This window comes from Streptomyces sp. DH37 (assembly GCF_029813835.1).
Taxonomy (GTDB): Bacteria; Actinomycetota; Actinomycetes; order Streptomycetales; family Streptomycetaceae; genus Streptomyces.
The window spans coordinates 1-57,671 of sequence record NZ_JARVKV010000013.1 but is presented as its reverse complement, the minus strand read 5'-3'; the positions used below and the strand labels follow the sequence as shown (position 1 = coordinate 57,671).

The window sequence follows — 57,671 nt, the reverse complement described above, 5'->3', positions numbered from 1 at the left end:
GCTCCACGTGAAGGTCCGAAGACCCCGGAATCCGCCGAGCAGGTCGTTGCAGCCGGCGTGGAGGGCGAACCGCTCCCCGTACGCCCCGCTCGTCACCTCGCCCGCGCCGTCGACGCACGAACCGAGGTGCCCGTCGGTGGTGACGTCGATGTCCTGCGGCTGGAAGGTGACCCCCGGACTGTAGGCGACGGACTCGGTCCCCTGGCACTGCAGCAGTGCGAGTGGTTCCGCGCGGGCGGGCCCGGCGGCCAGGGCGCCGGTGCAGAGCATGGTGACGGCGGTTGCCAGAACTGCCGAGCGTGCCCGTGCTCTCATGACGGACATGAGGCGGCCTCCTTCGGGGTGGGCGGCGTGCACGGGGAAGATGCCCGGCACGCCCGTTCGTGAGACGAGCGCGCGGGAGCGGTGCCGGAGGCAGGCGGGGCCTCGTGCGCTGCCCCTGTGGAAACCGCGCTGGGTGACGCCTCCGTTTCCCCGCTCCACGCCTTGCCGCCCAGGACACGGGTGTGAGTCAGTGGACCGTGCGGGCGGCAGGCGGGATGCGGACTCCCGCGCGTTTCCCCACGCGGACGATCTCCCCGGAGCCCGGACCCCCGGAGCGCCGCGTCGGCTTCGAACCCTGGAGTGTGATGGATCCACAGGAGAGCGGCACACTCGCGGTACCGGGCGCGAGGCTTCACTTCGAAGTGCGCGGGGAAGGGCCGCCGGTGCTGCTCATCGCGGGCGGCAACTCCGACGCGGCCGTCTTCAGGCGCCTGGCCGCCGCCCTGGCCGCGGACCACTGCGTCATCACGTACGACCCGCGCGGCAATTCGCGCAGTCCTCTCGACGGTCCGCCGACGGACCAGCGGATCGAGGAGCACGCCGACGACGCGCACCGCCTGCTCGATCACCTCACCGGGCCCGACGAGCCCGTGCACGTCTTCGGAAGCTGCTCGGGCGGCCTCGTCGCGATCGAACTCGCCGTCCGCGGCCAGGCCCGGATCCGCTTGACGATCGCCCACGAACCGCCCGCGATGGGGCTGCTGCCGGACGCCGAGGACCACCTGGCGTTCTTCGAGGACGTCCACGAGACGTTCCGCCGCGAGGGCGTGGCGGCGGCCATGAGCAAGCTCCAGCTCGTGTTCGGCGACGGGCCCGCGCCGGCGCTGCCCGAGGCGCACGACAACACCGCGTTCTTCCTGGCCCACACCGTCAGGCCGGTCACGCGTTTCGTGCCCGACCTCACCAGGCTCGCGCCAGTGGCGGACCGGATCGTCGTGGCAGGCGGTCACGACTCGCGCACCCACGCCGTCCACCGGCCCGCGGTCGTCCTCGCGGAGCGGCTCGGCCGTGAACGGGTGCTGTTCCCCGGCGGCCACGTCGGCTACGCGAGGTACCCGGCCGAGTTCGCCAGGCGACTCGCCGGGGTGTTCGCGCTCCCGTCCGGCGCGGTGACCTCGGGCCGCACCGGTGGGGGACGCTGACATGCGCATCGTGATGGGGGCCCAGAACTGCGGTTTCGGCCCGGTCTCCGAACTCGTCGCGGTCTCCCGGCTGCTCCCCGGCTCCGAGCGGGTGTTCGTCGGCGGCGGCGTGGCGGCGACGTTCGCGCGGCGCAACCCGGACGCCTTCGACGTCATACACGAGACCGGCGGGACGCGCGGGAGGACCGGAGCCGCGGTGATCGACGGCCTGCTGGAGACCGGTGACCAGGTGGTCTCGGTCATGGACGCCGAACTGGCCCTGCGGTCCGTCGTGGCGCGGCGGCCGGTGGTCATGGTGGACAGCCTGTTCGGCTTCTGGCGGCTCACACGGCCGTTGGCCCGGATCCGCGACCTGTGCGCGAGCATGCCGCGCTCCTCCTACGCCGCGGCGGACCGGCACCTGGCGGCTCTCTCACCGCACGAGCGCATCGTCGCGGCACACCTGCTCGCCACGCACAGCGTGGTGCAGAACTTCCCGGGCGTCCCCGAGCGCGCGGCCGAGTTCGCCGCTCTCGGCCCCGGGCCCGCGATCCACCTGACCGGCCCGATCGTCGACCTCGAAGGACTGAGGAACACCCCCCGCGACGCCGAACCGGAGCACGACCTGCTGGTCAACATCGGCGGGTTCAAGAACTTCCTCCTGGACTTCGACGTCAACAACGACTACCTGCGCCTGCTCCACCGCTGGATCCCCGACCTGCTGCGCGACTGGCCCCGGTTCCCGCGCGTTCTGGTGTGCGGCGGCCCCTTCGGCGGGCGCGGGGAGCGGACCGTCTCGGTTGCCGGCCGACGGGCCGACTGTCGCCTCCTGCGGCAGCGCGACCTGCTGCGGGCGGTGGCGAGCACGCCCGGCTACCTGCTCGCCCCAGGACTCACGGCACTCCACGAGTCGTTGGCCCTCGGACGGTTGCCGCTCGGGATCCACGAGCAGCACTACGCGCACGTCTACACCCTGCGCCGGCTCGACGGCACGCTCTTCGGCCGGAACGCCGGCCGGTTCGCGGACGTCCTGCCGCACCACCGGGTGCCCGAGGACGACTTCGCCGGGACCGCGGCGCTCGTGGAGATCGCCGGCCGCGTACGGGAGGACGACGAGCTCTACGCGGCGTTCCGCGGAACGCTCAACGAGCGGATCGAACACCACCTCTCGCTCACCCCGGAGCGGCGGCGGCACGGCGTCGAGGAACTGCGGAAACTGCTCGGCGGCGAATCGGTCCACGCGGTGCTGACCAGGATCCTCCCCCTCGGAGCAACGGGTGACGGCCGACGGGCCCCGGCCCCGTGGGAACGGCCGGACCGGTCGGCCGCTGCGGCTCGCACCACACCCGGCGCGCGCCGGGCAGCGGAACCTCCCCCCTGCCTGGAGGCGGATTGAACACCTCTGAGGAACCGGGCCACGCGGCCTACTTCGCTCTCAGGAACCGGCTGCTCGGCCCCCTGCGCAACCGCGTCCTGACCACGGACCAGTTGTGCGAGGCGGGCCGCCTCATGTGCGGCCGCCCCGAGAAACTGTCCCTCTACGGCGTCCCCGCACCCGAGATGGAGGCCCGAGGGCTCCGCATCCTGGGCCGTACCGCTGTCGAGTGCACCAAGGACCCCCATCCCGTGGCCGTCGCCGACGCCATCGCCGAGATCGAGGCCGACGCTCCCGAGGCCGACGGCGAGGCGATGGTCGTCGACCTGTTCTGCGGTTCCGGGAACTTCGGCCACCACCTCGGCCGGCGCCTGGGCCGCCCCGTGTACGCTTCCGAACTCGACCCGGTCGTCCACGATGTCAGCCGACGCAATCTCGACCGTGTCGGCTCCGCCGTCGACCTCCGTCTGGCGGACTACCGCGACCTGCTCGGCGTGCTGCCCGCCCGCAGCGAGCGCGACGTCTACCTCGTGGAGCCCGCCTGGGGCCCGGCCTTCACCCCGGACGGTCTCGACCTGACCCGCACCTCGCCCCCGGTGCCCGAGATCATCGGGAACATCCACCGGTCCCGCGACCGCGTGCCGTGCCTGGTGGTGATCGAGACCAGCGACCGCGTCCTGCGCGGCTCCCTCGAATCCTCGCTCCGGGACGCGGTCCGTCTGCGCACCCTCGTCCCCGAGCCGTTTCCACCCCACCGCACCGGCTCGCGCTTCCACCTCTATCGCCTCGGCAAGCGCCGGGCCCGAGCGGGGCGGGCCGTGGGAGGCAACGGCCCGAGCCCCCCGGCACGTCCGGGCGAGGACCGATGAGGCGGACGGCAGCGACTCCCGACCCCGCGCTCCTCCCGCTCTCCGCCGAAGCCCGGCGGCCGTTCTCGCCGCGCATCTGCCCCAGCGGGAGGCCGGCTGCCGTGCACGTGGCGAAACCGCCCGTCCACTGGGCGACTCCGTGGGGACCCGGGGCCTCCCGGGCAGTGCTGCTGAGGACTTGGTGGGGAGCGGTTCCGGTGCCCGGACCCGGCGCCCGCCGTCCACGGGGGACATCGAAGCGCACTCGGGCGGATCGAGGTGGAGGCCCACCGCGTCGCGGACCTCGCCGACGGTTCACGTGGGCTTCCGGAAGCGGCCGGTGCGGGGATGCCAGAATCCGCTCGGCGCCGAGAAGTCCCATGCCAGGGGGCGCAGGAGGAGGCGCGGGGAGTGGCGCAGTCCCCAGGCCGCCAGCTTGTACCGCACGCTGGGCACGCTGACGTTCCTGCCGCGCTCCAGGTCGCGCAGTGCGGCGGCCACCACCCGGTCGGCGTCGAGCCACATCCAGCGGGGCAGGCCCGTCAGATCGATGCCGGAGCGCTCGTGCAGTTCGGTGCGGGTGAAGCCGGGCAGGAGCGCCATGACCCGGACACCGGCCCGGCGTACCCGTGCCGACCCGCCCACCGCCTCGGAGAAGGCGAGCACCCACGACTTGCTGGCCGGGTAGGTGGTGGCGAGGCCGCCGGGACCGTGCGCGCTGAACGAGGCGACGTTGACGATCCGGCCCGACCTCCGCTCGATCATGGCGGGGAGGACGGCATGAGTGAGTCGCAGCACCGCGTGGACGTTCACCGCCAGCATTCGCTCCTCGTCGGCGCCGTCGGTGTAGGGGAACGGCTCCCTCAACATGATCCCCGCGTTGTTCACCAGCAGGTCGACGGACGGTGCCGCGGCGAGGCGGTCCTCGACCGACCGGCAGCCCCCGACCGTGGACAGGTCCGCGGCGAGGGCCTCCACCCGGACGCCCGCCTCCCGCCGCAGGTCCTCGGCGAGCTCCTCCAGACGGTGCCGCGTACGGGCGACGACGATCAGATCGTGGCGTGTCCGGGCGAGACGCCGCACGAAAGCCCTGCCGATGCCCGAGGTGGCGCCGGTTACGAGGGCGATGGGCATGACGGCCTCCTGGGAGTCGGGCTTGCGCGGTTCCGCCGGGGAAGGGCGGGCGGGTCGTGTGCGGGCGCGGGAGGGAAGCCGTCGGTCCCGGCGTCGTGGCGGTGGGGGCGGGCGGGTACGGGCAGGCGGCGGACTCCGGGGCCGGCGACCCGCGACGGCTCGGGCGCTCGGCCTCCGTTCGGGGCGCGAATCGCTTCCCGGCGGGCGAACCATACACATAACTTGGCGAAAACATAAAGTAATCGGTTAATTCCAAAGAGTGATTGATGTTCTTCCGGGAACCGGTCCATGCTGCTCCGCGTGACCACACTGCTCACCGGCGCCACCGGATTCCTGGGCTCGAGGCTCCTGCTCGGTCTGCTCACCACCCGTGGGCGGCACGTCACCGTACTGGGCAGGGGAGCCGCCTCCGAGTTGCGGTTCCGGGTCCTCACGACACTGGAGAACCTCGCGGGAGGCGGAATCGGCGCACGGGCCCGTTCGCGGCTGCGCTGCGTCAGCGGCGACGTCACCCGGCCGTGGCTCGGCCTGGCGCCCGCCGTGTACGGGCGCCTGGCCCGGGAGGCCGAGGCGATCTGGCACTGTGCCGGGGACATCGCGCTGACGGGGGAGCGCGAGCGGCTGTTCCGGGCCAACGTGCACGGCACCGAGCGCATCCTGGAGCTGGCCGAGTCGGCCCCGCCCGACTGCCGGCTGGTCCACATGAGCACCGTGGCGGTGGCGGGCGGTCGCCGAAGGGGTGTGGTCGCCGAGGAGAACCTCACCGACGTGTTCGGTTTCGAGACCCACTACGACGAGTCCAAGTACCGGGCGGAGACGCTGGTGCGGGACTGGGCACGGCGACTGGGCCGGTCGGTCGTCGTCCTGCGCCCCAGCATCGTCGCCTCCGACGCGGCGCACCGGGAGGGGATGCCGGGGCACCCGCTGCGCGTCCTGGGCGACATGATCGACGCCATCGCCCGGAACGGCGCGCCCGGGATCCCTCCGGCGGTGTCGCGGCGCCGGGGCGGGCCGGAACTGCGGTTGAGGCTGCGCGTGCCCGCGGACGCGGAGTTCAACATCGTTCCGGACGGCTACGCCACGGAGGCGATGCTGCGCATCGGCCACGACGCGGCCACGGAGGACCTCGGCCGCGGTGTGCGGACGTTCCACGTCGTGCACCCGGAGGAGACGGCGATGCGGTTGATCGTCGAAGCCGTCGAGGCCCGCCACCCCGGCCTCAGGCTCGACTGCGTCGGCGACCTGCCGGACCCCACGCCGGCCGAGCGCTTCGTCGTGGACCACCTGCCGGGATTCCTGAGCTACTGCCACCACAGGCGGACCTACGGCCGCGGGTCGGCTGCCGAGTGGACGAGCGGACTCCCCGATCCGGCGCCGGTCGACCGGGGTTACCTGGCGAGGGCCATGGGCTTCACCGGGGCGGCTCCCACGCCCGGGACCGGATGACCGCAGACATGTGAACACCCGCCACACCCCGCGCGCCCCTTCCCCTCTCACGACCCCTGGAGGCCCCGTGTCCCGCTCCCGGCAGTCACTGCCTCCGCGCGCCATCGCCGTCGTCGGCGCGGCCTGCCGCCTTCCCGGCGGCATCCGGAACCTGGACGATCTCTGGGGGGTGCTGGTCATCGGCCGTGACGTGGTGACCACCGTTCCCGAGGACCGCTTCCCCGCCGCCGACTTCACCGACGCAAGGCGTCGGCGCCCCGGCGTGAGCTATTCGGCGGCGGGGGGCTTCCTCGACGACATCACGGGCTTCGACACCTCCTTCTTCACCGGCATCTCCCCGCGCGAGGCGTCACGGATGGACCCCCAGCAGCGGCTGGTGCTGGAGCTGGCGGTCGAAGCGCTCGACGACGCCGGAATCGACCACCGGAGCACGGCAGGCTCCGACACCGCCGTGTTCGTGGGCTGCTCCAGCCGGGACTACGGCGAACTGCAGTCCTGCGCCCCGCACACCGGCAACGCGTACACCATCACGGGCATGGCGGTCTCCAACACGGCCAACCGCGTCTCCCACTTCTTCGACTGGCACGGACAGAGCACCGTCGTGGACACGGCGTGCTCGTCGGCGCTGACGGCCCTGCACCAGGCGTGCGAGCACCTGCGCTCCGGACGCTCGCGGGCCGCGCTGGCCGGTGGTGTCAACATCCTGATCAACCCCCAGGGGTTCGCCGGTTTCTCGGGCGCGTCGATGCTCTCTCCCAGCGGGCGGTGCCGAGCCTTCTCCGCCGAGGCGGACGGGTTCGTCCGATCCGAGGGCGGCGGCCTCGCCCTGCTGAAACGGCTGGACGACGCGCTTGCCGACGGCGACCGGATCCACGGCGTGATCGTCGCGGGCGGCACCAACAACGACGGCCGCACTTCCGGGCTGGCCCTGCCCAGCGCCGAGGCCCAGGAAGCGCTGCTGCGCGAGGTGTACGCCGAAGCCGGACTGTCGCCCGACGACCTGGCGTACCTGGAGGCGCACGGTACCGGTACGCCGGTGGGCGATCCCGTCGAGTGCGCGGCCGTCGGCCGCGCACTGGGGACCGGCCGCTCCACCGGCGCCCTGCCGATCGGCTCGGTGAAGAGCAACATCGGCCACCTCGAGGCCGCCTCGGGCATGCCCGGGGTGTTCAAGGCGCTGCTGGTCCTGCGTCACGGTGGGATCCCGGCCACCCCGCACGCCCAGCCGCTCAACCCGCACATCGACTTCGCGGGCCACAACATCAGGCCCGTGGTCGGCTTCGAGGAACTGCGGACCGGCGGACGGCCGTACGTGGGCGTCAACTCCTTCGGTTTCGGCGGTGCCAACGCCCACGTCGTCCTCACCGCACCCCCCGAACAGGACGCGGAGCCGGCTCCCGGACCCGCCGGCCGACTTCCGGTGGTGGTCTCCGCCCGCACCCCCGAGGCACTGCGGACCGTCGCGGAGCGGATGGCGCAGCACTTGGAGCTGACCGACGCGTGCGACTTCCGCGACGTGTCCTACACCTCGGCCGTGCGCCGCGCGCGCCACGAGCACCGCGCCGCCGTGCTGGCGTGCGACCCCGTCGAGGCCGCGGAGGCGCTCCGTGCGGTGGCGAACGGCGCGGTCCCCGCCGTCCCGGCCGCGTCGGGCAAGGTCGCGTTCGTCTTCTCGGGCAACGGCTGCCAGTGGCACGGCATGGGGGTGGAACTCCTGCGTGGCGAGCCGGCCTTCCGGCAGGCGGTGGAAGCCGTCGACGCGGAACTCGCCCCCCGGCTCGGCTGGTCGGTCGTCGAGGAGCTCACCGCGCGGGAATCCCGGCTCCACCTGACCGAGGTCGCCCAGCCGCTGCTGTTCGCCGTGCAGACCGGCCTCGTGCGGCTGTTGGAGGCGTACGGCGTCCGGCCGGACGCCGTCGTGGGTCACAGCGTCGGCGAGATCGCCGCCGCCCACGTCTCCGGCTCCCTCGACCTGGCCTCCGCCTGCGCGGTCGTCGCCGAGCGCAGCCGGGCCCAGGCGCCGACCGCGGGACGCGGCCGGATGGCGGCCGTCGGCCTGCCGTGGGAGGACGCCCGGAAGGAGGTCGCCGCCCGCACGGGCCGTCTGGAGGTGGCCGGGGTCAACACCCCCACCGACGTCACCCTCGCCGGAGACCCGGCTGCCTTGGCCGAGCTGGGCCGGGACATGGAAGCCCGTGGCGTCTTCTTCCGCGAACTGGATCTCGACTACGCCTTCCACAGCAGAGCCATGGACGGCATCGGGGAACCGCTGAAGGCGGCCCTCGCCCGGCTGCGTCCCGGCGCCCACCGCACCCCGCTCGCCTCCACCGTCACCGGCGGCTTCGTCGAGGGCGAGGAACTGGACGCGGACCACTGGTGGCGCAACGTGCGCGAACCGGTCCTGTTCGCCGACGCCGTACGGGCGCTGGCCGACGACGGCTGTGGCCTGTTCGTCGAGATCGGACCACACGCCGTGCTCGCTCCCTACCTGAAGAGGCTGGTCACCGCGGCGGCGGTGGTACCGACCTGCCACCGGGACCAGGGCGGCCCCGAGGCGGTACGCCGGACGGTCGCGCACCTGCTCGCCGCGGGGGTCCGGACCGGTGACGACCTCTTCCCGCGCCCCGGCCGGGTCGTCACCCTCCCCTCGTACCCCTGGCAGTACGAGCGCCACTGGAACGGCTCGCCCGACGGGTGGGTCCGGGTTCCGCAGGACCCGAGTCTCGTCCACCCGCTGCTGGGCCGCCGCGTGGCCGTCGCCGAGCCCGCCTGGCACCAGACCCTGAGCAGCCTCCGGCTGCCCTGGCTGGAGGACCACCGGGTCGGCGGGGCCGCGGTCATGCCCGGCACGGCGTACCTGGAGGCGGCCCTCGCCGCCGGGCGCGCCGCCTTCGCGGGCGCCGTCGAGGTCACCGACCTCGACATCGTGCGCGCGATGGTCGCGCCCCGCGACGACGCGACCGACGAGGTGGTGCTGCAGACCTCGCTGTCGGAGGAGGACGGCGTGGTCCGCATCGCCTCGCGCGTCGGCACCGCGGCCTCCTGGCAGACGCACGCCCGCGGCCGGGTCCGCCGCCTGGCCGCCCGGCCGCCGGACCCCGTCGACCTCGGCGCCGTACGCGAGCGGCTGGACCGGGCCGGCACCCCGGTGGACGCGGCACGCCACTACGAGGAGGCGGCACGGGCCGGGTTGGAGTACGGCCCGTCCTTCCGGGTGCTGACCCGGTTGTGGGCGGGCGAGGGCGAGGTGCTGGCCGAGTACGGCCGGGAACCCTCGGCGCGCGACGACGGCTACGAGGCCCACCCCACCGTGCTCGACGGCGCGCTGCAGGCGGCCTCCCCCCTGCTCACGGCCCTGTCCGGCGGCCGGGCGTACGTGCCGACCGCCATTGCGGCGGCGCGCGTGTGGGACCGGCTCCCGGACCGCGGTCTGATCCACGCGCGGTCGGTGTCGCACGGACTCCGGGACGCCGTCCTCGACCTCACCGTGGCGGACGGGGACGGCCGGGTCGTGGCGGAGTTGGCGGGGTGCCGACTGAGGGGTGTCGCGGCCGGCCGGACCGAGGAGCTCCAGCAGGTGACGCAGGTGCTGCGGGCCGCGCCCCGCGAGGGCGACCACCAGGACGGACCGGTCCCGTTCCCCGCGCCGGCGCGTCTGCTCCGCGCGGTCACCCGGAGCGCGGAGGGGAAGGAACGACAGGACGACCGCGGTTCAGCGGACTCCGCTTTCGTCCCGCGGATCAAGACCGCGATCGGCCACTGGGCCGCGCACACCTTCGCCCGGCTGCTTCCCGGGGCGCGGGAGTTCACAACGGGCGACCTGAGGGCCGCGGGGGTGCGGCCGCGGTACGACCGGTACGTCCTCCTGCTGACCGGTATGGCGCAGCGGGCGGGCCTGCTCGAACGGACGGGCACGCCGGGCCGCGAGCGCTGGCGCCTCACGGGCACGGCCCGGCCGCTGGATCACGTGCGCTCCTGCGCGGAGGACTTCCCGCGATGGATCTCGGCCATCGCCGTCTACACCCGGTGCGGCACCTGCCTGCCGCAGATCCTCAAGGGTGAGACCGACCCCCGGGAGGTGCTGTTCGCCGAGGCCGACCGGCACCTCGTCGAAGCGCTCTACAACGACACACCGGACATGCGGGCCCTCGGCCGGCACGCCCGGTCCCTGCTGACCGAGGCGCTCAGGACATGGCCGGCCGACCGTCCGCTGCGCGTGCTGGAGGTCGGCGCGGGCACCGGCGGCACGACGGCCGTACTGCTCCCGGCGCTCCCGCCCCACCTCACCCGGTACGTCTACACGGACGTCTCCGAGGGCTTCTTCCCCCGGGCGCGGGCCCGCTTCGGCGCCCACGACTTCGTCGAGTACCGGACCCTGGACCTGGAGCGCGATCCGGTGCGGCAGGACTTCACGGAGGGGAGCTTCGACCTCGTCGTGGCGGCGAACGTGCTGCACGCGACCAGCGACCTGAGCGCCACGGCGCGCCGCCTCGCGGCCCTGCTCGCGGACGGCGGCCACCTGCTCGCCCTGGAGAGCCATGACGAGGAACTCCTCGGCCCGTGCTTCGGCCTCCTCGACGGCTACTGGGCCCTCGCCGACCACGGCCTGCGCACCACACCGCTGATGCCCCACACCGGATGGGCCCCGCTCCTCGAACGGTGCGGTTTCGACGAGGTGGTCCGGACGGGGGAGGCCGTCGGAGGGGACGCCTACTCCGTGCTGTGCGCCCGCCGCGGCCCCCGGCCCGCCGGGGCGGAGCCGGGGGCGGCACCACCGTCCCCGGCACCGGGCCGCTGGGCCGTGGTGGCCGAGCGGCCGGACGGCGCCCTCGGCCCGGCTCTCGCCTCGTTCCTGACCTCCTCGGGCGCCGAAGCCGACGTCGTGGACCTCTCGGGCCTCTCCGGCACGTGGCAGGACCGACTGCCACTGGGGGAGGGCCGGCCGGACGGCGTGGTCCTGCTCTTCGACGCCCCGGCGGGGGAGGAGGAGGCCCAGGCCGTCACGGTGCGCAGGGCCGGACTGGTCCGGGCCGCGGCGGACGCCTGCGGTGCCGCACGGCCGGACGGCGGGGGCGCGCTGTGGCTGGTGACCGGGGAGACCGGGCTGTTCCCGGAGCCGGCCGGGGCCGGGAACCCCGCAGACGCCGCGGTGTGGGGGGTCGGACGCGTGCTCGCCAACGAGCGACCGGGACTGGCGGTCCGCCGGCTGTCCCTGGAGCACTCCGCGGACCCGGCCGGGGACGCCGGACGGATCGCGCGGGAACTGCTCGATCCCACCGATGACGACGAAGTGGTCCTCACCCGCCGGGGCCGTTTCGTGCCGCGATCGACGGACTGCGTGCCGCCCGCGCGGGAGGAGGACGGCACCGACCGCCCCTACACCCTCCGGCTGCGCGACCCCGGGCTCGGGCACCGGCTGGCGTGGGTGCCTGCCGAGCCGCCGACGGCGGGCCGGGGCGAGGTGGTCGTCCGGGTGCGGGCCGCGGCGCTGAACTACCGCGATGTGATGCTGGCCGCGGGGCTGCTGCCCCCCGGCGCCGAACCACCGGTGCCCGGCGGGCCGGCGCTCGGTCTCGAGTGCGCCGGGGACGTCGTCGCCGTCGGGCCGGGAGTGGTGGAACCCGCCCCGGGGGACCGGGTGTTCGCGTTCGGCCACGGCACGCTCGCCTCCCACGTGCGGGTGCGGACCGAGCAGACCGGACGCATCCCCGACGGCATGGGCTACAGCGAGGCCGCGACCCTGCCGGCGGTGTACCTCACCGTGCAGCACAGCCTCGAGGATCTGGCCCGGCTGGCGCCGGGGGAGACGCTGCTGGTGCACGGCGGGGCCGGCGGGGTCGGTCTCGCGGCGCTGCGGTACGCCCGCGGTCTGGGAGCCTCGGTGATCGCCACGGCGGGCACCCCGGCCAAGCGGGACCTCCTGCGCGCGCTCGGCGCCGAGCACGTCCTGGACTCCCGCAGCCTCTCCTTCGCCGACCGGGTGAGGGACGTCACGGAGGGCCGGGGCGTCGACGTGGTCCTCAACTCCCTGGCGGGCGAGGCCATCGCGCGCGGGCTGGAGTGCCTGCGGCCCGGTGGCCGTTTCGTCGAGCTGGGCAAGCGCGACATCCACGGCAACCAGCCCATGCTGCTGCGCCCGTTCCGCGACAACCTCTCCTACTTCGCCGTCGACGTCATCCGGCTGGCCGCCGACGCGCCGCAGGCGGTGGCCGAGGCGTTCGCGAAGGTGGCGCGGAGGGTGGCCGCGGCGGAGTACCGGCCGCTGCCGCACCAGACCCACCCGGCCACCGGCGTCGAGGAGGCGCTGCGCGGTCTGCGGCACTCCCGGCACCTCGGCAAGGTCGTCGTCGTCTTCGACGAGGCCGAGCCGGTGCGCGTGGAACGACCCGACGAGCCGCTGCGCCTGGACCCGGACGCCACCTACCTCGTCACCGGCGGCCTCAGCGGCCTCGGAGCGGCCACCGCACGGTACCTCGCCCGCCGCGGCGCGGGCGCGCTGGCACTCGTCGGCCGCCGGGGCGCGGCCTCGCCCGAAGCGCCCGCCCTGCTCGACGAACTCTCCGCCCTGGGCACGCGGGTCCGGGCGCACGCCGCCGACGTCACCGACGCCGGGGCGATCGAGGCGATCCTCGCCGAGGCGGACGCCGCCGGCCGGCCGGTACGAGGCGTCGTACACGGTGCCATGCACCTCGACGACGCACCACTGCGGGAGATGACGGCCGAACGGTTCGCCACCGTCCTCGCGGCGAAGACCCGCGGCGGCGACGTGCTGCACGCGCTCACCCGCGACCGGCCGCTCGACTTCTTCGTCGTGTTCTCCTCCCTCGCCGCCCTTGTCGGCAACCTCCACCAGGCTCCCTACGCGGCCGCCAACCTCCACCTGGAGTCCCTGGTGCGCGCGCGCCGGGCGGCGGGGCTGCCCGGCCTGGCCATCGCCTGGGGCGGCATCGGCGAGACCGGCTACGTCGTGCGCAACCGGCTCACGGAGAACATCGCGCGCTCCGGGCTCGGACTCCTCCCGCCGGACACGGCCTGCGCGGCACTCGGCCGCTTCCTGAGCAGGGAAGCGGTCTCCGGAGCGGTCGGATACGTCGACTGGGACCGGATGGGCAGGATCCTGCCCGCGCTGAAGGCGCCGCGGTTCGCCGGCCGGCGGAGGGGAGCGCAGGCCGACTCCGGTCGGACGGCGGCGGAGGACTTCAGGGAGCGGTTCGCCGGGGCAGGTGGCGAGGAGGAGCGGAGAGCCCTCATCGGCGACACGCTCACCGCCCTCACCGCCGCCGTGCTCCAGATGCCCCCCGAGCGGGTGGACCGCGGTGCCAACCTCGCCGACCTCGGCCTGGACTCCCTGATGGGCATCGAGCTCAAGGCCGGGCTGCACCGGGTGTTCGGCTGCGACCTTCCCGTCATGGAGCTGATGGCCGCCGGCAGCGTCACCGGCCTGGCAGACCGCCTGCACCGGGCACTGAAGGAATGAGGACCCCCATGCCGATGCCCCCGACCGATCCGACCGATCCGACCGCTTCCGGCGCCGCGAACGCGCTGCTCGCCGAGGTGGGCCGCCTGGACAGCGTCGTCGTCGCCTACTCCGGAGGCGTCGACTCCACGCTCGTGCTCGCCGCCTCCCTGCGGGCCCTGGGCCCGTCCCGCACGCTGGCGGCGACAGCGGACTCGCCCGCTCTGGCCCGGGACGAACTCACGCTCGTCCGGCGCACGGCGGCGGAGCTGGGCGCGGAGCTGGCCGTCCTCACGACGGACGAACTCGCTGTGCCCGGCTACCGCGCCAACGCCGGCGACCGCTGCTACTTCTGCAAGCGGACCGTGCTGGCCGCGGTGTCGGAGCTGGCGGCGGCCCGCGGCTACGCCCATGTCGCGACCGGCACCCACCGCGACGACCACCGATCCGGGCACCGGCCGGGGCTGCGCGCCGCGCGGGAGCGGGGAATCGCCGAACCCCTCGCGACCGCGGGGCTGGGCAAGGCACAGGTCCGGGCCGTCGCACGGGAATGGGGGCTCGCCGCGGCCGACAAGCCGGGCACCCCTTGCCTGGCGTCCAGGATCGCGGTCGGCGTGCCCGTGACCCGGCAGCGGCTGGAGCTCGTGGAGCGCGCGGAGGCGGCCCTGCGGGAGTTCCTGGGCGATCTGCGCGCACCCGTGCGCGATCTGCGCGTCAGGATCCTGGCCGGGACCTTCCGTGTCGAACTCGACGCGACCGCCCACCGGTGGCTGGCCGGACGGCCCGAGCAAGGGGCCGAGCTGCTCGACCGGATCGGCCGGACGGTAGGGCTCGGGGGCGGCGTCCTCGAGCCCTACCGTCCGGGTTCCGTGAGCACGGCCGCGTCGCCCGGGGGAGGTCCGCGATGACCGGGGACACCGACCTCGCGGACCTGCTGGACTGCGAGACGCACCGCACCGGGGACTTCGCCCGCCTCGACACCTCGAGACGGCGCCGCACCGGCGTGCCGGAGGTGGTGTTCGCCCCGTCGAAGACACCTGAACAGACGCTGCGGCTCCTCACCGGCCTGCGCGAACGCGACCCCGGATCGCCCGCCCTGGCGACCCGGTGTCCGGACGAGGTGCTCGACGCGGCGCCGGCCCACTTCGCGGACACGGGGGAACCGGTCCTGGTGGACCGCGTCGCCCGGACCGTCACCGTCGGCGAACTCCCGCCCGCACGCGGCACGGTGGCCGTCCTCACCGCGGGCACCGGGGACCTCCCGGTGGCCCGTGAGGCGCTGACCACCCTCGCCGTGCTCGGGGCCGGGGCCGTGCTCGTCGACGACGTCGGGGTGGCGGGCATCGGGCGGCTGTTCCCGCACGTGCCCCGGCTGCGGGGAGCCGACTGCGTCCTCGTCGTGGCGGGCATGGACGGCGCCCTGCCGAGCGTGGTCGCCGGACTGCTGCGGGCCCCGGTGGTCGGCGTGCCGACCAGTGTCGGTTACGGCGTCGCCGCGGGCGGCCTCGCCGCCGCGGCCACCATGCTCTCCTCCTGCGCCCCCGGCCTGACCGTGGTGAACATCGACAACGGCTTCGGCGCGGCCGCGCACGCCGCCAAGATCGTGGAAGCGGTGCACGGCACGCCGTCCGACGGCGGTCTCCCACGCGCCGCGCCCACGGACGTGGGCGGTGACCGGTGAACAGGACGGATCACGCACCGCGCGTCCCCGCCGCCCACCTGGACTGCACCGCGGGCGTGGCGGGCGACATGCTGCTCGGCGCGCTCGTGGACGCGGGCGCCGGTACCGGCGCCGTGGTCGACGCGGTGCGTTCCCTCAAGGTGCCCGGCCTCGGCGTCTCGGTCGGACGCGCCCGCCGCGGCGGCCTCGCCTGCACGCGGGTGACGGTCGCCCGGCCCGCCGCGCCCGACCGCGCCCGGCGCCTGGCGGACGTCCTGGAACTGCTCGCCGGCGCGGACGGCGTCACGCCCGCCGCCGCCGGCGCGGCCCGTCGCGCCTTCGAACTCCTCGCCGCCGCCGAGGCCCGGGCGCACGGGACGACTCCGGACCGGGTGCACTTCCACGAGGTGGGGGCGTACGACGCACTCGCCGACGTGGTGGGCTGCGCCGCGGCGCTGGACGAGCTCGGGCTGCTCGCGGAGCACGCGGTGGTCACCTGCTCCCCGTTGGCGGCGGGCAGCGGGATGGTCCGCTGTGCCCACGGCCCGATGTCCGTCCCCGTCCCCGCCGTCCTCCACATCGCCGCGCACGCCCGCCTCGAACTGACCCGTGGTGACCTGCCGGGCGAGCGCACCACACCGACGGGGGCGGCGCTCGTCGCCGCCGTGGCCGCTCCGGGCCCGATGCCGTCGATGACCGTGCACGCCGTGGGCACGGGCGGTGGGAGCCGCGACACCCCGGACCGCCCCAACGTCACCCGGATCGTCCTGGGCGAGACCACGGCGGCCCCTCCCGGGCCGGCCGAGGACGACGTCGTGGTCCTGGAGACCACCGTCGACGACCTCGACCCCCGGCTCTGGCCGTCGGTGCTGGACGCGCTGCGCGAGGCCGGAGCCTGGGACTGCTGGACCACCGGCATCGTCGGCCGGCACGGCCGGCCGGGCAGACTCGTCACGGCGCTCTGTTCACGACAAGTGCGCCAGGCCGTCTCCGACACGCTGCTGCTGCACACCACCACGCTCGGGGTGCGGTGGACGACGTGCCGGCGGACGACGCTGCCCCGCCGCAGCGCCGTCGTCTCCATCGGACCCGCGGAACGGCCGGAGCGGGTGTCGGTGAAGACGGCCGAGCGTCCGGACGGCACCGTGACCGCGCAGCCCGAACTGTCCGACGCGGAACGGGCCGCCAAGTCCCTGGGGTGGCCACTGCGGACGGTGTGCGAGGCGGCCATGGACCGCTGGCGCCGGGAACACCGGACCGCGGACGTCCCGGACCCCCGGAGACGGGGGTGACGACGGTGACGGGTCCGGCGCGCCGGGAGCCCGACGGAACGAGCGACACGTCCCCCGAACGCCCAGGCGAACCCTCAGGGAGCCGCACCTCCATGCCCCGTACCTACCGCGCCCGAGACCTCGCGGGAACCCACGTCCTGGTGACCGGGGCCACCGAGCGCATCGAGATCGCCGTACTCCACCGCCTCGTGACAGCGCACCCGGACACGTACGTCAGCGTTGTGCTGCCGCCGGACGGGCCCGCCGCGCGGAGCGACCCCTCCACCCGGGACGACGCGCTCGCCCCGCTGCTGAGCCGGAAGGCGTTCGGACCGTGGCGGGACGAGGTCGGGGCCGGACCGGCGATGGCCGAGGCCCGCCGCCGCGTGAGGGTGCTCGCGGGACGTCCGGGAGACGTCACGCTGCCCGCCGGGATCGACGTCGTCGTCCACTGCGCCCCCACCGGTGGGCCGGACCGGCCGCTCGGCGCCGTGTACGACGAACAGATCACCCCGCTGGTCGCCCTTCGCGGGCAGTGGCCGCGCGGACGGCTCGGACCCCATCTGGTGTACGTGTCCCAGGCCGGTTTCTCCGGTGCCGAGCGCGGGCTCGTCCGCGAGACCCGGCTGGAGCACGACCTGGACTGGCGTCGCGAGGTCGCCCTGGCACGCGCTCTCGAGGACGACGCCGAGCGTCTCTCGCGGGCCCCCGGGAGGTCGCGCCGGACGCGCCGTGCCGCCGAGCGCGCCCACCGGGGCGCGGGTCCCCTGATCGTGGCGCAGGAGGCGGAGGCGGCGCGCAGGGCCTGGGTGGAACGACGGCTGGTGGAGCGGGGCCGGGCCCGCGCGCGTGCCCTCGGCCACCCCCACGCGCAGTCCCTCGCCGCCGTGCTGGCGGAGCGCGCCACCGAGGAACTGTGGCGGTCGCACCCGCTGACCGTGCTGCGCCCGGCACCGGTGGGCCACGCCCTCCGCCGCCCCTACCCGGGCTGGTCCGAGGGCAGGACGAGGGCCGTCCCGCCGGTCGCGGCCTTCGTCCTGCTCGACACGGTGGCCGGCTCCGACGCCACGGTGCTCGACACCGTGCCCGCCGACCTGGCGGCCGACGCGGTCCTGGCCGCGGCCGCCGCGCGACCCGGCCCGGACTCGCCCCACTACTTCCACCTGGGTACGGCGACGACCCGCCCCCTGACCCTGGGGGAGTTGCGGGCCGTGCTGCGGACCCCCTTCCCCACTCCCCGGTGGCGCCCGCCACGGCGGCGACCGGAGCTGCCGGGTGTGTACGACCCGGCCGGGGTCCGCTATGACGACACCGAGCTGACGGCTCTGAGGAACGCGCTCCCACAGCCGCGGACGCACCTCTTCGACCCGGGTGTGATCGACTGGCGACGCCACCTGGCGGCACGCGAGACCGCGGACATGGTCGAACGGCTGCACGCGCCGGTCACGAGGGCGGTCCCGACCACAGGATCCCGCCTCCCGGTGGCGAAGGAGCCGACCGCGGCCGTCTTCGACCTGGACGGCACCATCGCCGCCTCCGACCTCGTCGAGTCCTACCTGTGGACACGGCTCGCGGGCCTGCCGCGCCGTGCCTGGCCGGCCGAGTTCGCGGACCTGGTCCTCAACGCACCGCGCTATCTGCTCGCCGAGCGGGCCGACCGGGCCCGCTTCGTCCGGGCCTTCCTGCGCCGTTACGCGGGCACGGACGAAGCCGCCCTGCGGCGACTGGTGGGGGAGGCCGTCGGCAACGCCCTGCTGCACCGGGTCAGACACGAGGCGGTTCGACGCGTCCGTGCGCACCGGGCGGCGGGACACCGCACCGTGCTCGTGACCGGCGGCCTCGAACTGCTCGCCGAGCCGCTGCGCCCCCTGTTCGACGACATCGAGGCGTGCCGCATGCGGACCCGCAACGGCGTCATGACCGGGCAGGTGGCCGCACGACCGCCCGTCGGTGAGGCGCGAGCCGACTGGCTGCGCCGCTACACGGCCGAGCACGGCCTGGACCCGGCCCACGTGTACGCCTACGCGGACAGTTACTCGGACCGGGCGCTCCTGGACGCGGTCGGCCACCCGCATGCCGTCGATCCCGACCCGCGCCTGCTCCGGCACGCCCTGCGGAGACGCTGGCCCGTACTGCGCTGGGGCGCCCACACCGCCACCCGGTGGGAGGCGCTGGCCGTGGCCGCCGGCGGAGCGGGCGAGCGGGGAGCGCGGGCGAGGAACCACCGATCCCCGGACGGAGAGGAGGAGTCACCGTGAGCACACCAGGGTTCGTACTCGACGTCGACGAACGCACCCCGCCGCTGGTGCTGTTCGAGGGGGAGGGGATCCGCGCCGAGCGCTTGCCGGTGGGCAGCAGGGTGGTCTACCCGCCGGCCTCGCTTCCCGGCATCCGCGACCTCGACGCGGCCATCCGCGACGCGCTGCTGCACCCGCACGGCATCGAGCCCCTACCCGAACTCCTCAGACCGGGCATGCGGTTGACCGTGGTCTTCGACGACGTGTCCCTGCCCCTGCCGTCGATGCGCCGCCCCGACGTGCGTGGACGGGTCATCGAGCACATCCTCGAAATCGCCGCCCGACGGGGGGTGGAGGACGTCGAACTCATCGCGGCGAACGCCCTGCACCGCCGGATGACCGCCGCGGAACTGCGGCACGTCGTGGGGGACCGGGTCTTCCGGCACCACTTCCCCCACCGACTGCGCAACCATGACGCGGAGGACCGGGACAACCTGCTCCACCTGGGCCTGACGGGCGCCGGCGAGGACGTCGAGATCAACCGCAGGGCGGCCGAGAGCGACCTCCTCGTGTACGTCAACGTCAACCTGATCGCGCTGAACGGCGGCCCCAAGTCCGTCTCCGTCGGCCTGGCGAGCTACCGCAGCCTGCGCCACCACCACAACACGCACACCCTGCGGCACTCACGCTCCTTCAACGACCCGCCCAACTCCGCCCTGCACCACTCCTTCCACCGCATGCTGGACGTGATCGGCGGCCGACTGAAGATCTTCACGGTCGAGACCACGGTCAACGGCGACTCCTTCCCCCCGTCCATGGGTTTCCTCACCGGTCACGAATGGGAGTGGAGCCTCAGCGACCGGATCGGCTTCCTCGGCGTCCGGCACGGCAACCGGGCTTTGCCGCCGAGGCTGCGCCGCCGCCTGCTGAACTCCATCAGGGCGCCGTACGGCGTCACGGGCGTCACGGCGGGCACCCCGAGCGCGGTCCACCCGATCACCCTGGCGAACGTGCACCGCCAGCAGGTCACGCCCGTCCGAGGCCAGTCCGACATCGGGGTGTTCGGGGTGCCCTACGTCGGCCCCTACAACGTGAACTCGATCATGAACCCGGTGCTGGCGATGTGCATGGCCCTGGGCTACCTCTTCAACTTCTACCTCAACAAGCCGATCGTGCGGCAGGGCGGCGTCGGCATCTTCATCCACCCGCTGACGCCCGACTTCCACCCGGTGCACCACCCCAGCTACATCGACTTCTACGAGGAGGTGCTCACGGAGACCACCGACCCGGCGCGGATGGAGGCGGTGTTCGAGAAGAGGTTCGCGGAGGATCCCTGGTACATCCACCTCTACCGGACCGGCCACGCCTTCCACGGTGTCCATCCGCTCTACATGTGGTACTGGGGGGCCCACGCCATGCAGCACCTCGGCGACGTCATCTTCGTCGGCGGCGACCCGAAGGTCGCGGCCCGGATGGGATTCCGAGCAGCGCCGACTCTCTCCGACGCCCTGGAGACGGCCTCACACACCGTCGGCACCAGTCCGAGCATCACCTGCCTGCACACCCCGCCCATCACCATGGCGGACGTCCGGTGACAGCACCCGGCGACAAGCGGGCCCTGCCGCTCCCCGCCGCCTGGGCCCGCTCGGTACCGGCGAGAGGGGTGCGGGCGACCGTGCACCGGATCCTCCTCAAACCGTACGCGTGGGTCTGCGCCCGGCCGACCGTCGAGGGTGCGGAGCACCTCGCCGCACTCGCCACCCCGGTGGTGTTCGTGGCGAACCATGCCAGCCACCTCGACACACCGCTGATCTTCGGAGCTCTGCCGCGGAACATCGCGTCCCGGCTGGTGGTGGGAGCCGCCGCGGACTACTTCTTCGGCTCCCCGCTGACCGGAGCGGCCACGGCGCTCCTCTTCAACGCCTTCCCGGTGCAGCGGGGCACTCCGGGCCGCACGGGGCCGGGAGGTCACGCGGTGCGGGGAGCGGCCCGGCGCCTCCTCGACGAAGGGTGGCACGTCCTGCTGTACCCGGAGGGCACCCGCTCCCGCGACGGACGGCTCGGGGCGTTCGGCACGGGCGCGGCCCGGCTGTGCCTGCAGGCCGGTGTGCCCGCGGTGCCCGTCGCACTGACGGGCACCCATGCCGTGATGCCGCGCGGAACGCATGTGCCGGTTCGCGGCGCACCGCCCGTCTCCGTGCGGTTCGGCCGGCCGATCCGGGCCGCACCCGATGAGAGCGCTTCGGACTTCCGCGACCGGATGAGGGAACGCGTCCGCGTGCTGCAGCGCTCCTCCTGAACCGTGGAACGGCCACGGACCTCCAGCCCCACCGCCGGGCCGCCGGTGGCGGCGGGACGCGGAACGCCCCTGACGAGGCGGTGTTCGCCGCGATCACCCGCGTACCGGTCAGCGGCTGCGCCCGGCGGGCCCGGCCGCCAGGCTTCGGGGTCTGGAAGTCCACCGCCCACCGCCGCTTCCCGGGCCGGCGGCCGGGCCGACCGACGTCATCCGCGTGGCGCTCGGCCCCGCCCACCGGCAATCAACCACCCGCGACGGGGAGTCGCCATCGGGTACGGAGCCGATCCCCGTCCGTCGAGAACGTTCGGAGGAACCGTGAGGGGAAAAGGATGCCAGGGCGCCGCCCGGCAGATCGCTGCTTTCGTGGAACACGCGGTGGGCGCTCCACTCGAGTTCGGCGTCCGTGCCTGGGACGGCAGCACGGCCGGAGCCGGGTCCGGTTCGACGCTGGTGCTGCGCGATCCCCGGGCGGTACGCCGGATGCTCTGGCGGCCCGGGCAGCTCGGCGCCGCCCGAGCGTTCGTGGCCGGCGACTGCGACATCGAAGGTGATCTCGTCGCCGTCATGCGGCAGCTCGGCTCCGTGCTGGGGGCATCGTGGCCGGACCTGGCGGGCGCCGTGCTGGCGAGTCTGCGGACCGGGCTGGACCGCAGGGTTCTGGGCCCTCCCGTCGCCAGGCCCTCGGCGGAGGTCCGCCGGTATCGCGGGGCCCGCGCCGTCCGGCACCACTACGACGTGGGCGACGAGTTCTACCGGCTGGTGCTGGGGCCGTCCATGGTCTACTCCTGCGCGTACTGGCCCGGCGGCGAGCGGATCGGCCACGGGCTGGCCGAGGCTCAGCGGGCCAAGCTCGACATGGTCTGCCGCAAGCTCGGCCTGCGGCCGGGGATGCGACTGCTGGACCTCGGCTGCGGCTGGGGCAGCCTGCTCCTGCACGCGGCGCGGCACCACGGTGTGGAGGGGGTGGGCGTCACCCTCGCCCGGAACCAGGCGCGACTGGCCGCGCGGCGGATCGAGGAGGCGGGGCTGGGGCACAGGATTCAGGTGCGGCTGCAGGATTACCGGGCGGTCCAGGACGGCCCGTTCGACGCCGTGGCCAGTATCGAGATGACCCACCACCTGTCCCGGTCCGGCCAGCGTGAGCACGCGGCCGCCCTGGCCCGGCTGGTGGCGCCGGGCGGCCGCGTGCTCAGCCACGAACTGTGCGTACTGCCGAACGGGCGGGAGCTGGTGCGCAGTCCGTTCATGCTCCGGTATCCGCACCCGGACCTCCGTCTCGGAACAGTCGGCCGCAGTGCGCTACTCGCCGAACGCTCCGGTCTGGAACTGCTTGACGTGGAGAACCTCCGAGAGCACTTCGGGCCCACGCTCCGGGGCTGGCTGGCCAACCTGGAGCGGAACCGCGAGCGGGCCACCGCGCTGGTCGGGTACCAGACGGTGGCCGTTTGGCGGCTCTTCTTCGCCGTCGGCCTGCTGTCCTTCGAAGCCGGTCTGACCAGTGTCCAACACCTGGTCTACACCAAACCCCGTCCGGTCGGCCGGCATGTCCTTACCGCACAGCCGAGCGGGTACCGACGGCCGCAGGCGAGCCGCGACCCGGCCGGGGCGTCCTCCTAGCCCGCCGCCTGGGGCGCGAGTCCTCTCCAGCCCCCGCGAACGGGGCCGATCGATGCCGGGGTGGGGGCGGGAAGGCGAAGTCCCCGGCAGACGGGTCGCCGACCAGGGCCGACCTGTCCGGTTCGGCCCGGACAGCGATGACGGGCGGTGGTGTCGCCGACGGGTCCGACCCTGAGCTGACCGGCCGGGCCCTCCGTGCCCTTCCTCGATCTGCCGGCCCGGTCGGTGACATCACTGTCTTTGGCCGGTTTCACCGGTTCACCCGGTTCCGCCGCGTGTGTAGCGTCATGGCGCGAGAGGTGGGCCCGTGGCCGACCGACATCATGTCAGTGGGTTGATCACACGCTGGGACGTGCGGTGGCGGGCCGGGAGGCGCGCCAGGCCGGACAGCGGGGATCACCGACCGGGAGGAGGACCACCATGTCCTGGATCACCACCGGCCTTCGGGCGCTCAGCGGCGAGATGCGCGCACGCTGGCACGGATACTTCGTCGGATACGGACGGCAGGACTGACGCCAGGCCGGACCGGACGGCGCAGAGCACCGCGCGACAGGAGGGCGACGATGTCGTGGATCATCCGGGGTGTTCAGATGCTCAGCGGTGAAAGGCGCGCTCGCCGCAACCAGTACGGCGACAGGTACGGACGCAGAACCTGAACAGGCTTCCGTGCGGGAGGGGATGCGCAGCCGGAGCCGCGCATCCCCTCCCCCGTCAGGCGGGCGGAGGACCTCGTGTTCCTGGACAGGCAGAGCTTGTGGCGCCACCTACGCAGATGGGAGGGCCTGGCGGCGGAGACCGACGGTCCGTTCAGGCTCCGCTTCGGGACCCTCTTCGTCGCCGATGCGGACGCGGCCCGGGACGTACTGGTCGACTCGGCTGACAAGTACCTGCCGCAGTCCGGGTTCTTCCGCATCGGACCGGCGCCCCTTCCCCAGGCGCTGCGGGCCGAGGCCTCGGGCGAGCTGCTCAAGGTCCTGGCCCGTCACGATCTCCGCGCGTCGTTCGACATCGACCCCGCTCTCCGCGAGGCGGGTGACCGCCGCGGCCGCCTGCGGCACCAGCGCTGGGGAGTCCGAGTGGCCCGGCGGTACTTCGCGCCGGTGATGGCGCACCGGAGCCACAGTGAGATCAACTCACTCGTCGACGACTACGTGGTGTCGAGCATCGTCGCCGACGACATCGTCGGTCACGTGGTGCGGCGCTCCCACCGCTCGGTGCCCGCCATCCGGGCCGGACTGGCCGAGCAGTTGGGACGGCTGCCGGCGCAGGGCGCCGACGCGCGGGATCTCGTCGACGTGGTGCTGCGCCTGCCCGGGGAACTGTCCCCGGCCGATCGCGCGCAGCTGCTGCAGCGGCTCGTCCTCTCCACCGTCGGCTTCACCGGCGTGACCCTCGAATGGGTGGTGCTGCTCGGCGTTCGGCACGGGTACAACGACCCGGCGGTACGGCCGGAACAGGTCCGCTCCCTGGTCAAAGAGGCGTTGCGCCTCTATCCGACGGCGTGGCGCCTGGCCAGGGTCGCCGCCACTGACCACGAGATAGCCGGCGTCCCGGTCCATGAGGGCGAACACGTCCTGATCGGCACGCACGCGCTCCACCGGTCGGCGGCCGTGTGGGACGAGCCGCTGGACTTCCGTCCCGCGCGATGGGAGAAACCGACCGACGCCCAGAGGCGGTCCTACCTTCCCTTCGGGAAGGGGGAGGGGATGTGCCCGGCGAGCGGATTCGCGGTCAGGGCTCTGGAACACCTCGGCCACCTCATCCTTCGCGACTACCGGGGGGAGGTGCGGCTCCGGGGGCGAAGGCCCCACGCCCGCACGCTCCTGGCGCCGCCGGCGGGCTGGACCCGCCTCACCAGGGCGTCGCAGCCGGACCGGCGGAGCCGGCGGGACTGAGCCCCGGATCCGGCGGGAGGTGCCCGGCGGGTTTCGCGCCGCGCCCATCCCGGGCTCCGGAGGCGGTACGGCGAACGGGGCTTCGGCCACGACCGGTACGTCGTCCTCGACCTCGTGCCGGGCAGCGCCTGTCCGGCCGGCTGCAACGAGGTGACACCGGCCCGTGCCGGGGCGCCGCAGCCGAGTACGGACAGGATCGCGGCCAGTGGTGTGCGGTCGGACTCGACCGGGCCGGCGCCGAGCGGAGGACATGACCGGGCGGGCGCGGAGGAGGCCCACACCGGCCTCTTGGCCTGCGTCCAGGACGTGCGCGGTGTTCCGGCGTCCTCCCGGGCGGCCGCGGTGGCCGGGAGCCGGTGACCAGCGCCTGCGGGTACGCGCCGGGGCCGTGCACCGTGGAGATGCGGCGGGAGCCGGTGGGCAAGCGGATCACCGCCGGGGCCGCCCCCGGACCCGCCGACGGCCGGACCGCGGCGGGCGGTGTCCCGGCCGGGCGGCTCCTTCGGCCGCTGGTCCACACGTCGAGCCCGGTCGGGTGTCGGTGCCCGGTAATCGCAGCGGCTGCGCGGCGCGGGAGGAGCCCGGTGCGAGGGCCGCCGTCCGCACGACGGCTGGGGTGATCACTGACGGGAGCCACCGCGACGTCGGCCCGGTCGTCCCGCACCACCGCCGGCGCCGAGGGCGGGGACCTGTCGGCGCGGAAAGGGGGCACGATGTTCCTCATCGCCGTACTCGTGTCCGTACCGAGCGCGCACCTCCGTCCGGATGAGGGGGCGGGGACCCCGCGGCCGCCGCCTGGGGGGCGACGGGGTCCTCCGTGCCATGCGCGGCGTTGCCGGGTAGCGGGCGAACGGGCAGCTCGGCCCGCACGCCTCAGACCGTTCACGGGATGCCGCCCAACGCTCGCTTTCACCCGATCGGGTTAGAAAACGACGAGACCGACCGGCTTGCCGGACTCACCGCATAGCGTCGAACCGAGATTCCCGAGCGGCGGCCGCCGATACCACTCCGGCAGGCACGGCCCGTGAGCACGCGACGCGGCCTCCGACGGCCGCATACCGGTCGAGTCCCGCTCCGCACGTTTGCCGCAGAAGCCGATCGAAGGGACGTACCCATGCGCAGAGCACTGCACATCATCCTCCGGATGGCCATCGCGGTCTGCGTCGGTCTGCTGCCCTCAGCGGTCGTCGGCCAGGCCAACGCGGCGCCCGTCACGGTCACCAACGGGGTGCAGTTCACCGACTCCGACGGCAAGGTGCTGCACGGGCACGGAGGCGGCATGATCAGGGTTGGCCAGTACTACTACTGGTTCGGTGAGAACCCCCATTCCAACAACCGCTTCCGGTACATCTCGGTGTACCGCTCGACCGACCTGCGCACCTGGGAGTTCCGCAACAACGTGCTGACCCAGACCTCGGCCGCCGAGCTGGACGTGGCCACCCTCTGGCGGCCCAAGGTCGTCTACAACGCTCGCACCAAGCAGTACGTGCTGTTCATGCGCAAGGAGAGGCGGGAAGGGGACTTCAGCCAGGGCCGGGTCGCGATCGCCACCTCCCCCAGAGTGGACGGCGACTACAGGTACCGGGGCAGTTTCCGTCCTCTGGGCCACAAGTCCTTCGACGTGAGCGTGTTCCGCGACGACGACGGCACGGCGTACCTGATCTCGACGACCAACAGGCAGAAGGACCTCACCGTCTTCCGCCTGACCCCCGACTACCTGCGGGTGGCGGCCAAGGTGACCACCCTGGCCGGCGTCGAGCGGGAAGCGCAGACGGTGTTCAAACGCAAGGGCGTCTACTTCCTGGTGACCTCGGGTGTCACGGGCTGGCAGCCCAACCAGGCCAAGTACGCCACCGCGACCAGCATCGCCGGCCCCTGGAGCGGCATGGCGAACCTCGGCGACAGCATCACCTACGGCTCGCAGTCCTCATACGTGTTACCGGTGCAGGGCACCTCCACCACCTCCTACCTCTACCTGGGCGACCGGCACGCGAACGCCTGGGGCGGCAGGGTCAAGGACTCCGAGTACGTCTGGCTGCCGCTCCGGTTCCCCTCCAGCAGGTCGCTGTCGATGCGCTGGCACCCGCAGGTCTCCATCGACACCGCGACCGGCGTGGTGCGCGGAGTCGGCGCCGGGCACGCGTACGAGGAACTGCGGGCCGGGCACAACGACCGGTGCCTGGCGGTACGGTGGTCGTCCATGGCCGACGGGGCAGGGGTGACACAGCAGACCTGCGGCACTGCCGCGGACCAGAACCAGCACTGGCAGACGCTCCACCTGGGTGCCGGGTACCACCGGCTCGTCGCCCGGCACAGCCACAAGTGTCTCACCGTGCCCTCGTCGTCCACCGCCGACAACGTACGGGTGACCCAGCGGACCTGCGGCACCGGCGCCAACCAGCAGTGGCGGATCACCGGCCTCGGCGAAGGCCACCACCGGGTCACGGCCCGGCACAGCGGCAAGTGCCTGACCATCGCCTACGATCCGGCCACCGCGGGCCCGAAGGCCATCCAGTACACCTGCAAGGCCACCGCCAACCAGCAGTGGAAGCGAACGGGCGGGCCCTACTGACCCCGAGCCGACACCCGGTTCGATCGGGCCACCTGGAACCGCGAGGACCGATGTCACTCCCCGGTGGGGCGCCGGTCCCGGTGCCCCACCGAGGTCAGCCCGGACGCCCGGATGATGAGTTACGCGCCCTCGCGGGGGACCTCCTCCCGGTGCACGTCCAGAGTGCCGCCGGAGTTGGGCAGGCGGCCCAGGGGCGGGACCGGTTCACGGGTACCGTCGGGGAGGGGGCGCTGCTGGACAGGGAAGGTTTCGTCCCGGCCCGGCAACGCCCGTCCACGCGTGGTGCACAGGTGCAGCACGGCCTCGGCGACGTCGTCGGCGCAGATCTGGTCGCCGGTCGGGGAGAGCTGCTGGGGGCGGGTAGCGGTCGAACCGGCGTCGGCGCGCAGCACCTGGTCGAGGAGTGAGAGCGCGTCCGTGCCGCCGCCGGAGCGGCAGTCGTCCGATGCGGGCCGCCGCGCCCCCGCGCCCCACCGCGGGCTCCCGGACGGCCGGATGTCCAGGCGGGCATCCCCCGGGTCGTTCAGGAGGTCACGCGCGCCGCCCCTTCCCGGGGGGACCCCGGCGAGAGGGCCTCCAGGAGGCGCCGGGCCCGGTTTCCGGCCCACAGCGCCTCACCGTGGCCGTACCGGCTGCCGGTGCGGCGGGCCTCGGCCCGGGCCACGGCGGAAAGCGTCTCGCCGGCCCGCTCGGCGCCGCCGAACTGGAACCCCAGCTGGGAGGCGTAGCACGCGGCCGCGGCGTTCTTGCGCGCCAGGACGGTGGTGATGTCCACCGTCACCTCGGACGCCCCCGCCGGACGGCTGGGGGGAGGCCCGTCCGCGGCGTGCGGCGCGCGGGTCACGTAGGGGACGTCGCGCCACCAGCAGGTGCGCGGGAGCGGTGCGGCGGCGGCGACCGCCCGGGCCGTGATCACGTGGTCGACGTGGCCGCCGATCCCCTGCGGGGCGAGGACGAGATCCGCCGGTGCCAGGTGCGGGCGGAGCAGCGACTCCAGCTCCGCGCCGACCGCGTCGCCGGCGAGGGGAGGGGCGAACAGCTCCGGCGCGCTGCCGTACCCGCGGTGCGGGGCCTCGGGCAGCGGCAGGTGCACCGGGGGCAGCGTGCCCAGCACCCGCTGGGCGGCGGCGTCCTCCGCGCGGCGCAGAGCCATGTAGTCGGCCTCGGCGGGCAGCCCCTTGTCGAGCTGGGTGGACAGGGCGAAGGGACACGGGTCGTCGACCGAGGCCGTGAAGCAGGTGACGACCCGTACCGACCAGCCGGCCCGGGCCAGGACGGCCAGGGTGCCCCCGGCGGAGAAGACCGCGTCGTCCAGGTGCGGGCTGACGGCCACGGCCGTACGGGGACCCGGCGGCCGCGCGGTCACAGCAGGTGGGGGTCGCGGCGGAACCGGCAGGACAGGTCCACGGCCGGCCCCCCGGCCCCGCCGTCCGGGTCCGGGGCCCTTCCGGGCCGTGCCTTCGGGGACCAGGTGGCGCGCACCTCCTCGTACGCGGCGCCGATGCGCCCGGCGGCCACCGGCCACGACCACCGGGAGCGCACCTGCTCCAGCGCCGTCCGTGCGAGGCGGTGCCGCAGCGGCGCGTCGTCGAGCATCCGCCGGATCGTCCCGGCCAGGGCGCCGGGGTCGCGCGGCGGGGCCAGCAGGCCGTTGACGCCGTCCCGCACGCAGTCCACCACCCCGACCACGCCGGTGGAGACCACCGGAAGCCCGCAGGCCATCGCCTCCAGGATGGTGTTGGAGAACCCCTCGGCCCAGGTGGGGCTGACGAAGACGTCCCCCCGCCGGTAGACGGCGGGGGCGTCGTGGTAGCCGGTGGGGCCCAGCACCTCCACCGCGCCGGCCAGGTCCGCCCGCCGCGCCCGGTGGGTCAGCCGGTCCAGGTCGGGGCCGGTGCCGGAGACCAGCAGCCGCAGCCGCCCGCCGCCGGCCAGGAGCAGCCGCACCGCCTCCAGCAGGTCCAGTACGCCTTTGCGGACGTCGATCCGGCCGTGGTAGAGGAGCGCCGGCGGATCGCCGACCGCTCCCGGCCGCCTGCCGGGCCGGGGCCGGAACAGCTCGGTGTCGGTGGCCCCGGGGACCACCGTGAAGCGCTCGACCGGTACCCGGTGGCGGGCGGCGACCTCGGCCGCGAAGGAGGCCGAGCCGATCAGCAGGGCGGGGGCGTCCCGCAGGACCCGCCGGACCGCCGCGCGGTGCGTGGCGCAGCAGGTGCCGACCCAGTGCCCGTCGCCGCCCTGGATGGAGACCACGGCCGGAACGCCCAGCCGGTCCGACGCCTCCAGCACGGCCAGCCCCGGCGGGTACCCGTACTGGGCGTGGAGCACGTCCAGCGGCTCGCGCGCGTGCAGGCCGGCGACGGCGTCGCGCAGCGCGGCGACGTCGGCCTCGAAGTCCGCGGGCCGCCCGTCGGCCACGGCCTGCTCGCCCAGGGACTCCAGCGCCACCAGACGCACACCCCGGGGGACCCGTTCGGGCGGAGGGGGCCCGCCGCCGTAGACGGCGCGGCCCTGCCGGTCGCCGCGGTACTGGGACACCAGGGTGACCTCGTGCCCCGCGGCCGTCAGGGCCCGCAGCAGGTTCTCCGCGTAGGCGCTCATTCCCGACACGGCCGGCCAGTAGCGCCGCGAGACGAAGCAGATCCTCATCGCGCTCCTCCCGGGGAACCGGCGCCGTGCGCGGCGGGCGCGGCCGGCACCCCGCCGGTTCCGATCCTCTCGGCGTGCCGCAGCGCCCGCAGCGCCCCGGGCACCAGGACGTCGGCGCGGTGCGCGTCGCGGGACAGCTCCAGGCTCACCAGCCCGCCGTACCGCACGGCCCGCAGCGCGCCGAGCACCGCCGGCAGGTCCATGTCGCCCTCGCCGGGGGCGCGGTGCTCGTGGCGGCCGCGGGGCATGTCCTCCACGGCCACCGCCCCCAGGTCCCCGGCGTGGCTCAGCACCGCCCGGTGCGGCGTCACGTCGCCGGTCACCAGGCAGTGGCCGGTGTCCAGCGCCAGTCGCAGGCCGGGGACGAGGGCGGCCAGGCGGGACCAGTCGGCGCAGTCCTCCACGAGCATGCCCGGTTCGGGCTCGAAGGCCGCCGCCACGCCCCACTCGGCCGCGTACGCCACGACGGCGCGCACCCCGTCCGCCAGGTGCCTCCAGGCCGTCCCGCCGGGGGAGGTGTCCGTGCCGGGCGCCGGCACCCCGGCCCAGAAGGAGACCGCCTCGCTGCCCAGGTCGGCGGCGATGTCCACGCACAGCCGCAGGAACGCCAGCCGGCGGGCCCGGCCGGCCGGATCGGGGGTGACCAGGGTCGGCTCGTGCTTGCGCCTCGGGTCGAGGAGGAACCGCGCCCCGGTCTCCACCGTGCTGCCCAGCCCCAGGCGGTCCAGGCGGCGGGCCAGTGCGGCGGTGCGGGCCGCCAGGCGCGGCGCGAAGGGGTCGTGGTGGGCGACGTCCACGGTGAGGGCGACGCCGTCGTACCCGGTGTCCGCCAGCAGGGCCAGCGCGTCCGGCAGACGGTGCGAGGTCATGCCGTTGGTGTTGTAGGCGTAGCGCAGGCCGCCGCCCGCGGCGGCGCTCACCGGAGGGCTCCCGCGGCGGTGCGGGCCACCGCGTGGCGGTCCGGCTCGCGGTAGAGCGGGTACAGCGCCCCCACCGCCTTCCGCGCGGCCTCGGCGTCGAACCAGGCGGGTCCGCCCAGCCGTTCGCGGGACGCGGGTGTTAGGTGGACCGGCCGCGCCCCGGGGTGGGGGAGGGGGCCGACCCCGGCCAGGGGGCGCTCGCGCTCCATCAGCCGCCGCACCCCGCGTTCCCCGATCCGCGCGTAGGACATCGTCTCCACCTCCATGCCGGGGACGAGCGCCTTGACCGCGTATCCGCCCGGTCCGCCCGTCCCGATCACCAGTACGTCGAAGTCGGCGAGCCGCCGCAGCAGGTCGTCCAGGAGGGCGGCGGGGTCGTCCAGGGAGCCGGCCGGCACGGTCGGCAGGCCGGAGAAGGGCACGGTGGAGCGCCGCGCCAGCACGGTGGGCTCCAGCAGCGCCAGCAGGCGCGGCCCGTCCAGGGCGGCCCAGGCGGCCATCGCCCGCAGGGCGCGCGGCTCCTGCCTCGCCGGGGGCGAGGACAGCTCGCGGTCGAGGTAGCCGGGCGGGGCGATCCGCGCGACGGTCTCCAGCGGGCCGTGGAAGAAGACCTTCCGAGCCCGGGAGGAGACGTACTCCAGCACCGCCTTGCGCAGCGCCGCCTCGCGGTCGGGATGGGCGGCCTCCCCGCAGGCGGTCAGGGCCAGCGGCGGGGCCGCGGGATCGGCGTCGACGCCGACGACGTGGACGTCGGCCATCCCGAACTGCGTGGAGGCGAGCTTGGGCAGCACGTCGATGCCCAGTTCCCGCAGCCGCCCGAGCACCGAGACGGTGACCGGGTCGGTGACCTCGTCCGGCTCGATCACCACCCCCTCGTCCATCGCGCGGTGCGCGGTGGCGTTGCCGTCGCGCTGGAGGATCTCCAGCAGGGCGTGGGACAGGGCCCGCTCGGGGGTGTCCCCGGCGCCCAGCCCGTTGGTGACCGGGGTGGTCAGCCAGCCCCCCGGCGGGGGGTCACCGGGCAGGTCGCCGCCGCACGCCGCGGCGAACTCGGCGGGCACCAGCACCTCCTCGCCGGTGCGATGACGGCGCGCGGGCACCCAGTCCAGGGGGCGCTCGGGGGTGTAGTCCGCGCCGGCCGGCAGGACGAGGGAGACCGGGTCGGCGACCCGGTCCGGGCCGCGCTCGCGCACCAGCTCCGCGTAGGAGGCCCGGCGGCGCCCGGTGCGCGCCAGGTGCCGCGCCGGCAGGACCTCCTCGACGAGCTCGCCGTACGCTCCGACGCGGGCCTGGCCGGGGTCGGCGCCGTATCCGCAGGCGCCCTTGCGGACGCCGTCCGGGCCGAGGTGGTCGGCGGAGACCACGGGGAAGCCGGTGCGGTCGGCCGCGCCGATGTCGAAGTCGTCCTGCTCCCCGGGGGCCAGCGCGGCGCGGTAGGCCCGCACCACCGGGTGCTCCGCGGCGGCCCTCACCGCCCGGCTCCCAGCGTGAGGGTGTCCGTGGTGGGCTGTCCGGACAGCTGGTGGTCGAACAGGCGCACCACGTCCGCGGTGGTCACCGGGGCGGCGAACTCGAAGGGGGTGGCGACCGCCTCGAAGTCCAGTCCTCCGAGCACCGAGCGGTAGTGCCGCACCTCGCCGTGGGAGAGCGGTACGCGGGCGTGGTACGCCTTGTGGCAGGACAGGGCGCGCGGCACGGTGCCGTCCAGGTCGACCTTGAGGGCGTCGCCGCAGAAGAGGATCCCCCGGTGCGCGTCGTGCAGGACGCAGTGGCCGTCGAAGTGCCCGCCGGTGCGGTGGACCGTCAGCCCCGGGGCCAGCTCCAGGGTCTCGTCCACCGGCCAGGTCACCCGGAACGCCTTGGTCCACTCCAGGTCCCGCGTGCCGACGGCGATCACCGGGGGAGCGAAGTGCCTCTGGAGCTGCCACAGGGCCCCGTAGCCGTGTACGTGGCTGGAGCCCAGCCGGGTGATGCCGCCGAGCCGTTCGATCTCGGCCAGCGCGTCGGGCGGATAGTACGGCGCCGCCTCCCAGGCGACGTTGCCGTCGCCGGTCTCGACGAGCCAGCCCGTCGATCCCAGGCCGAAGGAGGGTACGGTGCGGAACCCGGTGACGCCCGGGGCCGGGCTGTACCAGTCGGCGGTCAGGAGGGCGCCGACCGCCTTCTCCTCCATCAGGTTCCAGCCGTCCTCGGGCAGCGCGTTGCGCACATCGCCGCAGACCGGGCAGCCGGGCGGGGTGCCGAACCACCGCTGCCAGTGGCCGCAGTGGGCGCAGGCGTACATGGTCAGGGTCATCGTCGGCCTTCCTTGACGCCGAAGGGGATCGGGCCGGTGGCCGGCGCCGGGGCCGGGTCCCCCGGGACGGCTCCGTCGGCGCGGGCCAGCGCCTCCAGCAGCAGGTCGTGCAGGGCCAGGTCGCGCCGCAGCGGCCACGGCCAGGCCCGCCCCGGCGGGGTACCGGCGCGCACCGCGGCCACGGCCGCGGAGAACTCCCGGACCTGCCCGGCGAAGGGCGAGGCGCCGGTGTCGAACGGCACGGGAGCACGCCGCCCGGCCTCCGCGTCGGTGAGCCACACCGCCCCTCCGGCGTCCTGCCCGAGGGTGTCGGTCGCGGTCAGCAGCCCGCGGGTGCCGATGACCTCCAGCCGGCGGCGGGGCAGCGCGTCGGGGGTGTTGTAGGCGACGTGGAGGCAGACCAGGACCCCGCCGCCGGTCCGGCCGGCCAGCATCGCGCCGTCATCGACCCGGTAGGGGTGCACGCGGTGCTGCGGCAGCGCCGCCAGCCGCACCACGTCGTCCCCACCGAGCAGCACCCCCACCAGGTCGAGCCCGTGGGGAGCCAGGTCGAGCAGGGCCCCGCCGCCGGCGCGCGCCGGATCGGCGCGCCAGTTGTCGCAGGGGGCGCCGTCCGGCGACCAGGCGGGCGGCAGCCAGCAGCAGTACGTGATCCGCACCGCCGTGACCGTGCCCAGCCCGCCGGAGGCCACCACGTCCCGTACGGCCCGGTGGGCCGGGTGGAAACGCTGGTCGTAGGCGACGGCCGCCAGCACTCCCGCGCGCTCGCAGGCGGCGACCAGGCGCTCGGCGCCGGGGAGGTCGGAGGCGAGCGGCTTCTCGCACAGCACCGCCGCTCCCGCCGCCGCGGCGGCCTCGGCCACGGGGCGGTGGACGTGGTTGGGCGTGGCGACGTACACCGCGTCGGGCCGGTGGGCGGCCAGCAGGTCCGCCAGGCGGGGGACGGCCCGGACACCGGGCGCCCGGACGGCCAGCCGCTCGGCGGCGACCGGGTCGACGTCGGTCACGGCGACCAGACGGGGAGCCGCGGTGGCCGGCCACCGCCGGGCGGCCTCCAGCAGCCCGGGCAGGAAGTGGTCGCGGGCGACCCATCCGCATCCGGCGATCGCCCACCGGCACGTGCGGGCGGCGGTGGCCGCCGTGTCCGCGTTCACCACCGCTCCGGCAGGTCCAGGAGCACCCTGCGGCGGGCCAGAGCGGCCACCTCGGGCGTCGGGCGGCCGGCCCGCGCGTCCGCGAGCAGACCGGGGGAGAGGTCGACGCGGCTGGGCAGGTAGGCCGCGGCGCCGCGCCCGTACTCGTCCCGCCAGCGCGGGTTCGGCCAGTGCAGCAGGCCGTCGCGGTAGAGGGGGTTGGGCCGCAGGGGCCGCCCGGGGACGGGCCGGGCCGGGGACGGCAGACCGTGTCCGGGCGGCGCGGGCGCGGCGGCGACCAGGGCGAGGGCCTCGCAGTGCGCCAGTTCCTCCGCCGCACGGGGACGGGGGGCGACGCCGTCCAGCAGGGCGCGGGTCAGCTCGGCGTCGTCGTAGCAGACGGCCCCCTCCAGCAGCGATCGCCAGCCGGCCGGGTCCAGCGGCAGACCGGCACCCGGCCCGGGAACCAGGGCGTTGTGGCAGTGGCCCAGGACGACGGCGCCGCCATCGGCGTACTCCAGGGCGCGGTCCACCACCTCCCGCTTGCGGGGCAGGAAGTACAGCGCGTCGTGGCAGGCCACGTAGGCCGGCCCGCGCGGCCGCAGCGGCCACGGGGCGGTCAGGTCCGCGCACACCAGCCGCGCCCCGGGCGCGACGAACCGCCGGGCCAGCCACAGCTTGGCGAAGACCACGTCGACACCGGTCAGGTCCCGGTGCCCGCGCAGCGCCAGCTCCCGCAGCAGGTGTCCCGCGCCGCAGGCCAGTTCCAGCACCGGCCGGCGGCCGGGGGAGTGGTGCGCGGTCAGGGCGAGCACGGCCAGCCAGGTCGGGTCGCTCCACCGGTGCAGGAAGTAGTCCCCGACCCTGCCCATGCCCAGCAGCGCCACCGCCTCGCGCAGGGTGGCGGCCCCCAGCGCGGCGCGCAGCGCCCCGGGGGGCGGGACGGGGCCGTCCCACCAGTCGTCGGTGTCGGCGAGCAGGAGGACCGCGGCGCCGGCCGGGTCGCCCTCCTCGATGCGGCGCACGGCCCGCTCGCGCAGCTCCTCGTGGCCGGCGCGCAGCCAGGGGATGCCCGCCACGAGGGGCCACAGCCGTTCGCCGTCGTACAGCAGTCCGGGCCCGTGCCGCCGCAGCGGAGCACCGTTGACCGGGCTGACCAGGTCGGTCACGGTCGCCGCCGCCGCCGTCGCGCGACCCGCCGCCGGGCTCCTCACGCCGCCTCCGCCGCGGCCAGAACGGCCCGGTGGAAGCCGGACACCGCGCAGGGGTGCACCAGGTCCAGGTCGTCCAGGGCCTGCTCGGCGGTGAAGGCGGCGGCCCGCGCGTGGTGGTGGACCTGCAGCACCCGGTCGAGGACGTCGGCGGCGTGGAAGGCCCGGGCGGCCGGGTGCACGGCCTCCTCCCGCAGGGCGAGCAGACCGGCCAGACGCGAGGCGAGACGGTCGGGGAGGGCGGCGAGCCGCCGTCCGACCAGCCGCGCGGTGATGCCCGGCAGGTACTCGCCCAGCAGCTCCTCCCCGGCGAAGCCCGCGTCGGGCAGCACCGCGTTGTGCAGATGGTGGGCCAGACCGAGCAGGAAGGCGTCGGCGGGGTCGGCGCCGAACGCCTCGGCCAGCAGACCGCCGTAGACGGAGACCGCCCAGCAGTGGTCGCCGTGGCTCTCGGGCGGTTCCACCATCAGACGCGGACGCCCGGGGCGGGTGGCACCCGCCCGCGGCTGGGCGCACAGGTCCGCCGCGAACCCCGGAGCCGGGGCGTCGTGGGGCTCCGCCGCGGCCAGCCGCGGCAGCGCCTCCCGCAGCCGGCCGAGGGTCACCGCGTCCAGCCTGCCCGCGTGCTGTCCGAGCGAGCGGGCCAGCACGGCCGCCGCCTCGGAGGCCGTCAGCCCGCACCGCCGCAGCACCGGTCCGTCCACGCCCGCCAGATGCGCCCCGGCCACGGCGGCCGCGCACTCGTGGACGGCGACCCGGCCGGGGTCGGCGCCCCGGGCCAGCGCCGCCCACGACCGGAGGAAGGCGCGTTCGGCCATCGAGGCCGTGCCCTCGGCCGTCCGGACCCGCTTGAGGTCGCCGACCTCGCGCAGCAGGGGGACGGCCGCCCGCAGGGCGGCGCGCGGAACCCGGTGGGAGGCCTGCCGCACCGGGCGGGGAGCGGCCCGCGTCACGGCCGTGCGTCCCGCGGCGCGCGGCCGTCCAGCCAGTCCAGCAGGGCGCGCTCCTGGCGGTGCAGGGCGTGCTCCGGGGCGCGTCCGCCGAGGGTCATGGGGGCCTTGAAGAAGAACCCGAACTGCTCCTGCACCCCGCGCTCCCCGCGGCGGCGCGCCTCGGCCAGCAGCCGGACCAGCTCCAGCACCAGCGGGGCGGCCAGGACGGAGTCCCGGCACAGGAAGTCGATCTTCATCTGCATCCGGCGGCCGAGGAAGCCGACCAGGTCGATGTTGTCCCACGCCTCCTTCTGGTCGCCGCGAGGCCGGTAGTACTCGATGCGCACCTGGTGGTCCTCGACCGGGTAGCCGAGCACCGTGTCCAGCACCGACTCCTTGGTGGCCGTCTTGCTGGCCAGCGAGCCGGGGTCCTCCAGCGCCCGGCCGTCGCGGTTGCCCAGCAGGTTGGTGGAGTACCAGCCCTCCACCCGCAGGGCCCGCGACCGCAGCGCCGGGGCGAGCACCGTCTTGACCATGGTCTGCCCGGTCTTGCCGTCCTTGCCGGCGATCGGCACGCCCTGCCGCTCGGCCAGCAGCGTCAGCGCCGGCACGTCGGCCCCGACGCTCGGGGTGAAGTTCAGGTACGCCATGCCCTCCCGCAGGGCCGCGTAGGCGTAGAGCATGGCGGGCGTGATCGCCCCGTCCCCGCCGTCCAACGCGGCCTCGAACGCTTCGGGGGAGGCCAGGGACGGCGACGCCGGATCCGGCAGCCGCTCGGTCGAGGCGAGGTTGACCACGACCACCTCGTCCAGCTCCTGTTCGCGCCGGAAGCGCCGCAGGTCCTCCCGTATCCGGTCGGTCCGCTCGCGCAGGCCGCCGGACGGTGCGATGTTGGCGCCGGTGACCGCGCGGCAGTAGTCCGGATCGGCTGCGGCCGGCCAGGGCCGCAGCCGCTGCAACCGGGGCGCCACGGCCTCGATCTGGGCCGGTTCCAGTACCTGGTGGAGGTGCGCGGCCTTGGCCAGGTCGTCGGCGCAGACGTCCCAGCCGCCGAACACCAGCGCCTCGTAGGGCACCAGGTCCGTACGCGCCGCCAGGGGAAGCCCGTCCTGGCCGCAGGCGCCGAGCCTGAGCAGCTCCACTCCGGCCACGGCGGTCGTGGCCACCGCGCCGCCCAGTCCCACGACGGCCGCACCCAGGCGTTCCACGGGCTTCCCGTCCCCGCTCCCGCGGTGTGAGGGGTGCTTCCCGGTCAGCGTGTTCATCGCCTTCTCCGTTCGACTCGCGCGACGGCCGCGACCGGGACCCTGACGGCGGGTGAGGAACGCGGCCGGCGGCCCTCGCGGCTCCGCGAAGGCCGTCACGTGCGCGGCAGCGCGATCACACCGCCGCGGTGCCACCAGGATTCGGCACGGCCGCGAGACGGCGCATCCGCAGGAGAACGCCGCGATCCGGGGTTTCGTCCCCGCCGCGCGGTGGTTGCGCGCCGGTGGGCGTGCGGCGCGTCCGCCGTGCCGTGCGCGCGGCCGGTCGGACGGGGCGGCCGAACGGGTGAATCCGCCGGCCGGGGTCGGCCGAGCCCCGGCCGAGGAGCCTGCGGTGGAGGTCCCTCGCCGACTCCGGCCACCGGGGCCCGGGTGCGTGACCGCCCCACCGCACGGCGAATCCGGGAACGCCCCGGCCGGTGGGAGGCGAGGAGGTGCGCGGGCGACAGCACACGGCGCACTCCTCGCGGCGCATCCGCGTCGAGCACGGCATCGCCCATCCGGAGAACCGGCGCGCACCGGTCCGCCGCGTCGGACGCCGCGAGCACATCGGCGACACCCTCCGGGCCGTCGCCGCTCTGCCGTCCCGCCGGCAGACCGCGGACCCGGCCCCGGCGCGACGGGGGTGAACACCGAGCCGCGCCGCCGCCCTCGGCGTCCCATCGCCAACCGTGCGCGAGTTCGCCACGCGGGCGACGGGCTGAGGCGGCACCGGCACGCGCGTGGGGCGCGCCAGGGCGGCAACGCGGCGCGGGAGGTGGGACGCGGGCCGGGCCGGGCCGGTGGCACCGGTTGCGGCGCAGGACCACGACGAGGCCGTGACCACCGGGGCCGGGGCTCAGCGCCCCCGGTCGCCGCCGGTCGCTGCCGGGCGACGAGACGGCCGGGGCGGACGCCGTGGCCTGCTCCGGCGGGGCCGTGCCGGCACGTGGTGCCCGGACGGCCCCGCCGCGCTGCTTCCCGGTCGTTCCGGGCATCGCCGGCGCCGGGTGGTCGGGCGCGATCGGGCACGGCCGGGCACGGTCGGGTGCGATCGGGTGCGGTCCGGCGTGAAGGAGGCGGGGTGGATTCGCGTCATCGCACCCTCGGTTTTCGGGCTCTTTTGAGCCGGGAGTGTGGACTTGCTCATGCAAGCCGCTTTGCCGGGATAAGGTTTTTCTTGACCAGCCGTTGACCAACGCTTGGCCTGGTCGAGAGGTACGTGCTGCCCGAAGGGGTGCGTATGTTCCGAGGTGTGGAGCCATGGGCTGCGGTCGTGTTCTTCACCGCAGCCCTGTTCGCCCGTCGTTTCCCCGCCCTCCCTTCGGGTCGTTCGCTTCCGCACATACTGTCCGTCAGGTTGAGGCCAAAGCCTCGCACTCGGGGGGCGTGATGAGCGGGAAGGCCTCACACGACGAGACCGCGATCCCGCGCTCCCGCGGCAGCTCCGGAGCGTCGGCCGAGCCGCCCCACCCCCGCGGCCGGCACCGCGTCTCCGTCCCCGTGTCCCCGGCGCTCGAACACACCCTCCTCGGCCGGGGCCCGACGGCCGTCCACGAGCCGACCGCGCCCGACGCCTCACGCTCCTCCATATCGCCGACAGTTCTCCCCGCCTTCCACCGCTGACACGGGCGAAGGCATCCCGTACCTCTGCCGTGCAAGCCCGACGCGCCCCCATGACGCGCCAGGAGGAATCACCGCACATGCTGCCCTTCATCGACCACGCCCGCACGTTCGGACGGCGCCCGGAGGAATTCGCCGCATACGCCGAAGGCCAGACCCCGCAGGTGCTGTTCATCACCTGCGCCGACTCCCGGGTCGTACCGGCCCTGATCACCGGCGCCCGCCCCGGTGAGCTGTTCGAGCTGCGCACCGCGGGCAACATCGTGCCCCCGTACGCCCTCGAACGTCCCACCAGTGAGGCGGCCACCATCGAGTACGCCGTGGACGTGCTCGGTGTGAAGGACGTCGTCGTCTGCGGCCACTCGCACTGCGGCGCGGTGGGCGCCCTGGTCCGCGGCGACGACCTGAACGCCGTGCCGGCCGTGCGCGACTGGCTCCGCAGCGCCACTCCCCGCCCGAAGGGAGCGGCGGAGGACCCGGCCGTCGCCGAAGGAGTGCAGAACCACGTGCTGACCCAGCTGCTGCGCCTTCGGTCCTACCCGTGCGTGGCCGCGAAGCTCGACAGGGGCGAGCTGAACCTGCACGCCTGGTACTACGAAGTGCACACCGGCGCGGTCCTGGCGCACCGTCCGCAGACCGACACCTTCACGGCACTGTGAAGGCGGGCGCGCGACAGATGGCCGAGACCAGCGCCGCAGCCCGGTTCCCCTTCCTGAAACAGGACGTCGCCGCCTCCCTGGTGGTCTTCCTCGTCGCGCTCCCGCTGTGCGTCGGCGTGGCGGTCGCATCCGGCGTCCCGGCCGAACTCGGCCTGGTCACCGGGATCGTCGGCGGCATCGTCACCGGTCTCATGCCGGGCAGCAGCCTCCAGGTGTCCGGCCCCGCCGCGGGCCTGACCGTGCTGGTCTTCGGGGCCGTCAGCCAGTTCGGCCTGCCCGCGCTCGGCGTGATCGTGCTGGCGACCGGTCTGCTCCAGCTCGGCATGGGCGCCCTCAACCTCGGCCGCTGGTTCCGGGCGATCTCCCTGTCCGTGGTCGAGGGCATGCTCGCCGGTATCGGTCTCGTGATCATCGCCGGCCAGCTGTACGCGGCCGCGGGTGCCACGGCCCCGGAGAGCGGCATCGGCAAGATCGTGGGCTTGCCGCAGGCACTGGCCGATGCCCTCGGCAGCACCGAGGCGCTCGTCTCGCTCGCGGTCGGAGCGGGCACCGTCGCCGTCGTCGTGCTGTGGAAGCGGATGCCGGCGAAGGTGCGGGCCGTACCAGGCGCCCTCGCGGCGGTGCTGCTGGCCACCACCGCCTCGGCGGTCTTCTCCCTGCCGGTCGCCACGGTGGAGGTGGAGGGCCTGCTCGGCGTGATCCAGCCACCCGGGGCGGACGCCTTCGCCGAGCTGGGCAATCCGGCGCTCATCGGCACCATCGTCGCCTTCGCCCTGATCGCCTCGGCGGAGAGCCTGTTCAGCGCGGCGGCGGTGGACCGGATGCACGACGGCCCGCGCACCCGGTACAACAAGGAACTGATCGCCCAGGGCGCGGGCAACACGGTGTGCGGCGTGCTCGGCGCGCTGCCGATGACCGCGGTGATCGTACGCAGCTCGGCCAACGTCCAGGCGGGCGCGAGGACCAAGGCCTCGCGGGTGCTGCACGGTGTGTGGCTGCTGGTGTTCGCGGCGCTGCTGCCCTCCGCCCTGGCGCTGATCCCGATCCCCGCCCTCGCCGGCATCCTGGTGCACGCGGGCTGGAAGCTGATCCCGTTCCGCCAGGTCGCCACCTTGTGGCGGGGGAACCGGGGCGAGGCGCTGATCCTCGTGGTCACGGCCGTGTCGATCGTCGCGGTGAACATGTTCGAGGGCGTGCTGATCGGTCTGGCCCTGTCGGTCGCCAAGACCGCCTGGGACGCCTCGCACGTCAGGCTGGAGGTCGTCGACAAGGGCGCCGGCCCCGTACAGGCGTACCTGTCGGGCAACGCCACCTTCCTGCGGCTGCCGAAGATCCTCGACAGTCTGGAGGCGCTGCCCCAGGACCGGCCGATCGAGCTGGACCTGTCCGGACTGCACCACCTGGACCACGCCTGCCGCACGGCGCTGGAGAACTGGGCCGAGCGGCACACCACCGCCGGCATCGACCCGGTGCGCGTCCTGGCGCCCTGACCACCGGAGCACGGACACGCAGCCGCCGGTCCGGGGCCCGGCAAGGGGCCCGGACCGGCGGCACGCGGCGGCCCGGGCCTCGGGGTCCGCCAGGCGGGTTCGGCCCGACTCCCTGCGCGGGGGAGCGGTCGGTGGTGACCTGGACGTACCGACGAGCCGCCCGTCCGCGAGCCGCCGGAGCATCCGATCCGGCCGGCCATGCCTGCCGTCCATGGCGAAGAGCACGCTGACGCGGTGGCGGGCCGGCGGAGGAGTAGCCGGTGTCGGCCGTGCCGACCACCGCCACGACACCCGTACACCGGCCCCCGCGACCACGCCGGTGCACGACGAGAGGGCCGCCCACCGGCGCGGCGCCCTGCCGTCCGCAGCCGCCCGGACGAGTCGGGGGCCGCAGCCCCGGCCGTTCGCGGACGTCGGCGCGGTAGCCGCACCAGGACACGGTGGTGGGTGCGGGTCGCTCATATCGGTGCGCCGGTGCCCCGGTGCCGTCAGCGGTGAACGGCCGCGGACCACGCCGCCCCGAGCGGCCGAGCGCACGAGGCAGCGGACGGAACGCCTGAGGCGTCGTGCGTGAACAGTCCCGGCCCGACCGGGCCGGGCCGTGGGGCCGGGAGGAACCTTGACCCCGGCACGATCACCGCGTACACGGCCACGGAGCGGCAGTGGCCCGCCGCTGCGGCTCCGATGGGCGGCAGGGGCGCTCACGTCCGGTGCACGGAGGCGCCGAAGTCCTCGGCGCCGAGGCCGAACAGCCGGTTGTCGCTCCACCACTCCGGCGTCTCGTCGACGACGGGGGTGAGCTCCAGCAGCGTCACCTCGTTGCGGCCCAGGACGAGGTCCACGTCGGCGCGCCCGTCGGCGACGGGCACGCTCCGGTGCGAGTGGGCGGGTTCGGCGGCCTCGTGGAGGGCGTCGAGCTGGTGGTCGCTGGGTGCGAGCGGTCGCCCCATCTCGCACCAGGCGGCCCAGGGGTTGCCGGCGTCCTCGCTCACGGAGCGGCGGCGCGCGAAGGCGGAGCCCTGCGTGTCCGGGGAGCCGATGGGCAGGGACAGGCGGAGGGTGTGGCCGTCGACGGGCTCGCCGCCGGTCGGATCGGCCGGCGCCCAGGCCAGCACGGTGACGCGCCCGTCGCCGTGCCGCGTCACCAGGTGGTCCTCGCCTCGGGCGAGCTCCTGCTCGCCCATCCCGGCCATGAACGCGTACAGGTGGTAGGTGGGCTTCTTGATCTGGCGGTGCGTCAGCAGCCCGAAGCCGCCGTGGAACGGCGCGGTGGGGATGCCCACCTCCTCGAACACGTCGCTGAACGTCCAGTACGAGAAGGAGTTCGCGATGTCACCTCCGTTCACCAGCACCGGTGCGAGGTACGCCGCGTGGAAGGCGGTGTCGTGGATCGGGTTGTCCGGCCGGTACGAGGAGTTGAACTCGGTGATGTGGACCGGCAGGTCCGCGAGTTCGGTGCCCGCCAGCTGCCGTCGCGGGGCGCCGAACTGCTCCAGCAGTGCCGACGCCGGCATGAGCGTCTGGTGCGTGCCGAACGGCACGGACTGTTCGGGGCCGGAGGAGTAGGCGTGGCGGCTCACGAAGTCGATCGGCAGGTCGCGGGCCTCGACGAACTCGGCGAAGCGCTGGATCCACTCGTCCTGGTAACCCGGTGCCAGTGAGGGGCCGCCGACCTGGAGTCCGGCGTCCACCTCCTTGACGGCCAGCGAGGTCACCTCGTAGAGGCGGTGGTAGGCGTTCTGGTCGGCGGCCCAGAACGGCGCCAGGTTGGGCTCGTTCCACACCTCGATCGGCCACCGGCGCACCTGGTCGATGCCGTAGCGGTCGGCCAGATGCCCGATGACGGCGCGGACGAGGTCCGCCCACTCCTTCCCGTCACGAGGAGGAGTGATGTTGCCCTTCCACCAGAACACGGTGTCGTCGCCGGAGGCGAGCCCGGACGGCATGAAGCCGAGTTCGAGGAAGGGCGCGATGCCCATCTCCAGGTAGGCGTCCACGACCTGGTCGACGTACGTGAAGGCGTGGCGCACGCGGCGCTCGCCCGCGTAGTCGTAGGGGCGGTGGACGCCCATCCCGTCGCTGAGCAGGCCGTGTCCCCGGATGTACCGGAAACCGATCTCACTCTGGACGAGGGCGAGCGACTCCTGGTAGTCGCGCCGCAGCGCGAGGTCGAACCGACCCGTGCCGACGCAGTGGCGCCAGGCCTCGGAGAGCTGAGTTGTCGACTGCCGGGGAACGACGATCCGCATGGTGGGGTTCCTTTGCTTTGCCGCGGTGCGGTGCGGTGCGGTGCGGGGATGAGGCTCGCCGGGGACGGGCGGTGGGTGGGTCAACCGTGCTCTCACGCAACGTGCTGCGCACCGTAGGGAGCCGGGGAAAACGGTGTCAAGGCGTCGAGCGGCCCACCCACGGGGCTTGCGTCCCGGTGGAGTGCCGGAGGTGTTCGGCAGGGAAGCCGACCTTCCAGGCCGAGGCCCGGAGGCCGGGGCCTGACCGGGCGTGACTGAGTCCGTCCTTGATCGTCACCGACTCTTTTCAACCGCCATCGCACCTGTCCGTGATCGCGTATGGCGGTAGTTGTGTCAGTAACGATTGAGCAACTTGCGAAAACTCTTGGTTGCCACTTGCTTGTTTTGGGCTGTACACCTTAGCTCCCGCTTCGCGGACGGCCCATTAGTTTGCGCAAACTAATGCGTCGTTGGATTACCGACGACAGATCAGGGAGTTCCACGGTGATGAGGAAAACCCGCAGCATGACGGCTGCCGCGATCGGCTTGGGCATCGCACTCGCTGCCACCGGCTGCGCCGGCGGCAGCGACGGTTCGTCCGGTGGTCAGGGCACACTGACCCTCTGGACGAACGCGATGGAAGGGCGCGGTGCGCAGTACTGGAGAGATGCCGCGAAGGAGTACCAGTCGCTGCACCCGGATGTCACGATCAAGATCCAGTCGGTCCAGAACGAGGACCTCGACGGCAAGCTGCAGAACGCGCTCAACTCGAACTCCGCGCCCGACATCTTCCTCCAGCGCGGTGGCGGCAAGATGCAGGCCATGGTCAACGCCGGTCAGATCCAGGCACTGGAACTGACCGACACCGACAAGGCGAACGTGGGCGAGGCGGCCCTCGAAGGCGTCTCGATCGACGGCAAGGTCTACGCGATGCCGCTCGACACGCAGCCCGAGGGCATCTACTACAGCAAGAACCTGTTCAAGAAGGCCGGCATCACCTCGACGCCGACGACGATGGACGAGCTCAAGGACGCCGTCGCGAAACTGAAGGCGATCAAGGTCGCGCCGATCGCCGTCGGCGCCAAGGACGCCTGGCCGGCCGCCCACTGGTACTACAACCTCGCCCTGCGCGAGTGCAGCCAGGACACCATGGCGGAGGCCGCCAAGTCGCTCACGTTCGACGACCCGTGCTGGACCAAGGCCGGCGAGGACCTCGCTGAACTCCTGGACGCCGAACCCTTCCAGAAGGGTTTCCTGACGGCTTCGTCGCAGCAGGGCGCCGGGTCCTCGGCGGGCATGATCGCGAACCGCAAGGCGGCCATGGAGCTCATGGGCAACTGGAACCCCCTCGTGATCGCCGACCTGACCCCGGACAAGAAGCAGCTCCCCGACCTGGGCTGGTTCCCCTTCCCCGCCGTGCCCGGCGGCAAGGGCGACCCGACCGCCATCATGGGCGGCGCCGGCGGGTACTCGCTGTCCAAGAACGCGCCGAAGGAGGCCTTCGGCTTCCTCCAGTTCGTCGTGACCAAGGACCAGCAGGAGGCCTACGCCGAGGCCTTCGACACGATCCCGGTGAACAAGGACGCCCAGGGGGTCGTCACCGAGCCCTACAACATCTCGGCCCTGCAGGCCTTCAACAAGGCCGCCTACTCGATGCAGTTCCTCGACACCATGTACGGCCAGAACGTCGGCAACGCCATGAACATCGCCGTCGTGAACCTGATGGCGGGCAAGGGCTCCGCCGCCGACATCGTCAAGGATGTCAAAGCTGCCGCCGAGAAGGGCTGAGTAAGCAGACATGAGCAACACCCTGGGCACTGACACGGCCGACGGCCGCCAGTCGCAGGGCACGCCTGGAGTCGGGGACGCGGCCGAGTCCGCGTCCCCGACTCCGCCGCGAGCGGCTGCGCACCGCCGGGGCCGTGCCAGGATGCGACTGGAGATCGCGGTCCTGTCCGCACCGGCGATCATCACGTTCCTGATGTTCGTGATCTTCCCGGTCGCGCTCGCCGCGTACTACGGCTTCTACCAGTGGAAAGGCTACGGGGCGCCCACCGACTGGGTCGGCCTGAACAACTACAAGCTGATCCTCACCGACCCCGCCTTCCACGACGTCCTGTGGCACAACGGCCTGATCCTGGTCCTCTCACTGGTCATCCAGGGCCCGCTGGCGATCGCCCTCGCGCTCCTGCTCAACCAGAAGATCCGCGGCCGCTCGATCGTCCGCGTCCTGATCTTCGTGCCCTACATCATCTCCGAGGTCATCGTCGGCACCGGCTGGAGCCTGATGCTCCAGAGCAACGGGGCCGTCAACGACCTGCTGCGCCGGATCGGCCTGGGCTCCCTGGAGGCCGACTGGATCGCCGACCCGGACCTGGCCATCTGGACGCTGATGGCCATCATCACGTGGAAGTACATCGGCTTCGCGGTGATCCTGATGCTCGCCGGCCTGCAGTCGATCCCCGACGAGCTCTTCGAGGCCGCGCAGATCGACGGCGCCTCCTACTGGCAGATCCAGCGCCGCATCACACTGCCGCTGCTGGGGCCGACGATCCGCATCTGGGCGTTCCTGTCGATCATCGGCTCGCTGCAGCTGTTCGACCTCGTCTACATCATCTGGGGCCAGTACGTCTCGGGCACCGCGGGCACCTCGACCATGGCGATCTACATGCTCGCCCAGGGCCGCAACGCGGGCAACTACGGCTACGGCAGTGCCATCGCGGTCGTGATGTTCGTCATCTCGCTCATCGTCGCACTGGTCTACCAGCGCTTCGTCCTGCGCCGCGACCTCCGGGGCGCCGTCACCGAAGGGACCGTGTGATGAGCGCGACGACCGCCCCCTCCCGGACGTCCTCCGCGGCGAAGCCGAAGGCACCCACCGGCCGCCGCGGCGACCGCGACACACCGCAGAAGTGGGGAAGCCCCCTCACCTACTTCATCGCACTGCTCTTCGTCGGCGTCTGCGTCGCACCGGTGCTCTACATGGTGCTCGGCGGATTCCGCACCAACTCGCAGATCACCACGGACCCGGCCGCCCTGCCGCGCCCCTGGGTGATCGGCAACTACATCGGCATCCTGAAGTCGACGACGTTCTGGGGCGAGTTCGCCAACTCCCTCATCGTCGCGGTCGCGAGCACCATCGGCATCGTCGTCCTCGGCCTGATGGTGAGCTTCGTGATCGCACGCTACGAATTCAGGTTCAAGGGCGCGATGTACTCCCTGTTCGCCGCGGGCCTGATGTTCCCGATGGTCATCGCGATCACTCCGCTGTACCTCGTCGTCAAGGGCCTCGGCCTCTCCGACAACCTGCTCGGCGTGATCATCCCGCAGATCGCCTTCGGCCTGCCGACCACCGTCATCATCCTGGTGCCGTTCCTCAAGGCCATTCCGAACGAGATCGAGGAGGCCGCCGCGATCGACGGCATGAGCCGGCTCGGGTTCTTCTTCCGCATGGCGGTCCCGCTGTCGCTGCCCGGTGTGGTCACCGTGGGCATCCTCGGGTTCGTCGGCAGCTGGAACAACTACCTCCTGCCCCTGTACATCCTCAACACCGAGGCGAACTACACCCTGCCGCTCGGCGTCCAGACGTTCTCCTCGCAGTACTCCACGGACACCGCGAAGGTCCTCGCGTTCACCTCACTCGCCATGCTGCCCGCGCTGATCTTCTTCTCGGTCTTCGAGAAGCGGATCGTCGGCGGTCTCACCGGCGCCGTGAAGGGCTGAAACCGCCACCAGGACCCGAATCGGACCGTCCCGCGTCTGCCGTGTCCACGGCGGGGGCGGGCCGCCGGCCGCCGGCATCGCTCAGCCGACGACACACCCCGTGTCATCCCCCGGAAAGGACCGTCGAATTGCCTCGCGCCCGCATCGAGCTCGACAGGCAGGCCGTCATCGCCCCTGTCCGGCGCCGCACCTTCGGCTCATTCGTCGAGCACCTCGGCCGCTGCGTGTACACCGGGCTCTACGAGCCGGATCACCCGAGCGCGAACGACGAGGGATTCCGCATGGACGTCGTCGAACTCGTCAGGGAACTCGGCTGCACGACCATCCGCTACCCGGGCGGCAACTTCGTCTCCGGGTTCCGCTGGGAGGACTCGATCGGCCCGCGCGACAAACGCCCGGTGCGCCGCGACCTCGCCTGGCACGCGCTCGAATCGAACCAGATCGGCCTCGACGAGTTCGCCGGGTGGCTCGAGCTCACCGACTCCGAGCTGATGCTGGCGGTCAACGTCGCCACACGAGGCATCCTGCCCGCCCTGGACCTGCTCGAGTACGCCAACCACCCGTCCGGCACGGCGCTGTCGGACCTGCGCATCGCCAACGGCACACCCGACCCGCACAACGTGCGCATGTGGTGCCTCGGCAACGAAATGGACGGCCCCTGGCAGACCGGGTTCATGACGGCCGACGACTACGGCAAGATCGCCGCCCGCACCGCCGCCGCGATGAAGCAGGCCGACAAGGACCTCGAACTCGTCGTCTGCGGCTCCTCCGGGTCCAACATGCCTACGTTCGGCGACTGGGAGCGCACGGTACTCGAGCACAGCTACGACCACGTCGACTACGTCTCGTGCCACGCGTACTACCAGGAGCACGACGGCGACCTCGGCTCCTTCCTCGCCTCGGCGATCGACATGGACTACTTCATCGACACCGTCGTCGCGACCGCCGACCACGTGGGGCACAAGAAACGCTCCAGCAAGAAGATCAACGTCTCCTTCGACGAGTGGAACGTCTGGTACCTCAAGGAGCACCAGGAGTCCGAGAAGACCTACGACGAGTGGCGCCACGCCCCCCGGCAACTCGAGGACACCTACACGGTGGCGGACGCCGTCGTCGTCGGCAACCTGCTGATGACACTCCTCAAGCGCAGCGACCGCGTCACCTCGGCATCCCTCGCACAGCTCGTCAACGTGATCGCCCCGATCATGACCGAGCCCGGCGGCCCGGCCTGGCGGCAGACGACCTTCCACCCGTTCTCGATCACGAGTCGGCTCGCTTCCGGCGAGGTGATCCGGCCCGTGATCGAGGCGCCGACGTACCACACGGCGCGCCACGGCGAGGCATCCGTCCTCGACGCCGTCGCGACCGTCGACGAGGACCGGGCCGCGGTCTTCCTCGTCAACCGCGACCTGGCGGAGACCGCACAGGTCACGATCGACGTGCGCAGCCTCGGCTCGTCGCGCATCACCGAGGCGGTCACACTCGCCGACTCCGACGTGTACGCGAAGAACACGCTCGCCGAGCAGCACCGGGTGACCCCGGCCGCGAACCCGAGCGCGGCACTCGCCGACGGCCTGCTCACCGTCGAGCTGCCGCCGACGTCGTGGACGGCGATCGCCCTGCGATGAGCGACGACACGGAACCCGGTCAGGAGCCGGCTCGCCTCCGGCGCGGCGATCCGGTCCGTGAACCGCCGGCCCCGATTGCCGAGCGCCGCGAGGTGACCTGCACGTTGCGCGATGGAACACGGCTTCGGACCGTCCTGCTGGTTCCGCACGGGACCGGGCCGTGGCCGGCCCTGCTGACGCGTCACCCCTATGACGCGACCCGTGACGAACATGACGGGATGCTCGACGTCGGGCGTCTTGTCGCCGCCGGCTACCTCGTCGCGCTCCAGGACGTGCGGGGGCGCTTCGGCTCCGAGGGCGTCTTCGACCCCTGCGCGCAGGAGGTGGCCGACGGCGCCGACACCGTGGCCTGGCTCGCGGCGCTTCCCGAATGCACCGGCGCCGTCGGGATGTGGGGCGCGTCCTACGCCTCGGACACCCAGTTCAGCGCTCTTCTGGGAGGCGCTCCGGCTCTGCGGGCGATCGCTCCCGCCATGACGCCGGCGATGTCGGCGCTCGACGGCTTCCGGTTCCGCGGCGGGGTGCCGGAGATCGGAAGCACCCTTGCGTGGACGCACTACGCGATCGCCCCTGATCTGATCGCGCGCATCGACTCCGCCCGCGAGCGGGAGGCCGAGCGGAAGCGGTGGGAGGCGACCGAGCGGGCGATCGCGACCCGGAAAGCGTTCCGGGCCGGCGCTCTGCGTGCCGCCCCGGACGCCGAGGCGATCGTCGTGTGGGGCCTGGACCGGCTGCGGGAGCCGCTCGGGTCGGCACATCACCGCGCCGGGAAGATCGTCGACCGGATCGACGCGATCGACGTCCCGGTCTTCCTGGTGGGCGGGTGGTTCGACGTCTTCCTCGGGTCGACCCTGGAGGTCTACCGGCGTCTGCTGCACCGCGCGAAGGACACCGGCGGGCCGATGCCCCACCTTCTCGTCGGCCCCTGGTCGCATGACGACATGTCCGGCCGGATCGCCGACGTGGACTTCGGACCGGGCGCGTCCGCCGACGACCTCGGCGGCAGCGGGGACCTCACCGCACAGCACGCGCGGTGGTTCGACGCCACCCTCCGCGCAGGCACGGCGGACACGCCGCCGGTGCGCGTGTTCCTGATGGGCTCGAACCGGTGGATCGAGTTGGACGAGTTCCCTCCGCGCGACACGCGGACGCTCGAGCTGTACCTGGGCGCCAGGGGAGTGCTTGCTGCCGAGCCGGCCGGGAGCGGTGAACGGCGGCTGACCAGCGATCCAGCGTCCCCGGTGCCGACGTGCGGCGGTGCGGTGCTCCTCTTCGCGCCGTTCGAGGCGGGGCCTGCCGACCAGGCGGCGATCGAGGCGCGGCAGGACGTGGTCTCGTGGCGCACCGTGCCGCTCGCCGGGGAACTCACGGTGATGGGCGCGGTTCGCGCCGTCGTCCACCTCGCGACCACGGGAACGGACGCGGATGTGGTCGTGCGGCTGTGCGACGAACACCCGGACGGCAGCAGCCTCGTCATCACCGACGGTGTGCAGCGGGGGTCGGCGCGGTCCGTCGACCCGATCACGGGTCGCGGCGACAGGCGGTCGATCGAGCCGGATCAGGAGCAGGAGTTCGTCGTGGACCTCTGGTCGACGGCACACACCTTCCTGCCGGGGCATCGGGTGCGAGTCGACGTCGCACCGAGTTCGTCACCCCGCTGGGACATCGGATGCAATGTCTTCCAGACGGCCGGGTCGGTCGAGGCGCCCACCGTGGCGGAATACACGATCCGTCATGGCGCTGCCCATCCGAGCCGCCTCATCCTGCAGGTCGCGACGACAGCGCCGCGATGAGACCGGCCGGGACACGCCCGCCGGCGTCATCGGCGTGGCCCCGCGGTTGCCGAGGCGGGCCCGGTGGAAGCACGGACGACCAGCCCGGTGGCCAGCTCCATGCGGGCGGGGGACCGGGCGCCGCCGTCTTCGCCCCGGGAGAGCTCGATCAGGAGCTTGACCGCTGCGGCACCCAGCTCGGTACTGGGCTGTCTGATGGTCGTCAGACCAGGGGTGATGTACTGCGCCTCGGGCAGGTCGTCGAATCCGATGACGCTGACGTCCTCGGGAACCCGCAGGCCCCGAGCGTCCAGCGCGTCGTAGATACCGAGTGCCATGGAGTCCGCACAGGCGAAGATTCCCGTGATCCCCGGGTCGCTGTCGAGCAGGGTGTGGGTGGCGGTCGTCGCCTTGGCGCGATTCCACCCGCCATAGGTCACGGATACCGTGGCACTGCCGGCGGTCGCCGTGTCGGCTGCCGCGCGGAAACCGTCGACGCGCGCCCGGCTGAAGAGATGGCGGGCATGGCCGGCGACGACCCCCATCCGCACGTGGCCAAGAGACAGGAGGTGCTCAGCGGCCATACGGCCGCCGTCCCAGTTCGCCACACCGATGCTCGCCACCCCTGACGGCGGTGTGCTCATCGGGTCGATCAGCACCACGGGGACGCCCGCGGCACAGAGCGCGTTGAACTCCCGCGAGGCGGGATCGATCAGCGCCCCGATCGTGCCGACGGCGCGCCTTCTCAAGACCCGCGACACCCAGTCACCGTGCGGCTCGGCGAGCGTCAGCACGACATCGAGCCCCGCTGCCGCCGCCTCTCGCCCGACTCCGGCTATCAGCAGGTTCGCCCATGACCCCTCGAAGTGGGTGACCACGAGGTCGAGCACGTTGGACAAGCCGCTCTCGTCCCGCACGCTTTCGCTCTTGGACCCGGCCCGGCGGGTGTAGCCGACGGCCTGCACGGCTTCCATGACCTTCGCGCGCGTCTCGGCCGAGACGTCGGTCCCGCCCCGCAGCACCTTGGACACGGTGGGCACGCTCGTACCAGCGGTTTTGGCCACCAAGGACAGGGTGGGGCGCGATCCGGCGGGGCGAGGGGGCATGGGGACAGATTAACCGGCGAGGAAGCCGTACAGGAGGCCGGGCCGGTACCGCCGCCTGCGCCCCCGGGCCGACATCGCCGGCCACGGCCCCCGAGGGCGCGGCCTCGCGGCGTGCCGTGTGCGGCACCCGCACGGACGCGGGTGCCGCACGTCGAGCGTCACGCGGAGGGCGCCCGGACCGGGGCGTACTCGAACCAGTCGAAGGCGACCGTGCCCTCGGTGGCGTACATACCGATCACACGGCCGGTGAAGCCGCCGGCGACCTCGGTGGACAGGTAGCGTCCGTCCAGTTCGGCGAGCGGCCGGGCGTCCGGGGCACCGGGATCGCCGAGCCAGAAGGCGACGGTGTCAGGGCCCGTGGTGCCGCCGTCGGTGAGTTCGGGCGACGCGGGCACGAGGTCGGACGTCCGGATCGTCACGGTGAGGGTCAGCGGCCCGGCCGGAACCGGCCGGGCGGCCACGGTCTGGCGCAGCGGACCGATCCGGGCGACGACGCCGGCCTCCCCGTTCCCGACCTCCAGCTCGTAGTGGTGGGCCTCGTCCAGGCGCACACAGAGGCCGCCGCGCCCCGCGCCCGGGTCGATCGCAGCGGTGAAACGGCAGTCGTGGTGCTGCTGGCGGCGGCCGACGAAGGTGTACCCGGGGCGATCGAGGGTGGGGCCGGTGGCGTTGAGGAGCAGCCAGCCAGGGCGCCCGGTGAGCGACCAGGAGCCCTCCGGGCGGGCGAACGGCGAGACCCAGTGCGGCGCGAGAGCGGACTCGTCGAAGTCGTCACGGGCGGGCAGGGCCGGAACGGGATGCCAGGCACCGCCCGGGACCGCGTGGCTCTCGGCAACGGGTGCGACGACGGGCCAGCCGTCCTCGTCCCACTCCACAGGAGTCAGGAACGTCTCACGGCCGAGCACGTGCACGTCGGGCGTGAAACCGCGGGGGCGGACGCCGAGCAGCACCATCCACCAGCTCCCGTCGGGAGCCTCCACCAGGTCGGCGTGGCCGACGTTCTGGATGGAGCGGGCGGTACCGCTGTGGGACAGCAGGGGGTTGGCGGGCGCGCCCTCCCAAGGACCGCGCGGCGAGCGGCCGCGGGCGATGGACACGCTGTGGCCGCGCTCCGTGCCGCCTTCCGCGATCAGCAGGTACCACCAGTCGCCGATGCGGTAGAGGTGCGGTGCTTCGGGGTACTTGAGGCCGCTGCCCGACCACGTGGCGAAAGGCCCCTCCAGCACCTCACCCTTGACCGGGTCGATCCTGGCCATGTTGATGCCGCCCTCAGGCCCGGAGAAGGCGCACCAGCAGGTGCCGTCCTCCTCCCACGCCAGATCGGGGTCGATCCCGGACAGGTCGATCCACACCGGGTCGCTCCACGGCCCTTCGGGCCGCTCGGCCGAGACGATGAAGTTGCCGCCGCCGTCGACATTGGTGTTGACGACCCAGTAACGGCCGTCGTGGTGGCGGATCGTGGGGGCGTAGAGACCGCCGGACGCCTTGGCGCCGGGCAGGGGCAGCGGCAGTTGCCCGGGCCGGTCGAGCACGTTGCCGATGTGCTCCCAGTGCACGAGATCCTTGCTGTGGAAGAGCGGCAGTCCGGGGAAGTACTCGAAGCTGGAGCACACCAGGTAGTAGTCGTCACCGACCCGGCACACGCTCGGATCGGGGTGGAACCCGCTGATCACAGGGTTGTCGTAGGTATGCACAGAAACGTGTTCCCTTCGATCCGCCGGGCGCCGTGAAGCGAGTCTAGACGGCGTCCTGCAAACACCCGAGGACGCTGTGGGCGGCCTGGCCGGCGACCTCGATGCGTCCCGCGAGGTCCATCCCTTCCGATCCCCTGACGAGCGGCTCGGTCGGGCAAGGACGCCGCTCGGCCGGCTCGTTGTCGCTCCGGCCGCCGTTCACGCACTGTCCGGACAGGAGAACCGAACCCCGCGCACCACGGGTCTCGGCCTCTCCCCCGACACCCGCGAAGCGCGGCGCGGCCTGCTGCGGCGCACCCTCTGTCCGGAGCAGCCCACCCACCGACTCGCCGCGGGCCGGACGACCCGCCGCCACCAGCGGTGGCCCGCTTCAACCAGTCCCCATGCGCCGGTCGGCCAGAAGACCGCGATCGGCCTCGACCGCTGCGGCACTCCTGCCGGATCTTCGGGGCTCCGGCTGGTGTGGACGTCCTGCCGGGCCCCGAATCGCCGTCCCCCCCCCCGGGGGGGTCAGACCGGACGTGACGGGGCGCTCGGTGGTTCCTGGGGGGAGGTGAGGGGGGCGGCGCCGTACCGGCGTTGGCGCCGGCCGTACTCGGTGATGGCCCGCCACAGGTCGCGCCGGTCGACGTCGGGCCAGTAGTCGGAGGTGAAGTACAGCTCGGCGTAGGTGGCCTGCCAGGGAAGGAAGTTGGAGGTGCGCCGTTCGTCGCCGGTGCGCCACAGCAGGTCGACGTCCGGCATGTCGGGGTGGGGCAGGTAGCGGGCGAAGTCGTCCTCACCGATGAGATGGGGAGCCACGTCGCCTGCTCGGGCCGCCTGGGCGAGGGCTGCGGCGGCCCTGGTGATCTCGTCGCGGCCGCCGTAGTTGAAGCACACGGTGAGGGTCAGTCCGGTGCGGGCGCGGGTGCGGCGCTCCTCGCGCACAAGAGCCTGGACGAGTTCTTCGGGCAGTTTGTCGGGACGGCCGGACCAGCGCTGACGTACGTCGAGATCACGGATGGGGCCTTCGTCGAGGTCGCGTCGGATCGCTTCCATGATCGTGGCGATCTCCTCGGTGTCGCGTTTCCAGTTCTCGGTGGAGAACGCGTAGAGGGTCAGGTGGCGCAGGCCGATCTCCAGGGCGCCGTAGATCATCTCGTGCGCGGCGGCGCCGCCGGCGCGGTGGCCTTCGGAGCGGGGCAGGCCGCGCTGCTCGGCCCAGCGGCCGTTGCCGTCCATGATGATCGCCACGTGGGAGGGCATCCGGTCGGCGGCGATCCGCGGGGGCCGGGCGCCGTCAGGGTGCGGTGGCGGGGGCCGCAGGGCGGTGTCTCCGGCTGCCGGGCTCGGACCGCTCGCCTCCACCGCGGGCCGTCGGGGTCCGGGCACGGTCAGGGGCGTCAGGCTCCAGGCCAGACGCGAGCGGACGCGGGCGGGGGCGAGGATGCGGGCGCGGGCCACGAGGGAGGGGTGCGGGGCGCGTTCGAGCAGGGCGGGGCCGGTCGCCTCGACGGCATCCAGTTGGGCGCGCAGCAGGCGGGCGGACGTGTTGAGCACGGTGGCGGCGCCCGGGTGCATGCCTCTGGTCATCGCGGGCCTGGTCACCCATCGGCGAGCCTGGTCGGTCATCGCGCCGATCAACGCCGCTGCGGCCGGGCTCCAGCGCCCCTGCCGCAGGTCGTCCTCCGCGCCGGGGCAGGCGTCCAGGGCCTCCTGCGGCAGGAGCAGGAGGCCTTGGGCGAGGTCGGGGCCCAGGTCGGTGAGGATGTCGGTGAGCTGGGCACCGTTGACGAACCGCTCGTAGTCATCCCGTTGGTCCAGCCTCAACGTCATCGGAGCTCCGGCCTGTTCGAACAGGTGTCGTACCTGGTCGACCCAGGGCACGATTCCCTCGTTGCACCAGGCCCGCCACGCGGCCCAGTCGGCGAAGCGCCGGTCGCGGACATCGTCGCGTGTGCCGGCCATGGCGCCTCGCAGACCGGACAGGTCCAGACGCCATCGCAGGGCGGTGTCCACCAGGGCGTGCCGGACCGGGTCCGTGCTCGTGCCGGCCGCCAGGTCGCGTTGCAGGGCCTCCGTCCACGCTTCGACGCGGGCCGCACGCTCGGCCGGTCCCGCATCCCGCTGGTCGGCCAGGTCGTCCAGGGCGTTCGCCGCCGCCCACAGGGCCCACCCGGCCGGACGCAGCACGGCCGGCATCAGCTGGATGAGGGCGTGGATCGCGGGATCGTGCCGTCGCGTGGTGCGCCGGCAGAGCCGGTACGCCGCCCGCAGGGCCGGATCTTCACCGGTGAGCGACCGGGCGGTGGGTTGCCTCCGCCGTGCTCGCGGGGCCACGTCGAGGTCTTCCGTCGTGGACTGTGACAGGGCGCGCATGGGGACCGGGACCTCAGGGTGCTTCCGTGTCGGACGCCGCGGCCGATGGTGTGGCGGCCCGAAGCGGCGTGGGAAGGCCGTCCTTGCCGCTTCCCGGCCCGGGCAGCGTGGTCTGGGTGGTCGGCGGCAGGGAGCTGCGGGTGCTGCGGCGGAAGCCCACCAGCGCGACCAGCGCGGCTGCCGCGAACCAGGCGAGCTGGATGGCCAGGTAGCCGGGTACGGGGGTGGTGGAGAACCCGGCCGCTGTGCTGGCCTGCATGGCCCCGTAGGAGGGCAGGTGGCGTATGAGCGGGTTGTCGGCGCCGGAACTGCTGATGGGGTTCTGCAGCGCGAGGTCGATGATGCTGGTCATCACGATGGCGAACATGCCCTCGACTTCCCGGCGCAGCAGGGAGCCGAAGCCGACGCCGAGCGCACCGTAGGTGAGTCCGGCGCAGAACAGCGCGGCGGCGAGCAGGAGGGGCTGGCGGGGTGTCCAGGCCAGGCAGGTGACCGCGGTGGCGTAGGCGGCGACCGCTGCCGAGACCAGGGCCAGGGCGGTGACCTTGGCCAGGACGAGATGGGCGCGGGGGTAGCCGGCCATGGCCAGTCTGCGGTCGAAGCCGCTGCCGGAGAACGTGGCGGCGAACATCATGAAACCGGTGATCAGTGTGACGGCGTTGAGCGCGCCACTGATCTCGGTCAGTTCGTTGCCGTGCGGGGCCAGCGTCTCCCCGGTGGCGCGGAGACGCATCCGGGCCGGGGTGTCGGGCATCGCCAGGTACGCCAGGGTCGTCCACACCGGGACGAACAGGATCACCAGGATCATGGCGAACCGGTTGCGGCCGTGCTCGATGAGCGTGAACCGGGTGGCGACGGCGAAGTGGGTCAGGTGGAACCTCACGCGGCGGCCCCCGCTTCGTCCGGGCGGAGCAGCCCGCCGTCCAGGCGCCACAGCTCGTCCAGGCGTTCGGTGTCATACGCCAGGTGAGAGACGACCAGGACCGAACGCCCCGCGTCCCGCAGCCGCACGGCCAGGTCCCAGAAGCGCTGGTAGGTGTCCCAGTCGAATCCCTGATACGGCTCGTCCAGCAACAGCACCTGCGGATCGTGCATGAGCGCCAGCGTCACGTTCAGCTTCTGCCGCGTGCCGCCGCTGAGCACCCCGGCCCGCTCGTCGGCGTATCCGGTGAAGCCCAGAACCTCCATGAGCTCCTCGGCATACCGCACATCGGCCAGGCGGTAAGCCGTCTGGAAGAACGTCAGGTGCTGCCGGACGGTCAGGGCGTCGTTGAGGACCACGTGCTGCGGGCAGTAGCCGAACCGGCCGCTGTGACGGACGGTGCCGCGCGTGGGCCGTAATTCGCCGGATATGACCTTCAGCAGCGTCGACTTGCCGGCGCCGTTCTCCCCGACGATCCCGCACAGTGTGCCTGCTCGGAGCCGCAGGTCAACGCCCCGCAGAACCACACGCCGACGGTAGGCATGATGCACATCCCTGACATCCACGCCGTCCCCCTCGTAGACCTGGACCGACTGTCACCCGAATGGCCTAACGACCACGACGCGCCGAGGACACGGCCCCTCTGTTGCTGGGGCGTGGTGGTGCGGGTGGGGTTGAGGTCTGGGGGTGTGGGGGGTTTCGGGGGTGTCGGTCGAGGTGTTGGTGGGTGGGTGTCGGTGTGGGTGGTGTTGGTTTGCGGGTTCTTCTTCTGGGTGGGTGTTGCTGGGGGTCGGTGGGTGGGTGGTGGTTGGGGGTTAGGTGGGTGGG

Annotated in this window: 40 protein-coding genes and 1 pseudogene (1 of these 41 running past the window's edge); 23 read left to right on the top strand and 18 right to left on the bottom strand. The window is 73.6% G+C overall.

Going from position 1 to position 57,671, the window contains the following annotated elements; genetic code table 11:
* A protein-coding gene (locus QC029_RS09880) for a hypothetical protein (RefSeq protein ID WP_279555153.1) crosses the window boundary here: on the bottom strand, positions 1 to 324 show its 5' portion. The gene continues 210 nt to the left of window position 1, outside the view; 324 of the gene's 534 nt are visible here — the first part of the coding sequence; it begins with the start codon at positions 322 to 324; its stop codon lies beyond the left edge, outside the window.
* 383 nt (positions 325 to 707) lie between these two features.
* Here QC029_RS09880 and QC029_RS09875 point away from each other — a divergent pair, with 383 nt between their 5' ends.
* The 3 genes from QC029_RS09875 to QC029_RS09865 are packed head-to-tail and all read left to right on the top strand — an operon-like array spanning position 708 to position 3,689.
* Positions 708 to 1,466: an alpha/beta fold hydrolase gene (locus tag QC029_RS09875; protein ID WP_279555152.1), complete on the top strand. Its 759-nt coding sequence runs from the start codon at positions 708 to 710 to the stop codon at positions 1,464 to 1,466.
* A gap of 1 nt (position 1,467) precedes the next feature.
* Entirely contained in the window at positions 1,468 to 2,841 is a 1,374-nt protein-coding gene (locus QC029_RS09870; protein WP_279555151.1) for a hypothetical protein, read from the top strand.
* Positions 2,838 to 3,689: a class I SAM-dependent methyltransferase gene (locus tag QC029_RS09865; RefSeq protein ID WP_279555150.1), complete on the top strand. Its 852-nt coding sequence runs from the start codon at positions 2,838 to 2,840 to the stop codon at positions 3,687 to 3,689. The genes QC029_RS09870 and QC029_RS09865 overlap by 4 nt, the downstream gene beginning before the upstream one ends.
* Before the next feature lie 294 nt (positions 3,690 to 3,983).
* On the opposite strand, the gene QC029_RS09860 is transcribed toward QC029_RS09865, so the two are convergent.
* Positions 3,984 to 4,802, bottom strand: coding sequence for an SDR family oxidoreductase (locus QC029_RS09860; protein WP_279555149.1), 819 nt, complete (start codon positions 4,800 to 4,802; stop codon positions 3,984 to 3,986).
* A 300-nt stretch (positions 4,803 to 5,102) separates the two neighbouring features.
* Between QC029_RS09860 and QC029_RS09855 the strand changes: the two genes are divergently transcribed.
* The 12 genes and pseudogenes from QC029_RS09855 to QC029_RS09800 all read left to right on the top strand — a co-directional run bounded on the left by QC029_RS09855 (position 5,103) and on the right by QC029_RS09800 (position 27,255).
* On the top strand, positions 5,103 to 6,248 hold the full coding sequence (locus tag QC029_RS09855; protein WP_279555148.1) for an SDR family oxidoreductase: 1,146 nt from the start codon (positions 5,103 to 5,105) through the stop codon (positions 6,246 to 6,248).
* Positions 6,249 to 6,315: 67 nt separating this feature from the next.
* Positions 6,316 to 13,725: a type I polyketide synthase gene (locus tag QC029_RS09850; protein ID WP_279555147.1), complete on the top strand. Its 7,410-nt coding sequence runs from the start codon at positions 6,316 to 6,318 to the stop codon at positions 13,723 to 13,725.
* An 8-nt stretch (positions 13,726 to 13,733) separates the two neighbouring features.
* Positions 13,734 to 14,612, top strand: a complete 879-nt coding sequence (locus QC029_RS09845) for an ATP-dependent sacrificial sulfur transferase LarE (protein ID WP_279555146.1) — start codon at positions 13,734 to 13,736, stop codon at positions 14,610 to 14,612.
* Positions 14,609 to 15,385 carry a nickel pincer cofactor biosynthesis protein LarB gene (larB, locus tag QC029_RS09840; protein ID WP_279555145.1) on the top strand — a complete coding sequence of 259 codons (777 nt, stop codon included), beginning with the start codon at positions 14,609 to 14,611 and terminating at the stop codon, positions 15,383 to 15,385. The genes QC029_RS09845 and larB overlap by 4 nt, the downstream gene beginning before the upstream one ends.
* Positions 15,382 to 16,656 carry a nickel pincer cofactor biosynthesis protein LarC gene (larC, locus tag QC029_RS09835; protein WP_279555144.1) on the top strand — a complete coding sequence of 425 codons (1,275 nt, stop codon included), beginning with the start codon at positions 15,382 to 15,384 and terminating at the stop codon, positions 16,654 to 16,656. Before larB ends, larC begins: the two co-directional genes overlap by 4 nt.
* A 92-nt stretch (positions 16,657 to 16,748) precedes the next feature.
* Positions 16,749 to 18,893, top strand: coding sequence for an HAD-IB family hydrolase (locus tag QC029_RS09830; RefSeq protein ID WP_279555143.1), 2,145 nt, complete (start codon positions 16,749 to 16,751; stop codon positions 18,891 to 18,893).
* Entirely contained in the window at positions 18,890 to 20,467 is a 1,578-nt protein-coding gene (locus QC029_RS09825) for a lactate racemase domain-containing protein (RefSeq protein ID WP_279555142.1), read from the top strand. Before QC029_RS09830 ends, QC029_RS09825 begins: the two co-directional genes overlap by 4 nt.
* The gene (locus QC029_RS09820; protein WP_279555141.1) at positions 20,464 to 21,171 is read left to right on the top strand and encodes a lysophospholipid acyltransferase family protein; all 708 of its coding nucleotides are present in this window, start codon (positions 20,464 to 20,466) and stop codon (positions 21,169 to 21,171) included. The genes QC029_RS09825 and QC029_RS09820 overlap by 4 nt, the downstream gene beginning before the upstream one ends.
* Before the next feature lie 47 nt (positions 21,172 to 21,218).
* A pseudogene (locus QC029_RS09815) lies at positions 21,219 to 21,350 on the top strand (IS5/IS1182 family transposase); the annotation flags it as partial.
* Positions 21,351 to 21,546: 196 nt separating this feature from the next.
* Positions 21,547 to 22,788 (top strand): cyclopropane-fatty-acyl-phospholipid synthase, encoded by a 1,242-nt coding sequence (locus QC029_RS09810; RefSeq protein WP_279555140.1) that lies wholly within the window; start codon positions 21,547 to 21,549, stop codon positions 22,786 to 22,788.
* Between the two features lie 731 nt (positions 22,789 to 23,519).
* Entirely contained in the window at positions 23,520 to 24,683 is a 1,164-nt protein-coding gene (locus QC029_RS09805; protein ID WP_279555139.1) for a cytochrome P450, read from the top strand.
* Positions 24,684 to 25,797: 1,114 nt separating this feature from the next.
* Positions 25,798 to 27,255: an RICIN domain-containing protein gene (locus QC029_RS09800; RefSeq protein WP_279555138.1), complete on the top strand. Its 1,458-nt coding sequence runs from the start codon at positions 25,798 to 25,800 to the stop codon at positions 27,253 to 27,255.
* 119 nt (positions 27,256 to 27,374) lie between these two features.
* Here the strand turns inward: QC029_RS09800 and QC029_RS09795 are convergent, their stop codons facing one another.
* From QC029_RS09795 to QC029_RS09750, 10 genes are all read right to left on the bottom strand, one after another.
* Entirely contained in the window at positions 27,375 to 27,647 is a 273-nt protein-coding gene (locus QC029_RS09795; RefSeq protein WP_279555137.1) for a hypothetical protein, read from the bottom strand.
* A 131-nt stretch (positions 27,648 to 27,778) separates the two neighbouring features.
* Positions 27,779 to 28,588 carry a PIG-L family deacetylase gene (locus QC029_RS09790; protein WP_279555136.1) on the bottom strand — a complete coding sequence of 270 codons (810 nt, stop codon included), beginning with the start codon at positions 28,586 to 28,588 and terminating at the stop codon, positions 27,779 to 27,781.
* Positions 28,589 to 28,617: 29 nt separating this feature from the next.
* Positions 28,618 to 29,904, bottom strand: coding sequence for a glycosyltransferase family 4 protein (locus QC029_RS09785; protein ID WP_279555135.1), 1,287 nt, complete (start codon positions 29,902 to 29,904; stop codon positions 28,618 to 28,620).
* Positions 29,901 to 30,824: a sugar phosphate isomerase/epimerase gene (locus QC029_RS09780; RefSeq protein ID WP_279555134.1), complete on the bottom strand. Its 924-nt coding sequence runs from the start codon at positions 30,822 to 30,824 to the stop codon at positions 29,901 to 29,903. The genes QC029_RS09785 and QC029_RS09780 overlap by 4 nt, the downstream gene beginning before the upstream one ends.
* Positions 30,821 to 32,296 (bottom strand): YcaO-like family protein, encoded by a 1,476-nt coding sequence (locus tag QC029_RS09775; RefSeq protein ID WP_279555133.1) that lies wholly within the window; start codon positions 32,294 to 32,296, stop codon positions 30,821 to 30,823. The genes QC029_RS09780 and QC029_RS09775 overlap by 4 nt, the downstream gene beginning before the upstream one ends.
* Positions 32,293 to 33,120, bottom strand: coding sequence for an MBL fold metallo-hydrolase (locus QC029_RS09770; RefSeq protein WP_279555132.1), 828 nt, complete (start codon positions 33,118 to 33,120; stop codon positions 32,293 to 32,295). The genes QC029_RS09775 and QC029_RS09770 overlap by 4 nt, the downstream gene beginning before the upstream one ends.
* Positions 33,117 to 34,274 (bottom strand): Gfo/Idh/MocA family protein, encoded by a 1,158-nt coding sequence (locus QC029_RS09765; RefSeq protein WP_279555131.1) that lies wholly within the window; start codon positions 34,272 to 34,274, stop codon positions 33,117 to 33,119. The genes QC029_RS09770 and QC029_RS09765 overlap by 4 nt, the downstream gene beginning before the upstream one ends.
* Positions 34,271 to 35,467, bottom strand: coding sequence for a class I SAM-dependent methyltransferase (locus tag QC029_RS09760; protein ID WP_279555130.1), 1,197 nt, complete (start codon positions 35,465 to 35,467; stop codon positions 34,271 to 34,273). The genes QC029_RS09765 and QC029_RS09760 overlap by 4 nt, the downstream gene beginning before the upstream one ends.
* Positions 35,464 to 36,417 carry a hypothetical protein gene (locus QC029_RS09755; RefSeq protein ID WP_279555129.1) on the bottom strand — a complete coding sequence of 318 codons (954 nt, stop codon included), beginning with the start codon at positions 36,415 to 36,417 and terminating at the stop codon, positions 35,464 to 35,466. The genes QC029_RS09760 and QC029_RS09755 overlap by 4 nt, the downstream gene beginning before the upstream one ends.
* Complete coding sequence (locus QC029_RS09750) at positions 36,414 to 37,661, bottom strand: inositol-3-phosphate synthase (RefSeq protein ID WP_279555128.1); 1,248 nt, start codon at positions 37,659 to 37,661, stop codon at positions 36,414 to 36,416. The genes QC029_RS09755 and QC029_RS09750 overlap by 4 nt, the downstream gene beginning before the upstream one ends.
* A gap of 434 nt (positions 37,662 to 38,095) precedes the next feature.
* Here QC029_RS09750 and QC029_RS09745 point away from each other — a divergent pair, with 434 nt between their 5' ends.
* The 3 genes from QC029_RS09745 (at position 38,096) to QC029_RS09735 (ending at position 41,412) form a co-directional block, all read left to right on the top strand.
* Complete coding sequence (locus QC029_RS09745) at positions 38,096 to 38,290, top strand: hypothetical protein (RefSeq protein WP_279555127.1); 195 nt, start codon at positions 38,096 to 38,098, stop codon at positions 38,288 to 38,290.
* A gap of 1,053 nt (positions 38,291 to 39,343) precedes the next feature.
* The gene (locus QC029_RS09740; protein WP_279555126.1) at positions 39,344 to 39,922 is read left to right on the top strand and encodes a carbonic anhydrase; all 579 of its coding nucleotides are present in this window, start codon (positions 39,344 to 39,346) and stop codon (positions 39,920 to 39,922) included.
* 17 nt (positions 39,923 to 39,939) lie between these two features.
* Entirely contained in the window at positions 39,940 to 41,412 is a 1,473-nt protein-coding gene (locus QC029_RS09735) for a SulP family inorganic anion transporter (RefSeq protein ID WP_279555125.1), read from the top strand.
* Between the two features lie 701 nt (positions 41,413 to 42,113).
* Here QC029_RS09735 and QC029_RS09730 read toward each other — a convergent pair.
* A complete protein-coding gene (locus QC029_RS09730; RefSeq protein WP_279555124.1) occupies positions 42,114 to 43,661 on the bottom strand; it encodes a xylan 1,4-beta-xylosidase in 1,548 nt (515 codons plus the stop codon).
* 615 nt (positions 43,662 to 44,276) lie between these two features.
* Here QC029_RS09730 and QC029_RS09725 point away from each other — a divergent pair.
* The 5 genes from QC029_RS09725 (at position 44,277) to QC029_RS09705 (ending at position 50,784) form a co-directional block, all read left to right on the top strand.
* Positions 44,277 to 45,428: an extracellular solute-binding protein gene (locus QC029_RS09725; RefSeq protein ID WP_279555123.1), complete on the top strand. Its 1,152-nt coding sequence runs from the start codon at positions 44,277 to 44,279 to the stop codon at positions 45,426 to 45,428.
* Positions 45,429 to 45,438: 10 nt separating this feature from the next.
* Positions 45,439 to 46,461, top strand: a complete 1,023-nt coding sequence (locus tag QC029_RS09720) for a carbohydrate ABC transporter permease (RefSeq protein WP_279555122.1) — start codon at positions 45,439 to 45,441, stop codon at positions 46,459 to 46,461.
* The gene (locus QC029_RS09715; RefSeq protein WP_279555121.1) at positions 46,461 to 47,363 is read left to right on the top strand and encodes a carbohydrate ABC transporter permease; all 903 of its coding nucleotides are present in this window, start codon (positions 46,461 to 46,463) and stop codon (positions 47,361 to 47,363) included. The genes QC029_RS09720 and QC029_RS09715 overlap by 1 nt, the downstream gene beginning before the upstream one ends.
* Positions 47,364 to 47,491: 128 nt before the next feature.
* Entirely contained in the window at positions 47,492 to 48,991 is a 1,500-nt protein-coding gene (locus QC029_RS09710; protein WP_279555120.1) for an alpha-N-arabinofuranosidase, read from the top strand.
* Entirely contained in the window at positions 48,988 to 50,784 is a 1,797-nt protein-coding gene (locus QC029_RS09705; protein WP_279555119.1) for a CocE/NonD family hydrolase, read from the top strand. The genes QC029_RS09710 and QC029_RS09705 overlap by 4 nt, the downstream gene beginning before the upstream one ends.
* Before the next feature lie 26 nt (positions 50,785 to 50,810).
* Here QC029_RS09705 and QC029_RS09700 read toward each other — a convergent pair whose 3' ends face one another.
* The 5 genes from QC029_RS09700 to QC029_RS09680 form a co-directional block, all read right to left on the bottom strand.
* Complete coding sequence (locus QC029_RS09700) at positions 50,811 to 51,869, bottom strand: LacI family DNA-binding transcriptional regulator (RefSeq protein ID WP_279555118.1); 1,059 nt, start codon at positions 51,867 to 51,869, stop codon at positions 50,811 to 50,813.
* A gap of 158 nt (positions 51,870 to 52,027) precedes the next feature.
* Entirely contained in the window at positions 52,028 to 53,563 is a 1,536-nt protein-coding gene (locus QC029_RS09695; RefSeq protein ID WP_279555116.1) for a glycoside hydrolase family 43 protein, read from the bottom strand.
* Positions 53,564 to 54,073: 510 nt separating this feature from the next.
* Positions 54,074 to 55,921 (bottom strand): polyprenyl diphosphate synthase, encoded by a 1,848-nt coding sequence (gene uppS / locus QC029_RS09690; protein WP_279555115.1) that lies wholly within the window; start codon positions 55,919 to 55,921, stop codon positions 54,074 to 54,076.
* A gap of 13 nt (positions 55,922 to 55,934) precedes the next feature.
* Positions 55,935 to 56,804 carry an ABC transporter permease gene (locus QC029_RS09685; protein ID WP_279555113.1) on the bottom strand — a complete coding sequence of 290 codons (870 nt, stop codon included), beginning with the start codon at positions 56,802 to 56,804 and terminating at the stop codon, positions 55,935 to 55,937.
* Positions 56,801 to 57,409 carry an ABC transporter ATP-binding protein gene (locus QC029_RS09680; protein ID WP_279555112.1) on the bottom strand — a complete coding sequence of 203 codons (609 nt, stop codon included), beginning with the start codon at positions 57,407 to 57,409 and terminating at the stop codon, positions 56,801 to 56,803. Before QC029_RS09680 ends, QC029_RS09685 begins: the two co-directional genes overlap by 4 nt.
* Positions 57,410 to 57,671 lie beyond the last annotated feature (262 nt).

Bases quoted from the DNA above. Each gene is read 5' to 3' on its own strand.
- QC029_RS09735 (WP_279555125.1), top strand. From the start codon at position 39,940: ATGGCCGAGACCAGCGCCGCAGCCCGGTTCCCCTTCCTGAAACAGGAC.
- QC029_RS09830 (WP_279555143.1), top strand. From the start codon at position 16,749: ATGCCCCGTACCTACCGCGCCCGAGACCTCGCGGGAACCCACGTCCTG.
- uppS (WP_279555115.1), bottom strand. From the start codon at position 55,921: ATGCGCGCCCTGTCACAGTCCACGACGGAAGACCTCGACGTGGCCCCG.
- larB (WP_279555145.1), top strand. From the start codon at position 14,609: ATGACCGGGGACACCGACCTCGCGGACCTGCTGGACTGCGAGACGCAC.
- QC029_RS09750 (WP_279555128.1), bottom strand. From the start codon at position 37,661: ATGAACACGCTGACCGGGAAGCACCCCTCACACCGCGGGAGCGGGGAC.
- QC029_RS09845 (WP_279555146.1), top strand. From the start codon at position 13,734: ATGCCGATGCCCCCGACCGATCCGACCGATCCGACCGCTTCCGGCGCC.
- QC029_RS09725 (WP_279555123.1), top strand. From the start codon at position 44,277: ATGGAAGGGCGCGGTGCGCAGTACTGGAGAGATGCCGCGAAGGAGTAC.
- QC029_RS09730 (WP_279555124.1), bottom strand. From the start codon at position 43,661: ATGCGGATCGTCGTTCCCCGGCAGTCGACAACTCAGCTCTCCGAGGCC.
- QC029_RS09860 (WP_279555149.1), bottom strand. From the start codon at position 4,802: ATGCCCATCGCCCTCGTAACCGGCGCCACCTCGGGCATCGGCAGGGCT.
- QC029_RS09740 (WP_279555126.1), top strand. From the start codon at position 39,344: ATGCTGCCCTTCATCGACCACGCCCGCACGTTCGGACGGCGCCCGGAG.
- QC029_RS09800 (WP_279555138.1), top strand. From the start codon at position 25,798: ATGCGCAGAGCACTGCACATCATCCTCCGGATGGCCATCGCGGTCTGC.
- QC029_RS09700 (WP_279555118.1), bottom strand. From the start codon at position 51,869: ATGCCCCCTCGCCCCGCCGGATCGCGCCCCACCCTGTCCTTGGTGGCC.
- QC029_RS09705 (WP_279555119.1), top strand. From the start codon at position 48,988: ATGAGCGACGACACGGAACCCGGTCAGGAGCCGGCTCGCCTCCGGCGC.
- QC029_RS09785 (WP_279555135.1), bottom strand. From the start codon at position 29,904: ATGAGGATCTGCTTCGTCTCGCGGCGCTACTGGCCGGCCGTGTCGGGA.
- QC029_RS09715 (WP_279555121.1), top strand. From the start codon at position 46,461: ATGAGCGCGACGACCGCCCCCTCCCGGACGTCCTCCGCGGCGAAGCCG.
- QC029_RS09870 (WP_279555151.1), top strand. From the start codon at position 1,468: ATGCGCATCGTGATGGGGGCCCAGAACTGCGGTTTCGGCCCGGTCTCC.
- QC029_RS09770 (WP_279555132.1), bottom strand. From the start codon at position 33,120: ATGACCCTGACCATGTACGCCTGCGCCCACTGCGGCCACTGGCAGCGG.
- QC029_RS09720 (WP_279555122.1), top strand. From the start codon at position 45,439: ATGAGCAACACCCTGGGCACTGACACGGCCGACGGCCGCCAGTCGCAG.